54 protein-coding genes and 1 riboswitch (2 of these 55 only partly in view) are annotated in these 57,671 nt (G+C 53.1%); of the genes, 27 read left to right on the forward strand and 27 right to left on the reverse strand.

The features are described 5' to 3' along the window. From VXJ35_RS00770 to VXJ35_RS00800, 7 genes are all read left to right on the forward strand, one after another. Positions 1-512: the final stretch of a PAS domain-containing protein gene (locus tag VXJ35_RS00770; protein WP_064020086.1), read on the forward strand. Its footprint begins 2,098 nt before the window's first position; 512 of the gene's 2,610 nt are visible here — the last part of the coding sequence; the start codon falls outside the window, past its left edge; it ends in the stop codon at positions 510-512. Then, entirely contained in the window at positions 509-1,141 is a 633-nt protein-coding gene (locus VXJ35_RS00775) for a response regulator transcription factor (RefSeq protein WP_064020087.1), read from the forward strand. Before VXJ35_RS00770 ends, VXJ35_RS00775 begins: the two co-directional genes overlap by 4 nt. A gap of 168 nt (positions 1,142-1,309) precedes the next feature. After that, positions 1,310-2,353, forward strand: a complete 1,044-nt coding sequence (locus tag VXJ35_RS00780; RefSeq protein WP_064020088.1) for a tRNA (5-methylaminomethyl-2-thiouridylate)-methyltransferase — start codon at positions 1,310-1,312, stop codon at positions 2,351-2,353. Then, positions 2,350-2,574, forward strand: a complete 225-nt coding sequence (locus VXJ35_RS00785; RefSeq protein ID WP_064020089.1) for a sulfurtransferase TusA family protein — start codon at positions 2,350-2,352, stop codon at positions 2,572-2,574. Before VXJ35_RS00780 ends, VXJ35_RS00785 begins: the two co-directional genes overlap by 4 nt. 347 nt (positions 2,575-2,921) lie before the next feature. After that, positions 2,922-3,377: a hypothetical protein gene (locus tag VXJ35_RS00790; RefSeq protein WP_064020090.1), complete on the forward strand. Its 456-nt coding sequence runs from the start codon at positions 2,922-2,924 to the stop codon at positions 3,375-3,377. Between the two features lie 525 nt (positions 3,378-3,902). Beyond that, a complete protein-coding gene (gene argJ, locus VXJ35_RS00795) occupies positions 3,903-5,117 on the forward strand; it encodes a bifunctional glutamate N-acetyltransferase/amino-acid acetyltransferase ArgJ (RefSeq protein ID WP_064020091.1) in 1,215 nt (404 codons plus the stop codon). A gap of 7 nt (positions 5,118-5,124) precedes the next feature. Further along, positions 5,125-6,063 carry a Nudix family hydrolase gene (locus VXJ35_RS00800; protein WP_064020092.1) on the forward strand — a complete coding sequence of 313 codons (939 nt, stop codon included), beginning with the start codon at positions 5,125-5,127 and terminating at the stop codon, positions 6,061-6,063. A 38-nt stretch (positions 6,064-6,101) separates the two neighbouring features. On the opposite strand, the gene VXJ35_RS00805 is transcribed toward VXJ35_RS00800, so the two are convergent. The 8 genes from VXJ35_RS00805 to thiC form a co-directional block, all read right to left on the reverse strand. Then, entirely contained in the window at positions 6,102-6,887 is a 786-nt protein-coding gene (locus VXJ35_RS00805) for a bifunctional 2-polyprenyl-6-hydroxyphenol methylase/3-demethylubiquinol 3-O-methyltransferase UbiG (RefSeq protein WP_064020093.1), read from the reverse strand. A gap of 22 nt (positions 6,888-6,909) precedes the next feature. Continuing rightward, positions 6,910-7,125 (reverse strand): DNA gyrase inhibitor YacG, encoded by a 216-nt coding sequence (locus tag VXJ35_RS00810; protein WP_064020094.1) that lies wholly within the window; start codon positions 7,123-7,125, stop codon positions 6,910-6,912. After that, entirely contained in the window at positions 7,125-7,898 is a 774-nt protein-coding gene (gene zapD / locus VXJ35_RS00815) for a cell division protein ZapD (protein WP_064020095.1), read from the reverse strand. Before zapD ends, VXJ35_RS00810 begins: the two co-directional genes overlap by 1 nt. Next, positions 7,895-8,506: a dephospho-CoA kinase gene (coaE, locus tag VXJ35_RS00820; protein ID WP_064020096.1), complete on the reverse strand. Its 612-nt coding sequence runs from the start codon at positions 8,504-8,506 to the stop codon at positions 7,895-7,897. The genes zapD and coaE overlap by 4 nt, the downstream gene beginning before the upstream one ends. 3 nt (positions 8,507-8,509) lie before the next feature. Further along, positions 8,510-9,376, reverse strand: a complete 867-nt coding sequence (locus VXJ35_RS00825; RefSeq protein WP_064020097.1) for an A24 family peptidase — start codon at positions 9,374-9,376, stop codon at positions 8,510-8,512. 60 nt (positions 9,377-9,436) lie between these two features. Next, on the reverse strand, positions 9,437-10,654 hold the full coding sequence (locus tag VXJ35_RS00830; protein WP_064020098.1) for a type II secretion system F family protein: 1,218 nt from the start codon (positions 10,652-10,654) through the stop codon (positions 9,437-9,439). Positions 10,655-10,656: 2 nt separating this feature from the next. After that, positions 10,657-12,372 (reverse strand): type IV-A pilus assembly ATPase PilB, encoded by a 1,716-nt coding sequence (gene pilB / locus VXJ35_RS00835; protein WP_064020099.1) that lies wholly within the window; start codon positions 12,370-12,372, stop codon positions 10,657-10,659. Positions 12,373-12,534: 162 nt separating this feature from the next. Further along, on the reverse strand, positions 12,535-14,403 hold the full coding sequence (gene thiC, locus VXJ35_RS00840) for a phosphomethylpyrimidine synthase ThiC (protein WP_064020100.1): 1,869 nt from the start codon (positions 14,401-14,403) through the stop codon (positions 12,535-12,537). A 33-nt stretch (positions 14,404-14,436) separates the two neighbouring features. Next, a riboswitch (TPP riboswitch) is annotated at positions 14,437-14,542 on the reverse strand. 155 nt (positions 14,543-14,697) lie between these two features. On the opposite strand from thiC, the gene recD reads away from it, so the two are divergent. After that, positions 14,698-16,338 (forward strand): exodeoxyribonuclease V subunit alpha, encoded by a 1,641-nt coding sequence (gene recD, locus VXJ35_RS00845; RefSeq protein ID WP_064020101.1) that lies wholly within the window; start codon positions 14,698-14,700, stop codon positions 16,336-16,338. After that, positions 16,335-16,748 carry a hypothetical protein gene (locus VXJ35_RS00850; RefSeq protein ID WP_064020102.1) on the forward strand — a complete coding sequence of 138 codons (414 nt, stop codon included), beginning with the start codon at positions 16,335-16,337 and terminating at the stop codon, positions 16,746-16,748. The genes recD and VXJ35_RS00850 overlap by 4 nt, the downstream gene beginning before the upstream one ends. Here VXJ35_RS00850 and ispB read toward each other — a convergent pair. Further along, positions 16,745-17,749 (reverse strand): octaprenyl diphosphate synthase, encoded by a 1,005-nt coding sequence (gene ispB / locus VXJ35_RS00855; RefSeq protein ID WP_064020103.1) that lies wholly within the window; start codon positions 17,747-17,749, stop codon positions 16,745-16,747. The two genes, VXJ35_RS00850 and ispB, sit on opposite strands and share 4 nt — an antisense overlap. Before the next feature lie 204 nt (positions 17,750-17,953). Here ispB and rplU point away from each other — a divergent pair, with 204 nt between their 5' ends. The 4 genes from rplU (at position 17,954) to proB (ending at position 20,783) form a co-directional block, all read left to right on the forward strand. Further along, complete coding sequence (gene rplU / locus VXJ35_RS00860; RefSeq protein WP_054759526.1) at positions 17,954-18,265, forward strand: 50S ribosomal protein L21; 312 nt, start codon at positions 17,954-17,956, stop codon at positions 18,263-18,265. A gap of 15 nt (positions 18,266-18,280) precedes the next feature. Further along, the gene (rpmA, locus tag VXJ35_RS00865) at positions 18,281-18,538 is read left to right on the forward strand and encodes a 50S ribosomal protein L27 (protein WP_054759493.1); all 258 of its coding nucleotides are present in this window, start codon (positions 18,281-18,283) and stop codon (positions 18,536-18,538) included. Positions 18,539-18,616: 78 nt separating this feature from the next. After that, the gene (gene cgtA / locus VXJ35_RS00870; protein ID WP_064020104.1) at positions 18,617-19,675 is read left to right on the forward strand and encodes an Obg family GTPase CgtA; all 1,059 of its coding nucleotides are present in this window, start codon (positions 18,617-18,619) and stop codon (positions 19,673-19,675) included. After that, entirely contained in the window at positions 19,662-20,783 is a 1,122-nt protein-coding gene (proB, locus tag VXJ35_RS00875) for a glutamate 5-kinase (RefSeq protein ID WP_064020105.1), read from the forward strand. The genes cgtA and proB overlap by 14 nt, the downstream gene beginning before the upstream one ends. Before the next feature lie 43 nt (positions 20,784-20,826). Here proB and apbC read toward each other — a convergent pair whose 3' ends face one another. Further along, positions 20,827-21,918, reverse strand: a complete 1,092-nt coding sequence (gene apbC / locus VXJ35_RS00880; protein WP_064020106.1) for an iron-sulfur cluster carrier protein ApbC — start codon at positions 21,916-21,918, stop codon at positions 20,827-20,829. A gap of 350 nt (positions 21,919-22,268) precedes the next feature. On the opposite strand from apbC, the gene VXJ35_RS00885 reads away from it, so the two are divergent. Further along, complete coding sequence (locus tag VXJ35_RS00885) at positions 22,269-23,612, forward strand: L,D-transpeptidase family protein (RefSeq protein WP_064020107.1); 1,344 nt, start codon at positions 22,269-22,271, stop codon at positions 23,610-23,612. A 245-nt stretch (positions 23,613-23,857) separates the two neighbouring features. Here the strand turns inward: VXJ35_RS00885 and VXJ35_RS00890 are convergent, their stop codons facing one another. After that, positions 23,858-24,490 (reverse strand): PilZ domain-containing protein, encoded by a 633-nt coding sequence (locus tag VXJ35_RS00890; RefSeq protein WP_054759500.1) that lies wholly within the window; start codon positions 24,488-24,490, stop codon positions 23,858-23,860. A gap of 93 nt (positions 24,491-24,583) precedes the next feature. Between VXJ35_RS00890 and VXJ35_RS00895 the strand changes: the two genes are divergently transcribed. After that, positions 24,584-25,174, forward strand: coding sequence for a transglycosylase SLT domain-containing protein (locus VXJ35_RS00895; protein WP_064020108.1), 591 nt, complete (start codon positions 24,584-24,586; stop codon positions 25,172-25,174). Between the two features lie 110 nt (positions 25,175-25,284). Continuing rightward, on the forward strand, positions 25,285-25,764 hold the full coding sequence (locus VXJ35_RS00900; RefSeq protein ID WP_064020109.1) for an FKBP-type peptidyl-prolyl cis-trans isomerase: 480 nt from the start codon (positions 25,285-25,287) through the stop codon (positions 25,762-25,764). 350 nt (positions 25,765-26,114) lie between these two features. Here the strand turns inward: VXJ35_RS00900 and VXJ35_RS00905 are convergent, their stop codons facing one another. Next, positions 26,115-26,693: a putative colanic acid biosynthesis acetyltransferase gene (locus tag VXJ35_RS00905; protein ID WP_269454709.1), complete on the reverse strand. Its 579-nt coding sequence runs from the start codon at positions 26,691-26,693 to the stop codon at positions 26,115-26,117. Between the two features lie 215 nt (positions 26,694-26,908). On the opposite strand from VXJ35_RS00905, the gene VXJ35_RS00910 reads away from it, so the two are divergent. Then, the gene (locus VXJ35_RS00910) at positions 26,909-28,591 is read left to right on the forward strand and encodes a GH39 family glycosyl hydrolase (RefSeq protein ID WP_064020110.1); all 1,683 of its coding nucleotides are present in this window, start codon (positions 26,909-26,911) and stop codon (positions 28,589-28,591) included. Positions 28,592-28,807: 216 nt separating this feature from the next. Here VXJ35_RS00910 and VXJ35_RS00915 read toward each other — a convergent pair whose 3' ends face one another. The 12 genes from VXJ35_RS00915 to VXJ35_RS00970 all read right to left on the reverse strand — a co-directional run bounded on the left by VXJ35_RS00915 (position 28,808) and on the right by VXJ35_RS00970 (position 44,425). Further along, positions 28,808-30,043, reverse strand: a complete 1,236-nt coding sequence (locus VXJ35_RS00915; RefSeq protein ID WP_064020111.1) for a glycosyltransferase WbuB — start codon at positions 30,041-30,043, stop codon at positions 28,808-28,810. Between the two features lie 119 nt (positions 30,044-30,162). Next, positions 30,163-31,080, reverse strand: coding sequence for a glycosyltransferase family 2 protein (locus VXJ35_RS00920; RefSeq protein ID WP_064020112.1), 918 nt, complete (start codon positions 31,078-31,080; stop codon positions 30,163-30,165). Positions 31,081-31,104: 24 nt separating this feature from the next. Beyond that, the gene (locus tag VXJ35_RS00925; RefSeq protein WP_064020113.1) at positions 31,105-32,064 is read right to left on the reverse strand and encodes a nitroreductase family protein; all 960 of its coding nucleotides are present in this window, start codon (positions 32,062-32,064) and stop codon (positions 31,105-31,107) included. Between the two features lie 12 nt (positions 32,065-32,076). Next, on the reverse strand, positions 32,077-32,634 hold the full coding sequence (locus VXJ35_RS00930) for a putative colanic acid biosynthesis acetyltransferase (RefSeq protein WP_082880755.1): 558 nt from the start codon (positions 32,632-32,634) through the stop codon (positions 32,077-32,079). Further along, positions 32,627-33,778 carry a polysaccharide pyruvyl transferase family protein gene (locus tag VXJ35_RS00935; protein ID WP_064020114.1) on the reverse strand — a complete coding sequence of 384 codons (1,152 nt, stop codon included), beginning with the start codon at positions 33,776-33,778 and terminating at the stop codon, positions 32,627-32,629. Before VXJ35_RS00935 ends, VXJ35_RS00930 begins: the two co-directional genes overlap by 8 nt. Positions 33,779-33,842: 64 nt before the next feature. Then, a complete protein-coding gene (locus VXJ35_RS00940; RefSeq protein WP_064020115.1) occupies positions 33,843-35,018 on the reverse strand; it encodes a glycosyltransferase in 1,176 nt (391 codons plus the stop codon). Between the two features lie 2 nt (positions 35,019-35,020). Beyond that, complete coding sequence (locus VXJ35_RS00945; protein WP_064020116.1) at positions 35,021-35,821, reverse strand: glycosyltransferase family 2 protein; 801 nt, start codon at positions 35,819-35,821, stop codon at positions 35,021-35,023. Between the two features lie 161 nt (positions 35,822-35,982). Next, positions 35,983-38,901 carry a family 10 glycosylhydrolase gene (locus tag VXJ35_RS00950; protein WP_082880756.1) on the reverse strand — a complete coding sequence of 973 codons (2,919 nt, stop codon included), beginning with the start codon at positions 38,899-38,901 and terminating at the stop codon, positions 35,983-35,985. Beyond that, positions 38,873-40,912: an oligosaccharide flippase family protein gene (locus tag VXJ35_RS00955; RefSeq protein WP_064020118.1), complete on the reverse strand. Its 2,040-nt coding sequence runs from the start codon at positions 40,910-40,912 to the stop codon at positions 38,873-38,875. Before VXJ35_RS00955 ends, VXJ35_RS00950 begins: the two co-directional genes overlap by 29 nt. A gap of 35 nt (positions 40,913-40,947) precedes the next feature. Then, the gene (locus VXJ35_RS00960; RefSeq protein ID WP_064020119.1) at positions 40,948-42,210 is read right to left on the reverse strand and encodes an O-antigen ligase family protein; all 1,263 of its coding nucleotides are present in this window, start codon (positions 42,208-42,210) and stop codon (positions 40,948-40,950) included. Between the two features lie 84 nt (positions 42,211-42,294). Next, complete coding sequence (locus VXJ35_RS00965; RefSeq protein WP_064020120.1) at positions 42,295-42,807, reverse strand: VanZ family protein; 513 nt, start codon at positions 42,805-42,807, stop codon at positions 42,295-42,297. 196 nt (positions 42,808-43,003) lie between these two features. Further along, a complete protein-coding gene (locus VXJ35_RS00970) occupies positions 43,004-44,425 on the reverse strand; it encodes an undecaprenyl-phosphate glucose phosphotransferase (RefSeq protein WP_064020121.1) in 1,422 nt (473 codons plus the stop codon). A gap of 436 nt (positions 44,426-44,861) precedes the next feature. On the opposite strand from VXJ35_RS00970, the gene pyrF reads away from it, so the two are divergent. The 10 genes from pyrF to VXJ35_RS01020 all read left to right on the forward strand — a co-directional run bounded on the left by pyrF (position 44,862) and on the right by VXJ35_RS01020 (position 55,067). Further along, a complete protein-coding gene (gene pyrF / locus VXJ35_RS00975) occupies positions 44,862-45,587 on the forward strand; it encodes an orotidine-5'-phosphate decarboxylase (RefSeq protein ID WP_064020122.1) in 726 nt (241 codons plus the stop codon). 409 nt (positions 45,588-45,996) lie between these two features. Continuing rightward, the gene (aroK, locus tag VXJ35_RS00980) at positions 45,997-46,542 is read left to right on the forward strand and encodes a shikimate kinase AroK (RefSeq protein ID WP_064020123.1); all 546 of its coding nucleotides are present in this window, start codon (positions 45,997-45,999) and stop codon (positions 46,540-46,542) included. Then, complete coding sequence (gene aroB / locus VXJ35_RS00985; RefSeq protein WP_064020124.1) at positions 46,523-47,605, forward strand: 3-dehydroquinate synthase; 1,083 nt, start codon at positions 46,523-46,525, stop codon at positions 47,603-47,605. The genes aroK and aroB overlap by 20 nt, the downstream gene beginning before the upstream one ends. Next, entirely contained in the window at positions 47,595-49,172 is a 1,578-nt protein-coding gene (locus VXJ35_RS00990; protein ID WP_064020125.1) for an AAA family ATPase, read from the forward strand. The genes aroB and VXJ35_RS00990 overlap by 11 nt, the downstream gene beginning before the upstream one ends. Before the next feature lie 20 nt (positions 49,173-49,192). Then, positions 49,193-50,266 (forward strand): uroporphyrinogen decarboxylase, encoded by a 1,074-nt coding sequence (hemE, locus tag VXJ35_RS00995; protein WP_064020126.1) that lies wholly within the window; start codon positions 49,193-49,195, stop codon positions 50,264-50,266. Positions 50,267-50,293: 27 nt separating this feature from the next. Next, entirely contained in the window at positions 50,294-50,713 is a 420-nt protein-coding gene (locus tag VXJ35_RS01000; protein ID WP_064020127.1) for a secondary thiamine-phosphate synthase enzyme YjbQ, read from the forward strand. 10 nt (positions 50,714-50,723) lie between these two features. Continuing rightward, the gene (locus tag VXJ35_RS01005) at positions 50,724-51,188 is read left to right on the forward strand and encodes a DUF411 domain-containing protein (protein ID WP_064020128.1); all 465 of its coding nucleotides are present in this window, start codon (positions 50,724-50,726) and stop codon (positions 51,186-51,188) included. A 65-nt stretch (positions 51,189-51,253) separates the two neighbouring features. After that, complete coding sequence (locus VXJ35_RS01010; protein WP_064023309.1) at positions 51,254-52,213, forward strand: NAD-dependent epimerase/dehydratase family protein; 960 nt, start codon at positions 51,254-51,256, stop codon at positions 52,211-52,213. Continuing rightward, positions 52,213-53,241, forward strand: a complete 1,029-nt coding sequence (locus VXJ35_RS01015; RefSeq protein WP_064020129.1) for a glycosyl transferase — start codon at positions 52,213-52,215, stop codon at positions 53,239-53,241. The genes VXJ35_RS01010 and VXJ35_RS01015 overlap by 1 nt, the downstream gene beginning before the upstream one ends. Continuing rightward, entirely contained in the window at positions 53,238-55,067 is a 1,830-nt protein-coding gene (locus VXJ35_RS01020) for a nucleoside-diphosphate sugar epimerase/dehydratase (protein WP_064020130.1), read from the forward strand. Before VXJ35_RS01015 ends, VXJ35_RS01020 begins: the two co-directional genes overlap by 4 nt. Before the next feature lie 17 nt (positions 55,068-55,084). Here VXJ35_RS01020 and VXJ35_RS01025 read toward each other — a convergent pair whose 3' ends face one another. The 3 genes in view from VXJ35_RS01025 to motA are tightly spaced (at most 27 nt apart) and all read right to left on the reverse strand, a layout consistent with a single transcriptional unit that may run on beyond the window. Continuing rightward, positions 55,085-55,855, reverse strand: coding sequence for a hypothetical protein (locus VXJ35_RS01025; protein ID WP_064020131.1), 771 nt, complete (start codon positions 55,853-55,855; stop codon positions 55,085-55,087). A 27-nt stretch (positions 55,856-55,882) separates the two neighbouring features. Further along, positions 55,883-56,842 (reverse strand): flagellar motor protein MotB, encoded by a 960-nt coding sequence (motB, locus tag VXJ35_RS01030; RefSeq protein ID WP_064020132.1) that lies wholly within the window; start codon positions 56,840-56,842, stop codon positions 55,883-55,885. Between the two features lie 13 nt (positions 56,843-56,855). Further along, positions 56,856-57,671 carry the 3' portion of a flagellar motor stator protein MotA gene (motA, locus tag VXJ35_RS01035; RefSeq protein WP_064020133.1) on the reverse strand. The gene runs 30 nt beyond the window's last position, so 816 of the gene's 846 nt are visible here — the last part of the coding sequence; the start codon falls outside the window, past its right edge; it ends in the stop codon at positions 56,856-56,858.

The raw sequence follows: 57,671 nt of genomic DNA on the forward strand, positions 1-57,671 counted from the left end.
ACGCCGAGCTGGCGGCAAAAATCCAGGATACGATGGTCTTGCTGGACAAAACCATAGAAGTCACCCGCGACGTGGCAACTTCGTTGCGGCCGTCGGCGATCGAGATGGGCATCGTGCCGGCGCTGGAATGGCAAATCAAAAAATTTTCCGACCAATCCGGTATCGCTTGCGATTTTATCCATCCCGAAAACGGGCTGGATATGGACGAGGAATGCGCGATGGCGGTATTCCGCATCGTTCAGGAGTCGTTGACCAACGTGCTGAAGCATTCCGCCGCGGATAAGGTTAAAATCAGCATCGGCATCGAAGCCGGCCATTACTGTCTGGAAATTTTCGACAACGGCCGCGGCTTCGACGCATCGGACGCTAGGAAAACCCAATCGTTCGGCTTGATCGGCATCCAGGAGCGATCCATCATGCTGGGCGGCGCGACCGAAATACTCAGCTCCCCCGAGGCAGGCACGGCCGTTCGCGTCCGAATCCCGGCCGCCCCCAACAGATACGTTTTATGATTCGACTGGTCATAGCCGACGACCACGCCATCGTGCGTAGCGGGCTCAAACAATTGTTCGCACTGAATGCGGACATCGAAATTAGCGGCGAAGCCGAAAACAGCGAACAACTGCTGGACTGCCTGCAGCGCAGCGCGGTGGACCTGGTGCTGCTGGATTTGAACATGCCCGGCCTGGGCGGCTGCGAGACGATAAGCCGGATCCGGCGGGAGTTCCCAACGCTGCCGGTGCTGGTGTTGAGCATGCACAACGAGCTGCAAATCGTTAGTCTGGCGTTGAAGGCCGGCGCCAACGGCTATCTGACCAAGGACAGCGACCCGGAAATGCTGATGGCCGCAATTCGCAGGGTTGCGGAAGGCCAGCGTTTCATCGATCCGAAACTGGCCGAGAAAATCGTGTTCGCCGACGAAGTCGAGGCCGCAAAAAAACCGCACGAGAAGTTGTCGGCCCGCGAATTTCAAATTCTGCAATTGCTGGCCAGCGGCAAGGGCATCAACGAAATCAGCCAGGAACTGGCGATCAGCAACAAAACCGTCAGCACGTACAAGTCGCGGCTGTGCGAAAAGTTGCAAATCAAAAACACGGCGGAATTGATCCGCTATTACGACGCCCAAATTTGGCAGCCGTAGCCCCAGCCATCTGCTCGCCTTCCGCACTCGACCCGGCGATACGGCAACCGACATAGTCGCAAGCCCTTGTTATGTGTAGGCTTTTAGACCCGGTCGCCGCATTCGGCTTAACCCGGAACGCTTAATCCACAGTATAATGCTGCGTTTTTTCCGTTAATCCCTCCCGTTATGAGTCAACAACGAAAAGCCGTGGCGCTGATTTCCGGCGGCCTGGATTCCATGCTGGCCTGCCAGACCATCATGAACCAGGGCATCCATGTCGAAGGCATCAATTTTTTTACCGGGTTTTGCGTCGAAGGCCACACCCACGCCATCCGTAAGCAGGATGCCGACAAGGTCAAGCGTAACAACGCGCTGTGGGTGGCCGAACAACTCGGCATCAAGCTGCACATCATCGATATCATCGAAGAATACAAACAGGTGTTGCTCAATCCCAAACACGGTTACGGTGCCAATCTGAACCCGTGCCTGGACTGCAAGATCTTCATGGTCAACAAGGCCAAGCAGTGGATGCAGGAAAACGGTTTCGATTTCATCATTACCGGCGAGGTGGTCGGCCAACGGCCGATGTCGCAGCGCAAACAAACCATGCCCATCGTCGCCGCCGAATCCGGCGCCGACGATCTGTTGGTGCGGCCGCTGTCGGCGCAAAACCTGCCGGCCACGCTGCCGGAACGCGAAGGCTGGATCAGCCGCGACAAAATGTTCGGCTTCAGCGGCCGTTCCCGCAAGCCGCAAATGGCCCTGGCCAAGGAATTCGGTTTTGCCGACTACGCCCAACCGGCCGGCGGCTGCTGCTTCCTGACCGACGAAAGTTATTCGTTGAAACTGACCGACCTGTGGCAGGCCCGCGGCAAGCGCGATTACGACCTGGACGACATCATGCTGTTGAAGGTCGGCCGCCATATCCGCCCCCGCCCGCATTTCAAAATCATCGTGGCCCGCGAGGACGGCGAGGCCCGCTTCATGAGCGGCTATAAAAAAGAGTTCGTCAGCATGCATTGCACCAACCACCGCGGCCCGTTGGTCTTGATCGACGGCGAAGTCGGCGAAGACGATCTGGCCTTGGCCGGGCAAATCCTGGCGCGTTACGGCCAGGGCCGCGACGCCGAGCAGGTCGAGGTGACGATACGCGACCGCGCCGGTGCCGAACGCAATATTTTCGTCAAACCGCTGGCAGCCGAGCAAATTCGGGAAGAGTGGTTCGTATGAGTGCGCATGTTTTAAACGCCCGCCGGTTGCTGTGTCCGCTGCCGGTGATCCGCACTCAGGATAAAGTCAAAACCCTGCAAGCCGGCGATGTGTTGACCGTGGAATGCACCGATCCTGGGGTGATGCAGGATATTCCGGCTTGGTGTCGGATTAATGGGCATCAGGTTTTGGAGACTCGTTCGGGTGATGGGGAGTATGTGATTGTGTTGGAAGTGGGGTGAGTTGAGTTGTTGTGTCGCTGTCGCGACGGGTTGATTTAACGTCGGGTCTCGGCCCGACAGCCGAGGTACTTTTCTTTGCTTGTCCAAAGAAAAGTACCCAAAAGAAACGACACCCGGACGCCGCTTGTTCCCTGCGCTCCTCGCTTTTGAACCGGGTTGACGAAAGGGGCTCCTGGCCCTCCGTCAACGCGATGCATCCCTGCATCGCCCCTGCGGGCTAATCCGTCCAAAAGCTCCGGTGCTCGGCGCGGTATACGGGAGGAAAACCGTCGCGAAAGCGAAAAACGGGATTATTTTAGTCGTGGGATAATTACAGAAACTATTTAATCACTTGTTAGGCATCCTCCATGAGCAGCAGTGACCTTATCGCAGCGCTTGCACTCTTTGTTTCGGTTCTAAGCATGGTTCTATCGTTGAAAAGCGCGAACTTTGGCAAAAGAACGAAAATTGCCGAAATGAGGGCGTTAGTTATGTCAAAGGCCGCCGAAGTATCAAATAGATTATTTGAACTTCGTGAGTTCTTCTTGGAGAAGCAGAAAAAGGCTGAGGAACTGAATGACATTACAATGTACAAGGCATTTGACGTCGCAAGAGTTTCAAAGCTACATGAGAAAGCCGAGGCGACTAAGCAGCGCCTTGAAAAGATCCCTAAAGTGAAAGCCCTGGAAGTCTATGAATTGATTTATCACGACCTCGAAGACATAAATCAACATATTATGTCTATGGAAAAGTACGCTCTGCAGCAATACGAAGAGCACACTGCTCGAATACACAAGGATTCGCCCGGCCTAACAAAAAGTTGATGTGGGACGCAGCAGACTACGGGGTAGCCACGCATGGCTTCGCCATTTTATGCGAGGCCACCGCTCCGCTGCCGCGCCTCTTAATTTTGCGTTAGGAGTTCAGCCCGGTGGGCACTGCTGTTTGTGCCCACGCGGATTTATGGTTATCGACTTAACACGGTGGGCAGAAAAGCGTTGCCCACCCTACATTTGAATGTCGCGTTAAGGTCGATGCTACCAAGCGCATCTAAATTACGGGATGGTTTTACCCCGTATGCCGCGCCGAGCACCGGAGCTTTTGGACGGATTAGCCCGTAGGGGCGATGCAGGGATGCATCGCGTTGACGGAGGGGCAGGAGCCCCTTTCGTCAACCCCGTCCAAAAGCGAGGAGCGCAGGGAATAAGCGGCGTTCGGGTGTCGTTTCTTTTGGGTACTTTTCTTTGGACAAGCAAAGAAAAGTACCTCGGCTGTCGGGCCGAGACCCGACACCCAAAAAATCCGTCGCGATAGCGACACAAATTTAAAGTCTAAATCAGGTTACACCAATGGCAGTAGGACAAATCGACTTCCCCACCATGTATGCCGTAAAAGGCATCAAACTCGGCTCCAGTAACGCCGGCATCAAACAAACCGTGCGCGACGACATCTTGGTCATCGAAATGGCCGAAGGCGGCAGTTGCGCGGCGGTGTTTACCCAAAACGCGTTTTGCGCGGCGCCGGTGCATATCGCCAAGGCACATTTGTCGCAAAACCCGCGCTGGCTGCTGGTCAATTCCGGCAATGCCAATGCCGGTACCGGCAAACAAGGCTTGCAGGACGCCTTTGCCTGCTGCGCCGGGTTGGCCGGGGAAGTCGATGCGCTGGCGCAACAGGTGCTGCCGTTTTCGACCGGCGTGATCGGCGAACCGTTGCCGGTGGAAAAACTGGCCGCTGCATTGCCGGCTGCAGTTGCCGACTTGGCCGAATCGCATTGGGATCGGGCGGCGCGGGCGATCATGACCACCGACACCTTTCCGAAAGGGGCGTCGCTGCAGTTGGATATCGGCGGCCATCCGGTCGCGATTACCGGTATTTCCAAAGGCGCCGGCATGATCCAGCCCAATATGGCGACAATGCTGGGCTTTATCGCCACCGACGCCAGAATCGAGCAGGGTCTGCTGCAGGAATGCCTGAATGCGGCGGTCGAACAATCGTTTAACCGGATTACCGTGGACGGCGACACCTCGACCAACGACGCCTGCGTGGTATTGGCCAGCGGCTGTAGCGCGGCGCCGGAAATTTTGCCGGGCAGCGAACATCTGGCAACGTTCGGCGCGGCTCTGGCGACGGTTTGCAAACGGCTGGCGGAATTGATCATTCGCGACGGCGAAGGCGCCACCAAGCTGATGCGTATCATCGTCGAGCAAGCCCGCGACAGCGGCGAAGCGCTACAAGTCGCAAAAACCATCGCCCATTCGCCGTTGGTCAAAACCGCATTCTTCGCTAGCGACCCGAACTGGGGCCGGATTCTGGCCGCCGTGGGCCGGGCCGGCGTCGACAATATGGAACTGGAGAAAATCGAGATTTACCTGGGCACGGTCTGCATCGTCGAAAACGGCGGCCGCGCCCCGTCTTATACCGAACAGGACGGCCAGCGGGTCATGAGCCAAGAGGAAATCGACGTCACGGTGCGTTTGGGCCGCGGCACCGCCAGCGAACCGGTGTTGACCTGCGATTTTTCCTACGATTACGTCAAAATCAACGCCGAATACCGGACTTAATTTCGCCATGGCCCACCGGAATAGCGTGGTTCACGTCGCGGTCGGCGTCGTTCGCGATGCCGCCGGGCGGATACTGATCGCCCAACGCGCTCAACACGCGCACCAGGGCGGCTTGTGGGAGTTTCCCGGCGGCAAGCTGGAGCCCGGCGAGCCGGTGTTGCAGGCTTTGGCCCGGGAACTGCGGGAAGAGGTCGGGATTCGGGTGGCCGCGGCCGAGCCTTTGATCAAAATTCACCACGATTACGGCGACCGCCGCGTGCTGCTGGACGTCTGGAACGTCAACTCGTTCAGCGGCGAAGCTCGGCCCTGCGAAGGCCAGGCCATGCAATGGGTTAATGCCGGCCAGCTTTCCGATTTCGCCTTTCCGGCCGCCAACCTGCCTATCATCGCCGCCGCCCGGCTGCCGGCGTATTACGCCATCCTGGAAGGTCCGGATGCGGAATCGATCATGACGAATTGCCAACGCATCATCGACAACGGCGTCAAATTACTGCAATTCCGGGCTAAAGCGCTGGCCGCCAACGATAAGCAAAACGTGCTCGAACAGGTATTGCAGCAATGCCGGCAACACGCCGTCGAAGTGCTAGTCAACGCCGATCTGGATTTGGATATTAGTCAGGCGCAAGGCCTCCATTTGAGCAGCCGGGCCTTGTTGAGACTGGATCGACGCCCGGCAGGAATGCGCTGGGTCGCAGCGTCTTGCCACAATGCAGCGGAACTGCAGCATGCGCTGGCAATTGGGGCGGATTTTGCGGTGTTGGCGCCGGTCATGCCGACCGCATCGCACCCCGACACGCCGCCGCTGGGCTGGCAACGCTTTAGCGAACTGCTGGAGAGCGCCAACTTGCCGGTCTTCGCCTTGGGCGGATTGGGCCGGCAGGATCTGTCGCTGGCGCAAACCGCCGGTGCCCAAGGCATCGCCGGCATCAGCGCTTTTTTGGTTTGAAGCGGTCTACCGGCGGCTGACGCTACTGCCGCAGCCGGCTATCCTTGGCGGGACAGCCGCTTCGCGATTTTTCTGCCGGCCCGGCGCAGCTCTTTGCCGATAGCAGCCAGCAACGCGGCCGGCGACCGGTTCATCTTTTCCCGCAACGTCCGCCCGCGCTTTTTCGCGACTTCGTAAAGCTCGGGATGCACGCAGTTCATGAACGCCAAATTTTCCAATTCGCGAAAACCCTGATCGAGCAGTTTCCGGTACAGCGGATGGGATTGGTTCACGTACAGAAAGGTATTTTGGACGTAACAGGTATCGATGCCGGCTTTGCCCCAGAATACCGGCCGGAACAAATCGAAAATCGCGTAGCCGCGTTGCCGGAACATCGCGCCCCAATCGCTATGCAGGCGTTCGTTGATGTGGTGGGTTCCGCCCTGGCCGAGGTAGGCCGCACCGAACAGCACCACGTCGGACAAGGCCGCCAGCGAATCGACGAAATTCTCCGACACGGCCGGTTCCAGATGTTCGGCCACTTCCAGCGACATCGCCAAATCGAATTTTTCCGCCGTGCGAATGGTTTGGTTCAAGTCGACCGGATTGAAGCGGATTCTGGCGTCGACCATATTCTGTTGGCTGTTCCAGACGCCATCGTAGCCCACCAGTTTTTCCGCGCCCAAATCGGCCGCCGCCTTCAGCCAGGTGCCGGCGCCGCAGCCCAAATCGACGACGGAGTGCGGCGTATGGAAACCCCAGAGGTAACCGAGATATTGTTCGGCCGACAGCAAACTGCCGGTCTTTTGCGAATCGTAAAAGGCTTGATCGTAGTACTGCTTCATCGGTAACTATGCTGAGATGGAATTAAAAAGGTTGGCCGTCGTCGGCATCCGGCCGACCGGGGTTTTCGTGGTCCCAGACCGGCGGGCCGGGAATCTTGTGCGCTTCGGTGGCCCAATCGCCGAGGTCGATCAGCTTGCAGCGTTCCGAGCAAAACGGTTTGAATTTTTCGGCGGCAACCCACTGCACCGGTTTGCGGCAGGTAGGACAGGCGACTTGCGGCGGGGACTGCGCGGCCATCAGAACATGCAGCGGGTCAAACGGAACTCGACGTCGTCCTGGGTTTGGCACGGCCGGTTTTCATCGGCCGACGGGATCATGAAGCGGATGCTGAAGCGGTGTTTGCCGCCGCTGATCTCGGCGAAACAGCGCTGCTCCGGTTGCAAAGCCACGCGCAGCAATTGCACCGGATGGTTTTTGTTGTCGAGCGCCAATTGAAAAAAACCGGCTTTGGCGACCTCCGGGGTTGGAGTGCTGCTTTGGCGGATGAAGCCTAGAATCAGGTCGATGGCGACCCGGATATCGACAAAGGGTTGGGTCCAGCGCTCCAAATCCTTTTGCTGCTCCAGTTCGTCCTGTTCCAGCCAGTAATGGAACGCCGGCAGATCGAACGAGCAACTGCCGCCTGGAATCGAGTTGCGCTGCGAGATACTCTGAAACAAGTCGCTTTCCATTACGCTGATGCCGATCTTGCCGTTGGCGCTGTATAGGTTACGGCTGGCCTGGTTCAATTCGGCCAGGATTTCCTGTAGTTTTTCGTCGTCGACGCCGTGGTTATGGGCCAATTGGTTCAACACCTTGGTGTGGCGGTCCAATTCTTTGATCAATTCGGATTTCAAATCGCTGCGGCTGAAGATGGTCAGAATGTCCAACAGGACGGAGATGGCGGCGCGTTTGTCGAAAACGGAAGCGCCCAACATGAAATGGCTGAGCTGTTGAAAGAGCTGCTCCAAGCGCATAAACACACGAATTCGTTCGTTGAGCGGGAATTCGTAGACAATTTGTGTATTCAAGCCGATGGTGTCCTGGCGGTGGCTAAAAAAATGTAGGAATTGTGCAGGCTTTTAACCTGTTCTGCAAGCTGCTCCGGCCCGGCGCTGTTGTCGATTACATCGTCGGCGCGGGCCAGCCGTTGCGGCCTCGGCATCTGGCTGGCAACGATGGCCTGGGTCTGTTCGGCGCTGAGTTTGTCCCGGGCCACGACCCGTTCGATCTGGGCTGATTGCGGACAATCGACGACCAGGATCCGGTCCACCGCATACGGATTTTTCGATTCGAGCAGCAACGGCACCGCAATCAGGCAGTATGCGGCTTGCAATGCCGCCACGTCGGCGGCGATGCGGGCGTAGACCCGCGGATGCATGATGCCGTCGAGCCGGCGCCTTTGCTCCGGATCGCTAAAGATCGCCTGGCGCAATTTTGCCCGATCGAGGCTGCCGTCGGCTTGCAATATCTCGGTGCCGAATGCCTGGACGATGGCTTGCAACGCCGGCTGGCCGGGCTCGACCAAGCTGCGGGCGATCAAATCGGCATCGACCACCGGCACGCCCAATTCGGCAAATAAGCGGCAAACCGTGGTCTTGCCGCAGCCGATGCCGCCGGTCAAACCGATTTTCAGCATCGGTCACAGGCCCGTAATTCGCAGATACCAGGCATTCATTTGCTCGCCCCACAGCAAGGCCAGCCAGCCGGCCATTGCCAAGTAAGGCCCGAACGGGATCGGCTTGGCCGCATCGCGCCGGCAGAACACGATCATTGCTATGCCGACCGTTGCGCCGACCAGGGAAGACAACAATACGATCAAAGGTAGATATTGCCAGCCCAGCCAAGCGCCGAATACGGCCAGCAATTTGAAATCGCCGTAGCCCATGCCTTCCTTGCCGGTCAGCAATTTGAAGCCGTGGAATACGCACCAGAGGCTCAAATAGCCGGCTACCGCACCGATAATACTGTCGCGGCTGTCGGCAAAAATGCCGAATACGCTGAGCAGCAAGCCCAACCACACCAAGGGCAGCGTGATGGAATCGGGCAACAATTGTTGGTCGATGTCGATAAAGCTCAACGCAATCAGGCACCAAGTCAAAGGCAAGGCAAAGGCCAAGGCCCAACCGTAACCCAGTTGCCAGGCCACCAGCGCCGAACACAGGCCGGTAAAGGCTTCGATCAGCGGGTAGCGCCAAGCGATTTTCGCGCCGCAGTTGGCGCATTTGCCGCCCAGCAGCAGGTAACTGAAGACCGGGATGTTTTGGTAGGCTTTGATTTCCGCTTTACAAGCCGGGCAATGCGAAGCCGGCAGCAACAAGTCGAAACGTTCGGCCGGAGCTTCCGCCGGCAATTCCAGGTACTCGCGGCACTCTCGGCGCCAACCGGCCTGCATCATCAGCGGCAGCCGGTAAATCACCACGTTCAGAAAGCTGCCGACCAACAGGCCGAGTACTAAAGCGCTGCCGGTCAGAAGACCGGCGGATTGGGCTAAGGCGTTAAACAACATAGGCAAGCAGGAAAGATTGGCCGGCTCCGAGACCCGTAACAGGCCGGAGCCGGCAATACGTTAGATAGCGGCGCCCAATTTGAAGATCGGCAAATACATCGCCACGATCAAGCCGCCGACCAGAATACCCAAGATCACCATGATGATAGGTTCCATCAAGCTGCTCAGGTTATCGACCAGGTTGTCGACCTCTTCTTCGTAAAAGTCGGCGACCTTGTCCAGCATCGCGTCGATCGAACCGGACTCCTCGCCGATAGCCACCATTTGCACCACCATATTCGGAAACATGCCGGTGGTTTCCAAGGCGAATTTCAATTGCTGGCCGGTGGCGACGTCGTCGCGCACCTTCATCACGGCTTCGTAGAACAGGATGTTGCCGCAGGCGCCGGCGACCGAGACCAAGGCTTCGACCAACGGCACGCCGGCGGCCGACATCGTCGACAGCGTGCGGGCGAAGCGGGCAATCGCCGATTTTTGCAGGATCATGCCGACCACCGGGATTTTTAGCAGCATCCGGTCCAGAAAATGGTTGAAGGCCTTGGAACGCTTCTTAAAGTAGGTAAACGTGTAACCGCCGATAAACAGCACGCCGACCACGGCCCACCACCACTCCTGTACCCAGGCCGACAATTCGATGACGAATTGGGTGAAAGCCGGCAAATCGGCGCCGAAGCCTTTAAACAAATCCTCGAACACCGGCACCACGAATACCAACAAAATCGCCGTGACGATAAACGCCACCACCAGAACCGCAACCGGATAGGTCAGGGCTTTTTTGACTTTTTTCTTGATCGATTCGGTTTTTTCCTTGTAGGTGGCGATTTTGTCCAACAGGGTTTCCAGTACCCCGGCATGCTCGCCGGCTTCGACCAGATTGCAGAACAGAGCATCGAAATACAAAGGCTTGCGGCCCAGCGCCTGTGCCAGCGTGTCGCCGCCCTCGACGTCGGCTTTGATCGACAGCAGCATTTCCGACATACTGGCGTTGTCGTGGCCCCTGCCGATGATATCGAACGACTGCACCAACGGCACCCCCGCCGCCAGCATCGTCGCCAATTGGCGGGCGAATACCGCGATATCGCCCGGCGTGATTTTTTGTACCCGCGGACTGAACAAGGGTTTCGCCTTGGGTTTGATGCCGACCACCCTGATGCCCATCCGCCGCAATTCGGCGCGGGCGATTACCTCGCTCTTGGCGCTGATGGTGCCCCTGGTTTTCTTGTTCTGTTTGTCGAAGCCGTCCCAGTTGAATTCGATCTGCTCTTCTTGTTTTGCCATGATTATTCCGTGGTGACGCGGTCAATTTCTTCCAGCGAGGTAATGCCCTGGCGGACTTTCAACAAACCGGAGGCGCGCAAATCGTTGATGCCTTCGCTGCGTGACAATTCGGCCATTTCCATCGCATTGCCGCCGCGCAGGATCAAGGCCCGCATTTTTTCGGTGATCGGCATCACTTGGTAAATACCGACCCGCCCTTTATAGCCGTTATTGCAATGTTCGCAGCCCACCGGCCCATATATTTTGAAGGTACCGATGTCCTCTTTTTTGAAGCCAGCCGAGATTAGCGCAGTTTCCGGATAGTCCATTTCCTTTTTACAATGTTCGCACAAGCGCCGTGCCAGCCGTTGCGCCATGATCAGCAAAACCGCCGACACGATGTTGAACGGCTCGATACCCATTTGCACCAAGCGGTTAATAGTCTGCGGCGCGTCGTTGGTGTGCAGCGTCGACAACACCAAGTGGCCGGTTTGCGCCGCTTTGACCGCGATACTGGCGGTTTCGTAATCGCGAATCTCGCCGACCATGATGATATCCGGGTCTTGCCGCAAGAACGCCTTGAGGGCTTCGGCGAAGGTCAAACCGGCTTTGGGGTTGACGTTGACCTGGTTGATGCCTTCCACGGTGATCTCGACCGGGTCTTCGGCCGTGGAAATATTGGTCTCGACGCTGTTCAGTATGTTCAAACCGGTGTACAGCGACACGGTCTTACCGCTACCGGTCGGTCCGGTGACCAATACCATGCCGTAGGGTTTATGAATCGCATCGAGGAAATTTTTCTGTTGTTCCGGTTCGAACCCGAGTTTTTCGATACCGATTTGGGCGCTGGTCGGATCGAGAATCCGCAACACCACTTTTTCGCCGAACAAGGTCGGACAGGTATTGACCCGGAAATCGATGGCGCGGTTTTTCGAGATCTGCATCTTGATCCGGCCGTCCTGCGGTACCCGCCGCTCGGCGATGTCCATTTTCGACATGACTTTCAGCCGGGAAATGATCCGGTTGGCGATGCCCACCGGCGGACTGGCTACTTCCGACAGAATGCCGTCGGCGCGGAAGCGGATGCGGAACCGCTTCTCGAACGGTTCCATGTGAATATCCGATACGCCGCGCTTGATCGAGTCCAGCAGAATCTTGTTGACGAAACGTACGATAGGCGCGTCGTCGATATCCGAACCGGAAGTTTCCTCGGCCGGCTTAGCTTCATCGCCGGCGGAAATGTCGATGTTGTCCAGATCGTCGTCGAGCAAATCCTTCATCGATGTATCGGCCGCTTCCAATGCGGTATCGATCATCTTCATCAATTTGTCTTCTTCGACCAGGATGTTCTCGGTGTTGTGCCGAGTGTGGAACTTGATCTCGTCCAGGGCCTGGAAATTGGTCGGATCGGCCGTCGCCACGAACAAGCGGTTGCCGCGTTTGAACAAGGGCAATGCGTGGTGCTGGCGAATCAATTTTTCGCTGACCAGTTTGATCGGCAGGAACGACGGATCGATCGCGTCCAGGTCGAGAAACGGCACGCCGAACTCGGCCGAGGCCAGCGTGGCGATGGTTTTACTATCCGCGTATTTATGTTCGACCAGATAGCTAATAAACGCCTGTTTGCGTTTTTGCGCCTCCTGCAAACAGGTCGCGGCCGACTCTTCGGTCAGCAGTCCCTTTTGAATCAGGCACTTAACCAGGCCGCTGAAATGAATGTTGGAAGGTGCTGTCGCCATGAAAAAAGGTCAAGATTGGTTTTACTGCAGCTTTGTGCTGCAAATATAGATGAAGTAAGGATATTATCCAAACTCGACGCTACGTAACGGCCCGCTACCGGCAGGCGGAGCCGGTGCGGAGGGGCAGCCGCCGGGCGTGGTGGCGGCTGCGGCTAAAGCGGCTTAAATTTCGTGGTAGATCGCCGCACCTTCTTCCAGGAACTGCTTGGATTTTTCCTCCATGCCGATTTTTAAAGCCTCCGCTTCCTCCAGGCCTTTTTGTTCGGCGTAATTGCGCACGTCCTGGGTGATTTTCATCGAGCAGAAATGCGGGCCGCACATCGAACAAAAGTGAGCAACTTTAGCCGATTCTTTCGGCAGCGTTTCGTCGTGGAAGGAACGAGCTTTTTCCGGGTCCAGCGCCAGGTTGAACTGGTCTTCCCAACGGAATTCGAAGCGGGCCTTGGACATGGCATTGTCGCGAATCTGCGCGCCGGGATGGCCCTTGGCCAGGTCGGCGGCATGAGCGGCGATTTTGTAGGTGACGATGCCTTCGCGGACGTCCTGCTTGTTGGGCAGGCCCAAATGCTCTTTTTGCGTCACGTAGCACAGCATCGCGCAGCCATACCAACCGATGTTGGCGGCGCCGATAGCGGAAGTGATGTGGTCGTAGCCGGGCGCGATGTCGGTGGTCAAAGGCCCCAAGGTGTAGAACGGCGCTTCGAAGCAATCTTCCAGCTGCTTGTCCATGTTGACCTTGATCATTTGCAGCGGCACGTGGCCGGGCCCTTCGATCATGGTCTGCACGTCGTGTTTCCAGGCGATTTGGGTCAATTCGCCCAGGGTTTCCAGTTCGCCGAACTGGGCCGCGTCGTTGGCGTCGTAAATCGAGCCCGGACGTAAACCGTCGCCCAATGAGAACGACACGTCGTAGGCCTTCATGATTTCGCAGATTTCTTCGAAGTGCGTATACAGGAAGCTCTCGGTGTGGTGAGCCAGACACCATTTGGCCATGATCGAGCCGCCGCGCGAGACGATGCCGGTCAGGCGTTTGGCGGTCAACGGCACGTGTTGCAGGCGGACGCCGGCGTGGATCGTGAAGTAATCCACGCCCTGCTCGGCCTGTTCGATCAGGGTGTCGCGGAAGATGTCCCAGGTCAGTTCTTCGGCTTTGCCGTCGACTTTTTCCAGCGCTTGGTAGATCGGCACGGTACCAATCGGCACCGGCGAGTTGCGTAAAATCCATTCGCGGGTTTCGTGAATGTTTTTGCCGGTCGACAAATCCATGATGGTGTCGGCGCCCCAACGGATGCCCCACAGCATTTTTTCGACTTCTTCCTCGATCGACGAAGTAATCGCCGAGTTACCCAGGTTGCCGTTGATCTTGACCAGGAAGTTGCGGCCGATGATCATCGGCTCCAGTTCCGGGTGGTTGATGTTGGCCGGGATGATGGCGCGGCCTCTGGCGACTTCGGAACGCACAAACTCCGGCGTAATGAAGGATTGAATGTTGGCGCCATAGGAGAAGCCGGGGTGTTGGCCTTGGTAACGGTCGCGCATCGCTTCCAGATTCTGGTTTTCGCGGATGGCGATGTACTCCATTTCCGGAGTAATGATGCCTTTACGGGCGTAGTGCATCTGGCTGACGTTGTGCCCGGACTTGGCGCGGCGCGGATTGCGGGTCAACTCAAAACGCAGGTGCGCGGTTTTCGGGTCGTGCAGACGCTCGTGGCCGAATTTGGAGGTCGGACCGCTCAGCAATTCGGTATCGCCGCGCTCTTCTATCCATTTGCCACGCACCGAGCCCAAGCCTTGGTGCAGATTGATGTCGACGTTGGGGTCGGTGTACGGGCCGGAGGTGTCGTAGACGAAGATCGGCGGGTTTTTCTCGGCGCCGAAATGGGCCGGCGTGTCCGACAGGTTGATCTGCCGCATCGGCACCCGCATGTCGGGTCGGCTGCCCTGGATATAGATTTTTTCCGAGGCGGGGTAGGAATCGATTCTTACGCTACTGCCGGTGTCGGTAGTAATTTCATTGCGGACAGCGCTCATGCTTATCTCCAAAAATCAGAATAAATCGCGAGCGCAGGGAAGGATTGGCTTTCCTACGCCGGCATTAACCGGATCAGGTTCGAAGGGTTTTTCTCAGCTTCCGCACTGGAATTGGGCGGAAACACCCCTAGCCTTTTAGGTGGGTCGGTACGTTAAATGATAATCCGGGCAATTGCAAGCGCGGATAATACGTCCGTCGCCGCAAAAAGCTTATAAAACAATAGGTTTTATCGCGCCGTCGCCAAACGCCGGCTAATTGCTATGATAAACGCCACCTAGCCAGCCATTTAAGCCATGACCGACGAACAAGCCTTTACCGATCTCGACCGCGGTTTCGCCCGCTTCCTTGCCGAACGCAGTCGCTTGAGCGGCGCGAACAAAAACAGCTTCGAAACCTTGCTGCTGCAGTTATCGGCCCAGCAGAGCGCCGGCCACAGTTGCATTGCGATCGGTGCGGAAGATCGGGAAATCGTGCTGGCTTCCGGGCTGGCCTCCGCCGACCGGGCCACGCCGTTGATCGCCGAAGCCGAGCGCTTGTATTTACAGCGCTACTGGCATTACGAGGAACGCCTGGCTCGGCAACTTGGGGCGCTGGCCCGGCAACAATTCGATGCCAGGCATCTCGAAGCTTGTCTGGACCGCTATTTTCCGAGCCAAGGCGACGAAATCGATTGGCAGAAAACCGCGGCGCAAGCAGCCGTCGGCCAGGCTTTGAGCATCATTACCGGCGGCCCCGGAACCGGCAAAACCACGACGGTACTGAAAATTTTGGCCCTATTACTGGAAACCAGTCGCCAATCGTTACACGTCGCCTTGGCCGCCCCCACCGGCAAGGCCGCCATGCGCTTGCAAGAGTCGATTGTCGCCAACAAGCCCGGCCTGGATTGCGCGGCCGAGGTCAAAGACCGGATTCCGGAGCAAGCCAACACGCTGCATCGGTTGCTCGGCGCCAAGCCTCCCACGCCTTATTTTCGCCACGACGCCGGCAATCCGCTGCCTTACGACGTGGTGGTGGTGGACGAAACCTCGATGGTCGATCTGGCGTTGATGAGTAAATTGGTCGATGCGCTGAAACCAGGCTCGCGTTTGATTTTACTGGGCGACAAGGATCAGTTGGCCTCGGTCGAGTCCGGCTCCGTCTTGGCCGATCTTTCCGCCGGCCTGGCCGAAAACACGGTGGAATTGCAGAAATCCCATCGGTTCCAAGGTCAAATCAAACAACTTGCCGTGGCCGTGAACCGCCAGGATGCCGAACTGTCCTGGCAACTGCTGCAAGAGCCGAATTCTGCGGTTCGGCGCCTGAATGGCGACCCGATCGACTGGATCATTGAAAACTATGCCGAATATTTGCAGGCCATTGCGGACCGCGCGGATCCGGTTCGAATTTTCGCAGCCTTCAACCGCTTTCGGGTGCTTTGCAGCAATCAACGCGGCCACAACTCGGTCGGCGAGATTAACCGGCGGGTAGAGCAGGAATTGGCAAGCCGCGGCAAAATCCGGTCCGGATCGATATGGTATGCCGGCAAGCCGGTCATGATCACCGCCAATCACGCCGGCATGCAGCTTTATAACGGCGACATCGGCTTATGCTTGAACGACGCTGAACACGGCGGCCAGCTCAGGGTGTTTTTCCCGCGCGGCGAGGAATTCCGAAAAGTGTTGCCGGCCCGGTTGCCACCCTGGGAAACGGTGTTTGCGATGACGATCCATAAAAGCCAGGGCTCGGAGTTCGAAAACATCGTGATTGCCTTACCCGATGCCGTCAATCCGGTTCTGAGCAAGGAGCTGCTGTACACGGCGATTACCCGCGCCAAAAAATCGGTCGCCGTCAGCGCGGAGCAGGCCATCTTCGATGCCTGCGTCGGCCATCGTGTCGCCAGATACAGCGGTTTAGCCGCAAAATTGCAAACTTACGCTTCCGGACCAAGCCGATGAAATCGATTAAAAAACGCAGCAAACGCTTATTGGCTGAGATCGAAGCCGCAGCGGACCGGTTAGTGGCTCTGAGTGCAGATTTGGACCTTTTCCAAGGTTTATGCGAAACGGCCGGCCAGATTGGTGCATGCGCGGTTGCGCTGGCCGAACAAGTGTCCGCGGCCGATAAGTCCGAAGCGGGGCTGGTACTGGTTCAGTCGCCCGAGTTGGCTCGGCTGGCGGATTTTGCCGATCTGGATGCGATCAGTCTGCTGGAAGAGCGCATGTTTGCCGTCCAGGCCGATCTGGAGCAAGGTGAGATCGGCCGTTTTTTGCAACAGGTGTTGGAAAAATCCGAGAAGCTGTATGCCGCGCTTTTGCAAAGCATCCAGCAACTGCTGGAGCTGGCGGAAGAAGCTGAACAGAATTAGTGGCTGCGTTGCACCGAAAAGTGGGCCAAGGCTTCCAGGGCTTGCCTATATTCCGAATCCGGCAGGCAGTCCAATGCGGCAATCGCCAAGCCCGCCGCGCGTTCGGCGCATTGCTCGGTATATTCGATTGCATTGGTTGCTTTGACGACTTCGTAAACCTCGTTGAACGCTTCGCGCGAACCCTGTCTGATCGCATCGACCACGATTTGCGATTGGCGTTCGTCGCCGTGCTGGATGGCGTAAATCAGCGGCAGGGTCGGCTTGCCTTCGGCAAGGTCGTCTCCGAGATTTTTACCTAGCTCCTCGCTATTGGCCTTGTAATCCAGCGCGTCGTCGATCAATTGAAACGCTACGCCCAGTTGTTGGCCGTAAACCGCCAAAGCTTCTTCGATGGCGGCGTCCGCCCCGGAAACGACGGCGGCCAGCCGAGTTGCCGTGCTGAATAGAATTGCGGTTTTGCGGGCAATCACTTCCAGGTACTTGGCTTCGCTGGTCTCCGGGTTGTTGCAATTCAACAGCTGCAACACCTCGCCTTCGGCGATTGCGGTGGTGGTCTTGGACATGATGTCCATCACCCGCATGTTGTCGGTCCGCACCATCATTTCGAACGCGCTGGAATATAAGTAGTCGCCGACTAATACGCTGGCGGCATTGCCCCACACCGCATTGGCGGATTCTTTGCCGCGGCGCAATTCGGACTCGTCGACCACGTCGTCGTGCAGCAAAGTGGCGGTATGGATAAATTCGATCACGGCCGCCAGCGTCAAATGCCGCTCGTCGATCCGGCCCAGGGCTTTTGCCGCCAACAACAGCAACATCGGCCGCAACCGCTTGCCGCCGTTACCGATGATGTAATGGCCGATTTGATTGATCAGCACAACATCGGAGCTCAGTTCGTTTAAAATTAACCGGTCGACGGCCAGAGTCTCGGCGGTGGTTAAATTTTTAATCGAATCGAAATCTATAGGGGCTGAAGCTGGCGTTGAAACTTTAGCTATCATGAAGTTTTTTGGCTAATCGCCTGTCGACGCGTGACGTAAATAACCGGTCATGCTATGAACAATCGCAGATAGTGTCAATAGCACCCCACCAATACGGAATGGTCGCCGTAGTATTATCAGGAATTTAGGTTTGACGTAAGCCTTGTTAAAAAATATAATCTGCTGTTCACTTTTAACAGATTATGCTTGATGGAGCTTACGCTGATGTATGCGGTAATTCAAACAGGTGGTAAACAGTATCGTGTCGCAGAGGGTACTACCTTAAAAATAGAAAAACTTGAGTTGGGCGCCGGCGACAGCGTTGAGTTCGATAAAGTGCTGATGGTTCAATCCGGCGACTCTGTAAAAGTAGGCCAGCCTTACGTCGACGGCGGCAAAGTGACTGCAACGGTAGTCTCGCAAGGCCGGCACAAGAAAGTCAGAATCATTAAATTCAGAAGACGCAAGCACCACATGAAGCAACAGGGGCATCGTCAATATTACACCGAAGTGCAAATCACCGGCATTTCCGCATAATCAAGAGGTTAGAAAATGGCTCACAAGAAGGCAGGCGGTAGTACCCGCAACGGTCGCGACTCTAATGCACAACGACTGGGCGTCAAACGTTTTGGCGGCCAAGTCGTAAAAGCTGGCAACATCCTGGTTCGCCAACGCGGCACCAAATTCCACGCCGGCGACAATGTCGGTATCGGCAAAGACCACACTCTGTTCGCTTTGACCGACGGCAAAGTGGTTTTCGTCGAAAAAGGCCCGCAAAACCGCAAATACGTCAGTATTGCAGCAGCGTAAATTCTGATTGTGCTCTGGCACATTCAACCCGAAAAGCCTCGTTTTACAGCGGGGCTTTTTTGTTTATACCGGTAGATTATGAGATTTGTTGACGAAGCGGAAATCCGCGTGGAAGCAGGCGACGGCGGCAACGGCAAAGCCTCGTTTCGCCGTGAAAAATATATTCCCCTGGGCGGCCCGGACGGCGGCGATGGCGGCGATGGCGGTAGCGTCTATCTGGTCGCCACCGAAAACGTCAACACTCTGGTCGATTTTCGCTACCACTCGGTGCACCGCGCCCAACGCGGCGAAAACGGCGGCAGCCGCGACTGCACCGGCAAAAAGGGCGAAGATTGCTTCGTCGCGGTGCCACCGGGAACCATAGTCTACGAAGCCAACACCGGCGAAAAAATCGGCGATTTGACCAAGCCCGGTCAACAATTGCTGGTCGCCAAGGGTGGCTTTCATGGCTTGGGCAACACCCGCTTCAAAAGCAGCATAAACCGGGCGCCGCAACAAACCAGTAAAGGTTCGCCCGGCGAGCATCGCATGCTGCGTTTGGAATTGATGGTGATCGCCGACGTCGGCTTACTCGGCATGCCGAATGCCGGCAAATCCAGCCTGATTCGCACCGTCTCGTCGGCCCGGCCCAAGGTCGCCGATTATCCGTTCACCACGCTGCATCCCAATTTGGGCGTAGTCCGGGTCGACGATTTGCGCAGCTTCGTCATTGCCGACATCCCCGGCGTCATTGAAGGCGCCGCAGAAGGCGCCGGCCTGGGTTTACAGTTCTTGAAACACTTGTCCCGCACCGGCTTGCTGCTGCACATGGTCGACATTGCGCCCTACGAAAGCGACGAATCGCCGGTCAGTGCCGCCCGCAAAATCATTCGCGAAGTCGAGAAATGGAGCGACGAGCTGGCGCACAAGCCGCGCTGGCTGGTATTGAATAAAATCGATAACGTGCCGGACGACGAAGTCGAATCCCTCAGCCAACAAATTGTCGGGGAATTGGGCTGGACCGGTCCGGTGTTTCTGATTTCCGCCCTGAAAAATCAGGGTACCCAAGCCCTGATGTACGCCATCATGGACTTCCTGGAACAACAAAGAGCCCGCACAGAAGATACGCAACAGGAGTTGCCCAGTGAGCCGTTCTGATTTTTGCCAAGCCAAACGGGTTGTCGTCAAGATAGGCAGCTCTTTGCTGACCGACGGCGGCCGCGGCCTGAATAAACCCGCCATCGCCGGCTGGGTCAAGCAAATGGCCGCACTGCGCCGGCGCGGAGTGGACGTAGTACTGGTCTCGTCAGGCTCTGTGGCCGAGGGCATGGTGCGATTAAAACTGAAAGCCCGGCCGAAAACGCTGCACGAACTGCAAGCCGCTGCCTCGGTCGGACAAATGGGCTTGGTGCGTCGCTTCGAAGATGAATTCCAGCTCCACGAACTGCTCGCCGCCCAAGTGTTGCTGACCCACGATGACCTGTCCGACCGCCAGCGCTATCTGAACGCCCGCAGCACCTTGTTAACTCTGCTGCAATTCGGCGTGGTGCCGGTCATCAACGAGAACGACGCCGTCGCTACTGAAGAAATTCGCTTTGGGGATAACGACACGTTGGGGGCCTTGGTCGCCAACTTGGTCGAAGCCGACTTGTTGATCATCCTGACCGACCAGACCGGTTTGTTCGATGCCAACCCCAGCCTGAATCCGGGCGCCAAACTGATTTCGGAAATCAGCGTCAACGCGAGCCTGCTCGACGAAGTCGCCGGCGGCAGCATCAGCGGCCTGGGCCGTGGCGGTATGTTTACCAAGGTTCGGGCGGCGCGTCTGGCGGCTCGCTCGGGCGCTGCCACCGTCATCGTTTCCGGCAAAATCGACAACGTCATTCCGGAAGTATTCGACGGCGCCGAGCTCGGCACCTACCTGATCCCGAACATCGCGCCGCTGGCAGCCCGCAAACAGTGGCTGGCCGGCCAGTTGCAACTCAAAGGCAGCGTCACCCTGGACGACGGCGCCGTCAAAATCCTGAAAGAAGCCGGCAAGAGCTTACTGGCAGTCGGCGTCAAGGCGGTAAAAGGCAGTTTTCAACGCGGCGACCTGGTCTCCTGCCTGGATCTGCAGGGCAATGAAATCGCCCGCGGCTTGATCAATTACGGCGCCGAAGACGCCGTCAAAATCGCCGGCAAGGCAAGCAGCGAATTCGAAAGGCTGCTCGGCTACGCCGACGACGCCGAATTGATTCACCGCGACAATCTCGTGTTGGTCTAGCCTGAAAACGGCTTGGCGCCAGCACCAAGCCGCGCCCCGCCGATCAGGTATTTTGAATGACGATATTCGGAAACCTGCCACTGTAGTCCCTGGCGCGCATCGCCAGCTTGGCCGCCATTTTCCGCGCAATAGCCTTGTAAATTTGTGCCGCCCGGCTGTCGGGATCGGCGACTACCGTTGGCCGGCCGCTATCGGCGTATTCGCGGATATGGATGTCCAGCGGTAATGCTCCCAGTAAATCGACATTATTTTTCGCCGCCATCGCCACGCCGCCGCCCCGGCCGAAAATCGCTTCTTCATGGCCGCAATTGCTGCAAATATGCATGCTCATGTTCTCGACCAAACCCAAAATCGGCACATTCACCTTTTCGAACATGCCCAAGCCGCGCTGGGCGTCGATCAGCGCGATGTCCTGCGGCGTCGTTACGACCACAGCACCGCTGACCGGAATTTGTTGCGCCAGCGTCAGTTGAATATCGCCGGTGCCCGGCGGCAGGTCGATAATCAAATAATCGACGCTATCCCATTGGGTTTGCGTCAGCAACTGCTGTAGCGCGCCGGTCACCATCGGTCCGCGCCAGATCATCGGCTGGTCGGGATCGACCAAATAGCCGATGGACATGGTCTGGATGCCGAAAGAAATCTTCGGCTTCAGCATCTTGCCATCCTCGCTGTCCGGCTTGCCGGATAAGCCCAGCATGGTCGGGATACTCGGTCCGTAAATATCGGCGTCGAGAATACCGACGTTGGCACCCTCGGCGGCCAACGCCAGCGCCAAGTTCACCGAAGTAGTGGACTTGCCGACACCGCCCTTGCCCGACGCTAAGGCGATAATGTTCTTTACGTTGGCGAGCGGTTTCAGCGTCTTTTGTACCGAATGGGACACGATGTTGACGCTGACCGTGACATCGATCTTGCCGATGCCGGGCAGGGCTTGCAGGCGCTGAGCCAGCGTCTCACGCAGTTCTTCCAGATAGCTTTTGGCCGGATAACCCAGCTCGATTGCCACGCTGACGTCTTGTCCTTCTACGCTGATCTTTTTGACCGATTTGGCCGAAACCAAGTCGGTTTCGACATTCGGATCGATGAAACTTTTCAATAAATTTTCGACAACCGCCTTGTCAATGCTCGCCATGCAGAACTCCGGATCAAATGGATAATAACCGAGTAGTTTACTGCGAATTCGTTACCGCTCAAGACCTTTATCCCGCGTCGGCCCGACAAATATTGCCCGCAAACCAAGCAGCTACGCATCCGGACGCTCCAAGCCGGCCCGCCTCCGAGCCAATGGTGCATCCGGCATCATTTCAAACAAATCACTGCGGCATGAAAATAAATTTTACTTTTATAATAAAACGTTATAGAAATATCCTAACGTTTAAAGTTAAATTTATTCATCTTAATTCACTCTTAATCACGGCCTCATCTGACTTTAATTTGCATCGTTTAGTGTCAACCACCTGATTTTGAACATTTAACAGACACATGATTCGACCCGCCACCACGCCAAACCGCATCGCATCGCCTAAAGCGTTAGCCGCCTCGGCGCTGCTATTGAGCCAATTGCTGGCCGGTTGCCAAAGCTTGCAGATATTCCAGCAGCCCGAGCCGGAGACTATCGTCTGGAACAGCAAAGCCGAAGACGTAGCGATACACGAATTCAGTCTGAGCCCCGGCCAAAACATGGTCGGCGAGCTGGCCAGCATCACCAGCGCCGAAAACGACACGCTGTCTGACATCGGCCGCCACTACGGCCTGGGCTTCAACGACATCGCCAATGCCAATGCCGGTGTCGCCCCTTGGACCTTAACCGCCGGCCAAAACGTATTGCTGCCGCTTAGCTTTATTCTGCCGGACGCCCCGCGCAAAGGCATCGTGCTGAACTTGGCCAATATGCGCATGTTTTATTACCCGAAAAACGCCGCCAACAGCGTCTTGACCTATCCGGTCGGCATCGGCCGCCAAGGCTGGCATACGCCGCTGGGGCAAACCCAGATCGTCGCCAAGAAAGCCAATCCCGATTGGACTGTGCCGGCATCGATCCAACGCGAGCACCAGGCGCAGGGCACGCCGTTACCCAAAGTAGTCCGTTCCGGGCCGGATAATCCGCTAGGCGATTACGCCATGCCGCTGGGCTTCAGCGGTTACCTGATTCATGGCACCAACAAGCCCTACGGCATCGGCATGCAGGTCAGCCACGGCTGCGTGCAACTTTATCCGGAAGACATCGAAACCCTGTTCGGCAAAGTCGACATCGGCACCCCGGTCAATATCGTCCACCAACCTTATCTGGCTGCCTGGCGCGACGACATGCTCTATCTGGAGGCGCATCCGCCGCTGGATAAATGGGATAAGCAAAAAAAGCAGTTGCAAAAAGACATTCGCAAGAAATTGCAGCAACTGGCCGTGGCCAAAGGTGCCGAGGTGGATTGGGGCAAGACCGACCGCATCCTGCAACGGGCCGACGGTATTGCTACCCCGGTACTGGCCGGTAGCCCGGACCTGGCGGAACTGAAAGCCAATGCGATTTCGCTGGCCCGCCCCGAGCGGCTATACGGCCAACCGATCCCATCGGAACTGAGCGATAGCGATTGGGCCATTCTGGCGGCCATATTCGATAACGAAACCGATGCGCAGAAACTGGCAGCCATGTTGAACCACCAAGGGCCGCCGATCCCGGCCCGCAAAGTCGCCAAAGATGGCAATTATCAAGTCGTGGTGGGACCGCTGAAGAACAAGAAAGAGGTGAAAAGCGTCGCGCAACGCATCAAACAGAATTTCGATATGGACGTTACCACGCTGGCGCCGCGACAGCCGGCGAAAAACTGACTGCGCTGAATGCCGGAAAAGCAATCCAAGTCGTAAGTGAATCTCTAAAAATTCGTCATTCCCGCGTATGCGGGAATCCATGCTGTTGATTTTGCAGGGCTCCCGCGTTCGCTGGAGCGACGATTTTGAATTTTTAGAGTTACCCATAAACCGGTCCGGTTCTACACCGGCTTGTGCCTGGTGCAACTTGGGCTCGCTCGATAGAACCTAACCCAACAATCGAAGCTGAAACAGAAGCTCCGCCGTTATGCCAATTTCAGAATTGGTTGCGTGAATTTCGGTACGCCGACGATTTCGCCGCGACGCAAATGCAAATATTGCAAACCCATCAGCGTCGAAATCTCGTCGTATTCGACCCACACCACTTTGGCTTCGCCCTCTACGCCGAGTTGATGAAAATCGAAACTGGCAACTGTGCCTTCCTCGACGGCTATTCTGCCCAACATGCGGATCATGATGCCGTCTATCGACACGTTCTCGGTATTGAACGCATAATCGGTATCGTTGAACACGATATGGCCGGCGGCGGAAATGTTTTTCCGGTAGGCGCGGCGGCTGTAGAGCAAATTGTCGACATCGTAAGACAGGTTACGGAATTCCACAGCGATCTGAAAGCCGGCGTCGACCGACTCTGCCCTGACCACTTCCGCTTCGCCTGCCAGATTCATGTCGGGCAGATAAAAGTCGATCAGCGGCGAAACTTGCAAGGCGCGAAAAATGTCCTTGATGCCGGCCAACGACGGGTTAACCTTTAACAGCGCCAACAGGCCGGTTATCGACAGATTTACCACGACAATTTCATGCTCCGCCAAGCCTAGGTACAAAAGTCCGTGGCTGGCGAGGCTTTTTCGGTAGGCGCGATTTTCGGTAGCGAACATGTTGTAATCCTTGCCCTCGGCCGTGCGTTCCGGGCTGGTTAATTCGGAACACCGTCGCCGGACCTTTGTATTTGTTATGGATTGAGACCGGGTATGTTAAACAGATTTTTTTGTCTGGCAAGCTTAGCCGTTTTGTCGGCCTGCGCAAGCCTACCGCCGAAAAACCCCGAAAACATCTGCCAAATCTTCCGCGAGAAAGAAGACTGGTACCAAGCGACGCTCAGTTCCGCCCGGCGTTGGGGCGTACCGATCGCGGTGCAAATGGCGATTATCCGGCAGGAATCCAGCTTTGTCGCCGACGCTCAGCCGCCGCGGCCGCTGATTTTAGGATTTATTCCCTGGTTCCGCTCCAGCAGCGCTTACGGCTATCCGCAAGCCAAAGACGAAACCTGGGCCGACTACCAAAAGCAAGCCGGCAACTGGTGGGCAGACCGCGAAGACTTTGCCGATAGCTGCGACTTCGTGGCCTGGTACTGCGCCACCAGCAACCGCAAACTCGGCATCCCGACCTCGGACGCGCAAAAGCTTTACTTGACCTACCACGAAGGCTTGGGCGGCTTTCAGCGCAGCAGCTACCTGTCGAAACAGTGGCTGATGAATACTGCGCAAAAAGTGCACCAACGCGCGGTGCGTTACGACGCGCAACTGGCCGGCTGCCGGCAAGAGCTGGAAGCCAAAAACTGATAAACTAGCCGCCCCTTTAATCCGATTCCGTCAAGCCAAGGCGTGCGCTCGCTGCTAATCCGGCGCAGCCGCCTTGAATTTAACGGCTCCACCACCTCACCGGAGTATTCATGAAGTCTATGAAACAACGAGTTATCGCCACATTAATCGCATTTATCACAGGATTCGTTATGTTCTCACTGGCCAACGCCAACACCCCCGCCGAAAACAAAGCCGCCGGCGAAAAATACCTGGCCGACAACGCCAAAAACGCCGGCGTAACCACCACCGCCAGCGGCCTGCAATACCAAGTATTCACCGAAGGCACCGGCGCATCGCCCAAAGCTAGCGACAACGTCACCGTCCATTACAAAGGCACTACCATCGACGGCAAAGAGTTCGACAGCTCCTACAGCCGCGGCGCACCGGCCACGTTCCCGCTGAACAGAGTCATCCCCGGCTGGACCGAAGGCGTCCAGTTAATGAAAGAAGGCGCCAAATACCGCTTCTTCATTCCTTCAAACTTGGCCTACGGCGAACGCGGTGCCGGCCGCGACATCGGCCCGAATGCGGCGCTGATTTTTGATGTGGAATTGATTAAAGTAAATTAACTTAACTCAAACCAGATAATCCTTGAGTTCTTGACTTGGCTCATTGCAATTAAACTCAAGATTCGCGGTTAACAGGCTATTAATCTTCTAATTTAATTTTGTATTCCTGAATCCGTGGCTTCAAAGCTCAAAGCCGCCGTAAACATTTAATACAACTGCCGCTTTGATTTCTCTAACGCTACTTAAATAGCAATTTCATTCAAGAGCTTTGTAGATGAGAAGTTACGGATTCAGGTGATTAGCAAAACTTAGTGCTAAATGGAAAAGATGGCCAATTCGCCACCCCAACGCAACTAAAGTAGGGCAACAGTATTCGCACTGGCTACGACGTCCTAACCAAACGAGGTGGTTCAGCCAATTTTGCGAGGCTTTATAGGTCGAGCCGGATAACCGACACAAATCATTCCAGAAGGCATATTGTCCAGAACTGTGCTTCTGGCTCCAACAACAGCGCATCTGCCGATAGTGATGCCCGGCGCGATATACACGTCAGTTGCTATCCAAACCTCATCTTCTATTACTATTTTCTGCTGATAAATATCAAATGTCTCTTTTGTATAGTCATGGGAGGCAGTGCAAAGATAGGACTTTTGAGAAATTACGGTATTCTTTCCTATCTGAATTTCCCCCAATGTGTAGAGCTCAACATCGTCTCCAATCCAGGAGTCATCGCCAATACTTAATTTCCACGGATATGTAACTTTTACTGATGGTCTAATGATTACATTTTTTCCTATCTTTGCTCCAAACAAGCGCAATAGAAATCGCCTCCAGCCATATAGAAACTGGGGGGACCAGGCGAACAAAATCGACTGAACAATCCACCAAATTTGCACGATTACGGCATTTTTGGCGCGAAAGTTTTTTGGAAGAGAAAACTGGCTTAACCGCTGAGTCACTTTATTATTCAATATTTTAGAGGCTTTCACTCGCGACGCGACGCGATGAGATACTTTTAAAATACAACATTAGATAAAATTTAAACATTGTTTATTCCCCCGATAATTGCTGCACTAATCCGTGTAACCTCACGCGGCAGCAAAACGCCAAATTATCGTGAAGCTGTCATTGATTCAAAAAATCAAGGCCTTAGAAAAAGCGTGCTATTCTTAAGACGGAAATGCACTAAACTAAGGAGCTAGTTATGACCACGATTACATCTCTTCGCAATACACAGTCGAATGCTGCAAACCAGGAATCTTCCGACAACCAGTATTTATTCAGATATTTTTCACCCAACAATCACAAACTTAGTAAATCCGCGAAGATAATAATAATCGGCTTGTTCGCATATAGCGAATGCCATGCTCTGCAAACGATTACTGTCGACTCAAGGTCTGCATATAATGTCTCGAATTCTGAAGACATAAAGTTAATGCGCCAATATTTTCATGAAGCCTCCATGGAAAACCCGCTATCTAAAGGCACAATGAAAATATTGGAACCGATTGGCATTTCAAAAGCACGAATACTCAATGTCGAATCACCCAATAGTCTCGACATAGAACCAATAACCAAGAAATTAAGCTTTAGATTTTCCGACCGCTTATCGTTAGTTCTGGCCAACTGCAAAACAAACAATTTAATCCCTCATATCGCTGTTGCCCAAGTTCCCCAGAATGCTATCGCTGCAGGCATTGCTAGCGGAAGAAAGTATGGCATTGCAGATTGGAACGCCTACGAAGCATACGCTTACGCCTTCTTGAAGCATGTAACCGTAGACAACGGCTTTAACGAGGCCGACTTTGAAGTTGCCAACGAACCAGACACTACGGGAATGGCATGGATGTTTGCCGAAAAACTGGGCAATTCCTCCAGAAGAGCCATGGCCGAATATCTGAAAATCTACGCCGCTTGGTCAAACGCCGCGAACAAACTGACAAAAGAACACCCTGAGCTGAAAATCAGGCTTGGCGGTCCCGCCATGACTACATTTTCCTTTGGCGGATTCGGAACTATCAATTGGGCAGAAGAATTTCTTAAAGGTGTGGCCGCCCAAAATTCGCGCATCGATTTCTTTTCCTTTCACTATTACGGCAACGTCCAGCCGCTTGTCGGAATACCTTATTTCGGTCGATATCCTACTATCACCGAATTATCGGAATTCCTGCATAGCAAACTCAATGAGTTGGGCTTGGCCGATGTTCCGATAATGTTCTCTGAATGGGGTCCCAGCTTCGAAACCAGAAACATACCAAAGGCGCTAATTAATGGAAACAATATAGGCGCCTCTTGGGTTGCTCGCTTTGTGTTGGACGCGGCTGAAAACAACATTGACGAAGGAGCACTCCTGACATTCTTTGATCATAAAGCCGCAAACGCAGAGGGCGTTCTGGAAAACTTATGGGGCTGGCCCAGCTTGTTGCATTCCGACACTCAAACACCCAAAGCGATCTACAACGTTGCAACAATGTTAAACAGATTGCCCGATCACCGAGTCTCGACAGTTCCGGTTCGCCAGGATTCTATAGGAGTCATTGCCAGCTCAGATTCGTCTAAAGTCGGCGTATTGGTTTTCAACCAAAATTGGGACTTCATAAACGTCCAAGAACTAGCGCCGACCGAACAAGCCCGAATTATCTTAAAAAATCTCCCGTTTTCGGCATCGAAAGTCAACGTGACAAAATCCGTAATATCGGAAACACAAGCAAATCCGTATTTTATTTATTTAAATAATAATCTGAACAAATGGCAAACTTTAGAAGCGAAAAGTCTTAGATCAACAAGAATGCGGCCCATCTCAGTTGCCAACGGCACCGTAACCATTCCCGACGCCGACTTGCCGCCATCATCGGTTACATTATGGGAAATCACTCCCGCCGAGTAAATTAGATTAAATATTAAAGTATTATTAAAATTGGATTAAGAAGTGCCGCTCTGGAGGTAGGAGCGGCATCTTCTTAGTCGGCATCACGCAAACCCATTCCAAATAAAGCTGCTAGGCAATCTATATTCAATTCAATTAATGTGCCCGACCTCGTGCCGAAAAATAATTAACCGACAAGCGCTTACCTTTCGACAATTTGTCAAGGCTCAACTAGAATTATCGATTAGCTAATTTCTCCACTAATCGCGTCAAAATTCGATCTTCTTTTAAATTATCAAGTGCAAATTGGCGAGCCAACTGGTTATATACGCCCACTTGTTTAGGCGGCAATTCGGACAGCATAGAAACTATAGACTCAACCAATAAAGCCGAACTTTCAGGTTCAATACGTGTTGCAATACCTGGATATTTTTCGCATAACAATCCTAACTCTGTGTCCGCCTCAGCAGTTAATATACTATTACCCCCAACTGCAAGAATTGCCGTTAACTTTGAGGGCAATACCGCATCAGCCGCACCTTTTTTTTGTATAACTAAATGTATGTCTGCGATTGCCATCAAATCCGGTAAATCTTGGTACGGTTGCAATGGAAAAAACTTTACGTTGTGCAATTGCAACTGTTCCGCTAAATTTATCAAATCAGCCTTGGCTGCACCTGCTCCCACTATCACAAACAGCAATTCTTTGTCGGCTTCTAATTCCTTAGCAGCTTGTAAAACTATCTCCAAGCCCTGTTTTTTGCCGATATTGCCAGAATAAAGAACGACCCTCGTATTAGCAGGAATATTCCATTTTTTCTTAAAAATATCAGGATTCCCATACGGAGTCAGAAATTCGGTATCTACCCAATTAGGAAAATAAAATAGCTTGTCTCTAGTGTCTAACTTTCGAGCTGCATTATCCAGCATGCTATACGAAATACTAGAGACCATATCGAAGCGCCGCATAAACCACGCTTCCAAAGCTCTTGCCATACGTGCAATCCGACCCGGCTTTCCCATGCCAAGTCCTAGCATGGCGTCTAATTCATAATCCTGTATATGTAGCATAGTACGGCTGCCAGCAACCTTGGAGAACAATAATGCGCCAGGTACACAAAAGAAAGTCGGCTCAATGCAAATTATTACGTCGGGCTTCCAATCCCATTGACGCAACAAAATTGGGAAACTGAAACACGCAAAACTGATTAAATGCAGTAGCCGAGTAATAGTTGTCGGTTGCCTAGGTACAAATAGTGGGCAACGTAAGACTCGAACGCCCCTTATGACTTCCGTGCAATACAACCAATTTTTGTATCCTTTGCCAACTCGCCACTCCGGATAATAGGGCGGAGCACAGACAACCCTAACCTGATGCCCATTCTCTACCAACCATTCGCACATTTCTCCAGAATATTTACCTATGCCAGTAAGTTCCGGAGCATAATTGAGTCCATATAAAAGAATTTTCATTAAAGAAATCTCTATATAAACCTACTCAAGGGTCTTATTCCGAGAATACTCTGCTAACGTACTTTTTTTATTGCCTTTCAATTGATATCCCCCTATCTGGCCAACGTGCAAATTAAATTTTATAGAGCTTCTAGCTTTAAGCCAGTTAGTTGCTCCAATCGTGCTATCTTTTCCTCGTTCGAATCAGCCCCAATCAAAAAGCGCTCCGCCTCAAGATATTTAAGATCCACCAAGCATCTATACCAGAAGCCCTGCATGAAATGATACGCGAAGCCTTCAATACCGTCGAGAAAACCCAGTCTTAAGAAATATCTATAGATAAAATAATATAAAGGCCTCACAAATAAAGGCATGCGATTATAAAATCTCTCTTTTACCATTCTTTTAATTTTTGCTTGCCCACCTTCTGACTTTTCAAGAGCACTATCTCTGGAAAATAACTTGTATTTATGATTCAGTATCTCTATCACTTCCCTGCTAGCATAGCCATTATGCTTAGAAATAAACCAATCCACCGAGTTTAAATTATCATCGACGAAATCACCGTCAAATACCACAGAATTACCCATGTCGAGAACAATATGTTCGTCCATCCATCGCTTTTCCATATGCGCATGCCCGGCCCTCCAAATTCGCAGCAGAACCAGCGGATAACGATCACCATGTTGAATCCAGCGACCGAGAAAATAATGTTTACGCTTCAGGCATATGCCACTAATATCGTTAGACAGCGAAGAAAATTTTTTTTGAATTTCTTCGACCAAAGTGGGTTCAAGATATTCATCTGCATCCAATCTCATTATCCACCCTGTTTTAATCGGACAATTATCAAGGCCCCATTGAAACTGGGCCGCATGATTAATAAAGACATTTTGATAGACTGTAGCGCCTAAAGATTTAGCTATATCAACCGTCGCGTCACTAGAATACGAATCAACAACAAATATTTCAGCTACAATCGGAAGAACGCTTTTTATACAGCGAGCGATATGTTTCTCTTCGTTATAAGTTAAAATAACAACAGATATATCTTTCATATAATTTATTTCTATTCAAACGCGTTAGTGCTTAACAAGCAAACTCTCAATAGGCATTCGCTCCGAACGAGCGACAACTAAGTCAATAGGCTCAGGAAACCCAAACGCAATCATCATAATTAATCTTTCGCCTTTGGGTATTTTTCCTGCCGTACAAATATCTAGCTCCCTTCTGTTAGATACGGCTAAATTTAAGGGACATGCTCCGAGGCCTAGTGCTTGGCAAGCATTCAACACCTGCATAGCCAATAAAGAACCATCGACATAGGCCTGGCTCCTAGCCTTGAATCCACTCCAAGCACTAATTTCAGACGAAATTACAAATAAATTTTGTACAGACTCACGAAAGCCTTCGGCGCCACCCTGCAATCGGAGTAATTTATCTATGTCTTCCGGGCTGGAATAATAATGTATTCGGCCAGACTGCCTATTACACTGTGACGGTGTACGCTGCGCAATTTCCGCGATTCTATTCAAAATTGCCTTTTCTACTATTCCTGGTAAAAATCGTCTACAACTGAAACGTAACTTTAGGAAATATTCGGCGGCTGCATTAAATTCGACAGACGAATTATTTATATTCTTAACCCCTCCTTTGGGTGAAATTTTTAATCCTTCACAGCGCGTAAGAAATAAATCAATCCTATTGCCAAAATCGTCCAAATTAATTTGCCTATCCTTGTGCCAATTAACATAAGCAAGAAGACAGCCATAGCTTTTCTCTAGGGCGAAGACACCCCATTCAGGCTTATAATTATCTAGATGATCCAACAATCTATTTATTTTTTCCCGCCCGAATTTCGGCCTCGGACTGGATATGCTTAGTCCCTTCTCTACAGTGTGCGCCAAGAGCAAAATGTCATAGTGTAGCTGTTTGCTCCTTGGACACAAGGGGGAGGCCTTACTCCATTTCAACGCACGAAAAAAATCAAACGCATATTCGTACGGGATAATTAAGACATTCAGCAAATCCTTTATTAACATAATAAAACCTTCTTAGTTATCAACTACTTTTCTATCCTTAACAAATACAGCGGGATTGCCAGCAACCACCGACCATGCTTCAACATTTTTCGTTACAACAGCTCTAGCTCCAACGATGCCACCTTCACCAACTGAAACCCCAGGAGCGATAAATGCTTCTGCACAGATCCAAGCGTGATTACCAATATGTATTGGTTTTGTTATGAGAGGGCGACGCAGTGAAGAAATATCGTGCGTACCAGTACAAAGAAAGCTTCGCTGGCTAACTGCAACTTTAGAACCAATATGTATACGATCCATACTATAGCAATCGACACCTTCAGCAAGCACAGAGTAGTCACCCATTTCAAGATTCCAAGGCGCCCAAACGAAGCAGGAGGGAGCGACTTTGTTGCCAACACCGAGTTTAGCGCCAAAAACTTTCAACAAAAATATTCGCCACGAATTCATGCACCAGCGAGGCGTAGTTCGGAAGAACAACCACCAAACAATTGTCCAAATCAATCTCTGCAGCTTACTCCTTCTGGACAATGTATCAACATATTTATATTTTGAAAATTGGCTAGCCATTGAATGCTTCTGAAGTACAAGATAACTGTTGTGTTAAATAAGAAGCTCCGCAAGAACGAAGGTCATTTAACTTTCCATTAACCTCTTCCCAGTTAATAGAATCATTTATTAAATCAGCCACTTTTTCCTGGCTAAACGCATCAATAAATCTAGAGTTAAGGCCTACAAGCTCAAGCAAGTTTAATGCTCGGGCGTTAAATCCTGATCTATTCCCCTGTAAACCAACTACCACAAAAGGCTTATTCAGTAATATACTTAAGGCAGTCCCGTGAAAAGAGTTAGTCACCACAAACTCAGCTTTTGCCAATAAATATAACCATTGCCGAGGGCATGGGTATACAGTTTCGCCGATTTCCCTCCATCTCCGGTGTGGATTATGGGGAGAATAGAGAGCGGCATCGAAATGTTTTGCTATCGATTCGGCAACGTCTCCAATCACCGCTCTTGATCGCAAACCATAACAAAATACGTGTTTACTAGACGAAACCTCATAAGGCTTAATAATATCAGTGTAATCCGAAAGCAAAACGGTAGGATCAGGAACACATACAGGTTCAGTTCCTATCAATTGCTTAACGATTGATACTCCAGACATCTCCCTTACGGATATACCGTCCAGTTTAAGGAGTAACTGCTTAATTTGGTCGTCGTATTTCGGATTTAATTCGCTCCGGCCGAAACTGGGTGCGTATGATATGCGTCGAGCACCACTATTTTTAATTTTAAAATCCAGAAAATATACTGGGTCAACGCCGAAATGCTCTGACGGATTCCAGACTTGATCGCTACCGCAAACCAATAAATCGTATTCCAGTTCCGCGCATTCTAATTCCTTGGCAGTTTTATACTGTTTACCGAATATGCCAAGGAAATCACGCCTGAACTGTTCAAACCCATCATGCTGCAAACTGTTGCCGAACCATTTATTTTTCAATCTGGATAGTCTTAAATATATAACTTTTGCATTATTTTTCGAGAACAAATTTCGAATATCTATTTCGCCACCAGCCTCTACGTGCTCAGGGTGGTAATTTATGAAACTTGCATCGTGTCCCGCGTCGACGAACCATTTACGCAATGCGTACGCCTGAAATAAAGCCCCGTAATTATCGCTAAAATGATAAGTCAATATTCCAACTTTCATGATTATCCTTTAAATATTTGAGCAAACTAAAAGCAATTGACAGAAATTTAGAACAGCGACCGACCTAAGTTTTACTAGCATTAACTCGAGGCGACTTTTGAAGAGTGGTGAGTAAACTCTTAGCGGCATTGCCAATCTCAAAATAAGTTCTAAAGCAATTAAGCGCATTATGTCTCAACGCTTCACGTTGGGAACTAGTTAAATTTATCCAGCCTTCTATCAGTTCGTGGCAACCGTTGAGCGTATCTGCTGCGATTAAACCGGCGTCAGCATTCGCGATCTCGTGCCATATGTTAACCTTATCGCTGATTAATACAGGCAAACTGCAAGACAGCGACTCAGCCACCACTATTCCAAAGTTTTCCTGGTGCGATGGCAGTATAAAGGCTTCGGCAGAGTAGTAGGCTCCCCATTTTAAATCCCCTTTCAACATCCCGGTCCACGTTATCCTATTTGCAATACCCAATCTATTAGCCAAATCTTGTAGCTGATTTTGCCATCCAACTTGATCGGGCCCTGCAATAACTAACTGCAAATCATCTAACTGATTGAGATTTTTTGCAAAGGCTTCGATTAATAAATCGACACCTTTTTTGGGGTGGATCCGGCTTAAATATAATAAAAACCTCCCGTTTCGTAGAGAAGGGAACTTTTCGAAAAACTTTTGCTTTTGTTCCTTTGCATCACCTATGTGGCCAGCGGTACCAAAATTCACAACAATTTCGTTACAACGATAAGGCCAAAAAGACTGCCGGGCTAATATCCGCTCCTCCTCGCAGGTAAACAAAACCGCAGCGGCATCTCGAATGACAGGATATTCTCCCCAATACCAATATAGATACTTTTTCAAATGCTTAAGTGGATATTGGCGCTTAAACCAAGGATCGAGCATTCCGTGGGTAAATAAATAATAGGGTCGCTTTTTCTCTTTCAGTACTTTATGGGTCGCAAAGCTTTGGTATTGCCAAATGCCGTTAATTATAAAAGCGTCGTAATTACTTTCGTGTTTTTCCAGCCAAGGTATAAAATTTCTGCTATAGCCATAAACCCCTTTTGCTGGGCCTGCCGCATTTACCTTGAGAGGGCACTCATTTATCAAAGCCTGATTATCGGGTGAATCTAAGCTGAGAATTTCAATCGTGTGGCCTTGCGCTTGCATAGTTAATGATAACTGAATGACCGCTTCAATCGGCCCACCGCTTTCCGGATTAACCGAACGGATAATATGTAAAATCTTCATAATCAAACCAATCGCTTTCTATGCAAAAATCCATCAATTATCCTTTCAACTGTAGATAGCGGATCCTTGGCACGAGTAATCAACCACTCCCAATATTTCGAACGAGGCCTAAAGCCTGCATCAAGTATTTTTTTAACAATTTTTTGGTGCTGGATTTTGTATTTTTCACTCACCTGTTGGCCTGAACCAGTAATAGACTCATCGTAAATTCGAAAGCAACTAAGGAATTTACGCACAAGCTTGAATTTCGCTCCATTTATAGCAAAGTCCACCATCAACTCGCCATCCCAACTAATTCTATTTTCCTTATTAAATCCGCCTATTTTTTTGAACAAGCCGGGCTTAAAGAAAGTTGACTGCTGGACTAATACGCAACTTCCCACTGCATATGCACCTAGCGAGAATGGATGGGAAAAGACTTTTTGTACTACATTATCGAACTTATCGACAATATAAGCATGCCCCGAAAGCACATCGATTTCAGCGGCATTATTAAATTGTTCCGCTACAAAACTTAATGAGCCCGGCAGAAGAGTATCGTCCGAGTTCAAATAGCCGTATATTTCGCCAGTTGCATGCGAAAATCCCTTGTTTAAGCCGTCTGCCGGCCCCTGGTCAGGCTCGAATATAACCTTGGCAAACCTATCTCGATATTTCTCAATGATCTCCCTGCTGCCATCAGAGCTGCCGGGATCAACGATAATATATTCCAGATCGGGATAATTCTGATCCAAAACGGACCTTATCGACCGCTCAAGATACTCCGCCTGATTAAACGAAATTGTCACAATAGATATTTTCAAACTGAGGTCCTTTAATTAAATAAACAATGTCTAAATTTATACATAAATCAGAACCTAGAGTGCACGCTGCACCTCACATTATCGCGCGATTGTATTTCCAAAACGTTACCGGATATTAATATATAATTATGCGGACGCTACTCAAATATTCTTTACTAATCTTAATTTAGCGAAACGATGTCAAATCGCATGGGATAGCTATTTGGCTCAACGGTTGTGAAGGATTTTAAGCTATAAGGTTCTAAAGATATCGTCGCTGTGTCGTCAACTTGACTTGACGCAAGTCGAATGCTCTCACTCCCACCACTAAAGTTTATTTTAACATTAGCTGCCTTGTCCGATTTATTCACTAAATAGTAATAGACCTGATCCGATTTAAAGCCATACCAAAGCGCTATTACATCGCTATCATTAGCGACCTTTTGCATTGGGATTTTCGGGAGGTTTAGATACTCCTTTAAAAATGGCCTCAATGCGTTCGGTTGACCGAGAATGTAGCCAATGCCGCCATCGGTAAACAAAGTGATGTTCCCTTTTACCATCGCATCTAAATAACGGCTTAATACTAATCTTCCTGGCGGCTCCAGAGCTCCGCAAATCCTCAGTTTATCCTTATCTCTAAGCAGCTTATTAAAGCCAATATTTATTACCGGGAAATCGTACTCCATATAGTTTGATAAAAACTGCACCGAGCTTTCGCTTGCATTTTTATCATTATGTGCCGCAGCCGAAATAAAACTTGGGTCCTGAATTTCTTTCCATTCAACTTCGGCTTGGCTTGCTGCTTCGGCGCCTTTGGCTCTGACACCTGGTGGATAATACGACGCATTGCTTAATATGATATTAGGATATGATTTGAACATTTCGGGATCGATACCGGATTCTTTTATGACAGCCGACCACCCCATTTTGTTGAGTTTTGCGGCCCGCCCGCGCCATCCGCCATATTGTCCCCAATCCGATGCGGAATAATCCGGTCCGAACGCATTAATGTAAAGCTTCAATCCAGGCTTAGCGGACTGCAGAATGCTTGCGAGTCGTTTATAGAAATCAAAGATTTTATTGCAGCGCCAAGACACCCACCGCTCGTACTGGGTTTGTGTTAGCCAGTCGTATCTTTTTTTAAAGCGTCCGGCATCTGTTTCGGGCACTGGCACTTCTATTCCAGTTTCTTTTTCAAATAATCGGACGGTAAAGTCGTCGTATCCCCAATGTATAGAAGGAAAAGCCTGCCATGACGAGAATGCCCATCCCATTAACCTAACCGCGAGTCCGTTAAATGCTGGAGAATCCTTATAACGCTCTGCCAGTTCCGAGAATATGCTTTCGACCCATTCTTGAACCTTAGGATGCACAGGATTCAAATACGGATCGAAGGGCGACTTACCGCCAATCTTGCCTTGGTCGGATACAGTAAGCCAGGGTGTTTCGTTCGTATTTCGGCTGGAATCTCCGCTACCTCCGAAGCGCAAATCCAGAGCATCGCGAATAAAGCCAATCAACGGGATATTTAGCTCTCCGATAAAAGCCAAATTATTCTTTTCAGCGGTCAAGAGCAACAAGCGCACTAGGTCTTTCTGTACCGGATCCTTTTCCGATGGCGGCCCAATCAATCCGTAACGATCTTCTTCCGCCGGCGCATATCCGGGCAATACTTTGCTTGGCCACATCACCGACTGGTAATTTGCAATAGATTGCATCCATAAATTGTTGCCAACGAACCTTGACCATTCAGCCCAACGATCGGCTGCCCTTTTAATTTCATCCCATTCGCTCGATTTTGGACCGGCTCCAAAATACGTGGTAAAACGCAGCGTTTCCTCGAAAAAAGTTCCAAACAATCTTTCTGATGGCTGTGCCATTAAAGATGGCAACCCGGATGAAATTTTATAAACTCTAATTTGGCTTAAAGCGATCTGCTGGTTAGCGTGCCAATTTAAAAATAGCAACCTTGGATTATTGGTTCTCGCATAGAAATACAGCTGAGAGGTCTTGGTGGAATTTGATAATGGAAAAGATCCGCCCGTTACCACCCCAGAGTCCAACGCATAAGGATTGACCGCCTCGTCGATCAGGGAAATAGTAAACGTTCGATTTTCATCGTCAGGATAATCTACCTCTACCAGGTAAAATCCATTTTTATCTGGCAGTCGCAAGGTGTAAGCAAAATAGTCGGGGTTTACAGGGTTCTCATAAGCGCCGTTAGAACCGGATTCGACGTAGCCTTTTGCTAAAATTGGAAGCGAGCTGTAATAATCGGCAGCAGATGTGGCAGGGTCTATTGTGGCGATTGGTTGTTTATCTTCGCTCGACGCAATATCGGCGTTTGGATTATCCGTATCGATAACCACGTATTGTATAGTACGCGCAGATTGACCAGCGACGGGATGTTTTATCGTTAAATCGAATACGCCTTCGCGGTCAGTCGGAATGCTCAAAGTTTCGCCCGCGCTTGTCGCAGGCTGATTGGTACTCCAAATTATTTTCTCATTCTGAGTCTCGCGTATGTTTAAATTTAAAGTTCCTGCCGATTGACCGGTTTGCAAATAAAGCTGAAACGGCTCGCCTTTCCTGAACACCATTGAACTGGCATTAACTTTAGCGGCCACCATGCCGGAATAATTTTCGGAAGGCTTTAACGCTATATTTCTAATATTCGGCAAGCCTGGAAAATACAAGCGACCGAACCGGATTGCGTGCTCGCCTTCGTCAAGTTTTAAATTGGTAACTTTACGGAGTCGGCCTTCCTGTCGCCATACCGAACTTCTTAAAGGAAAATGTCCTAACAGTTGATTATCAAGGAATAAGTCGGTGGGCCAATCTCCAGCTTCCACCCATAATTCATACCAACCGGCATCCTCTGTGGAAATTGTGAATCGATATTCGACACTACCGACACTGTTAATATTTTTCTTATCTTTAATCGATGAAATGGCCGCAGTACTGAAAAAGTTTTGCTTGGAATAATTGTCAACTGAAAACTCAAAAGAAGATCTAGCAAAAACATGCCCGCCAAATATAAACGTTCCTAACGCAAAGAAAATTCTTGAATTAAGAGTCGGTAGCCGATTTATATTCATTAGCCTTTTCCTTTAATCCCAGAATGTCTTTAACTTGCCAGGTATGGTTGTCTACAAATTTTTGCGCGATTAGGGCAATAGTATCTAGCGGCAAATTCCACCAACGCCAAGACGTTAACTCGTTGATAACGTCCTCGCTAAATCTGTATTTGATAATTTTGGCAGGAACACCGCCAACAATCGCATAGGGTGGTACATCAGCCGTAACTACCGCCCCGGCTGCTACAATGGCTCCGTCGCCAATAGTAATGCCGTCGAGAATGGTAACCCTGGCGCCAATCCATACGTCGTTACCCACAATTGTCGGCTTTAGCTCCTGAAAATCAAATTTTGTTGAGAATGAAATGCCGCATTGCTTAAAAGGTGAATAAAATACTGGGCTAGTGCTGAGGATTGTCGTAGGGTGGTTCCCGAGCCCTCCAATCAGAACATGTGGTCCAATACTGCAAAAGGAGCCTATCTTGGCATTAGAGCATTTCGCATTGACAATGTAAGTACATTTCCCTATCGAAACGTTATTAAGGTGAGTGCCGCTGCCGATTCGGACATAGTCGTTTAAAGAGGAGCTTGGGCTAACGTATGTATTCAGGTGGGCATTAAATTTCTTATATTTTAATTTGTAAGCATATCTGCCTATCAAAATCCAAACGACCCTGTTTATAAACCCAAATCGAAATAGATTTTTTAGCACAGTTGTATTAATGCCGAGCCTAATTGCCGAAAAATAAACCAAAACTAAGCTCCAGCTTACCAAGCTAACCGCAGACGATAGCGCCGCTCCATTCAGTCCGAACCGCGGTATGAGCGTACTACAAAGCACTATATTTAAAACCGCCCCAATTCCAATCGCTTTGGCGGTATCCTTTTCGTGGCCTGTCATTATAAGCAGCTGTCCAGCCATCGAACCCAAGGATGCGCAAATTAATTGTCCAGCCGCCAAAATAACCATAGGCTGGTAGGATTCTATATACTTTTGGCCAAAAAGAAACTCAATTAAAAAATCTCCAAAATAATACAAAACTAAAAACAAGGCCAAGGAGATAAAAAAGATCGCATAGGTACAACTGGAGATCAATTTATCAAGCTTACGGAATTCGTTTTTTGAATGTAGGCTGGTGATTGTTGGAGCTACAGCAATATTTATTGCATTTAATATGAACAAAAAGAAGTCGACACCTCTAGTTGCTATTTCGAATACGCCAACACTATAGGATCCTTCCAACCACCCCAACATTAATTGGTCCGTTTTTTGATTTAATAATAGCATCGCCCCAAATAGCATCATCGGGATAGCCGATTCTTTCCATTTTTGATATTCGTATTCGGGGCTGGCTTTAATAACTTGGCTTGGCAATCTTCTCCAAAGTAGGAAATATCCGGCAATAAATGCTACTCCTGTAGATAAAACTTGTATCATCATTACAAATGATGGATTTAACCGATCTTGCGGAACATATAGATGGGCTAAATAGAGTAATATTACTATTGCCGCCGATTTGAGCAGAGTTTCTGGAAGTTGTCCTAAAATCGTATGGTTTAATCCTTGTAATATGGAACTTCTAATGCCACTTAGCGCCATCAGCGGAAGTAGGAACACAATCAATTGCAGAGTAAGAAATTGCTGTTGGCTCAAGTCAGAGCGAAGGGTCGCGCTAACTATCCAAACTGCACCAGCCAATAGTAAAGAACTAAAAATTACTACCTTGTTTGCGGTGGCAATTAAACCTCGCATGTAACCCCATTTGCCAGTCGTAGAATAATTCGCAACATAACGAACCATCAGTGACGGGAGACCCAATGTTGTTGGCACCGAAAGAAAGAATACAATAACCATGGCATAAGAATAAACTCCATATTCTGAAGGGCCTAATATCCTCGCCATTAGGATGGAAGCTAAAAAATTCAGGCCTACTGAAGACACCTTCAATGAGAATCCGCCTACAGCTCCCTTTAAAAGCTTCATTTTTTTACTGGAGCTAGAAAAATTTTTTATATAGTTAAAAATCCACATACTAAAGTCACAGGCGTTGAATTGATCGACTATATTTATTGTGGCCTAATCTTTTTTAAAACGGACTCTATTTTAACTGCACACAATATCGCCATTGCCACCGCGATATTCAACCGGTGGCTTCCGCTATATGGGCTCATGAATAAATTCCAAAAGCCAATCAATGCAAAATAACCATACACTTGGTAAACATAATCTAATTTTTTCAAGGTGACTATTCTTTTAAGGCCAATTAATAGTTGAAAACCGTAAAAAGCAAATAGCTGCGCAGCCAAAATACCGCCTTCCATCCAGCTCTGCAGCATTTGAGAATGGGCTAAAAAACTTTTGCCTCGGCGAATGTTGCTTTGCCGAACCTCTCTCTGTTCCCTTACCGTTTGCTCATAGAGCATATCTGCGTATTTTTTCGTCCCTTCACCCCAGGAGCCGTAACCGATGAAAGGCGAGTCGCCGATTGCAATCAAAGCAATTTTAATGGCGGCGAAACGAGATAAGGAAGAAGCCTCGCGTCTTGCAGAATATTCTTGATTTGTTTGTTCCAGCACCGTTACGACAGTTGAAACCAGTATCGCAGCCGATAAGATCATATTGAACAGAACCTTGCCGCTGATTCTTAAACCGTCTCGATTTCCCAATCTAATCCAAAGCATCCCAGCCAAAACCAAAGATATGACTCCAAACGAACGACCATCCATAAAAAAACTAAAAACTCCAATAAACGCCGTCAGCCATACTTTAAGAAAATTGGGTATAAAGAATCCGGCAATGAAGACCAGCAACAATACCGGTTGGCTGTATTCGATCTTCCAATGGGCGTTATCGAAAGGTATCCCCGCTAGCTTTAAATAAATAACCGAACCTAACGCAACCCCAAAAACATACCACCATGCATATTTTTTATCTGCCGACACAACTATCGCCAAACTAATAAAGTCTGACATTAGAACCAAATTACGTCCCCAGGCCCTAATATAATTTGCTTTCGACGTTCCTGCCATTAGGTCGGAAATCATATATCCTATTATCATCATCAAAATCGAGAAAAAAAACAGCCAAAATAGTTTTTCTCGAAATATCGTCCGTTCTCCGCGAAAGAGTACTAGCAGCAGCGCCATTATCGGTAGCAACAACTCTGTGGCGTACAATTCCCCGAATAAATTTATTGTATAAAAATAGGGAATCCCGCAAAAAAATGCAAAAAGCTCAAAAAACCCGAAGCCCATTTTATCGGGCTTTATTCCGGCCTCCCTATCAAGGGGCTTAGCGCGATAAACTTTGCTTTTTGAAATAACGCTCATACAGTACTTCAGTTAGTCCAATTAAACGAATGCACCCTATTAATACTGACCAATATGCTTATAACATTGCATCTCTGACGAATATCAGGCCAGATATTTCTTAAGTTTATTCAATATATGGCATCGGCTAAATAGAAAAACAGCAACCAGGCCTCCAGATACGTCCGCCGCTAAATCTTGTATGCTTGCGGTTCGTTCGATCTTAGTCATCTGATAGCATTCTTCGGCAACGCCTAGTACTGCAACCGCTAGCATTACTATCCAAGATAGCTTCGCCAGCTTATTCCGAAAAAAATTAAAAATTGCTAAATATAAAAAAAACGACAATATAAAAAACGCAAAAAAATGGGCCACTTTATCAAGCCCGGGAATCTTGCCGAATATTTCTAACGGAGGATGGGACGATTCTACGAACAAAAAAAATGCCAAGCCGATACTCAGCAAGCCAAAAAAAACGTTTATTTTATATTGTTGGTACGGTCCGCCTTTGCTTACGCAAAGCCTAATTAACCATTGTTTAACGGCATCAAATAGCATCGGTTTCTGAATTCTGATTTTCACGCTAAACATTGGCTTTAATGCAATGGCGGCATGCAAACTAAAGTGCCGGCTCGAGTTCAAAAACGAACTCCCCTAACTGCTTGGGTTTTATCCACTGTTTATACAGGCCATCTACGGCGGCCATTATTAAGTAGCCCAGAAGGGGCGCTGGTTCTTTTGCTCGCGCCTCGATAAACTTATTACCTAGGCCTTTCTAAAAACTTAGGGTCGGTACGAGGTACTTTTCACTGATTCAATACGCCTGCTGCCCGACAAACCCCTTGAAGATCGTGATAATCACAATCTTGATATCCAAGATCACCGACCAGTTGCGGATGTATTCCAGGTCGTGGTGGATGCGGGCTTCCATTTTGTCGATGGTTTCGGTTTCGCCGCGGCAGCCGCTGATTTGCGCCAGGCCGGTAATGCCGGGCTTCATCTTGTGGCGCAGCATGTAGCCCTGGATTTGCTTGCGGTAGTATTCGTTATGGGCGATGGCGTGTGGGCGCGGGCCGACCACGGACATGGTGCCGGCCAGCACGTTCAGAAATTGGGGCAGTTCGTCCAGCGAGGTGCGGCGCAGGAAGCCGCCGAGAGGCGTGACCCTGCTGTCGTTGGCGGTGGCTTGTTTGACGGTATCGCCGTTCTCGCAAACCGTCATCGATCTGAACTTCCAGACTTCGATCGGTTCGCCTTTGACGCCGTAACGCAGTTGTTTGAAAATCACCGGCCCCGGTGAGGTCAGTTTGATGGCGATGGCGATGAGCAGCATCGGGATCGCGATCAGCGGCAGAATGATCGCGCATAAAAATAAGTCTTCCAGGCGTTTGGCGGTGCCGTCCAGCGACGAATTCAACGGCGTGTCAAACACGCTGACCACCGGAATCCCCTTGACGCTGCTGAGCTTGGATTGCATCAGGTTGAACGTGAAAAAGTCCGGCACGATATTGACCGATACGGTGCTGTCGGCCAGTTCCTGCACCAATTGGTTGATGCGTTTTTCCGCGCGTAGCGGCAACGTGATGTAGATATGGTCGATTTCGCCGTGTTTGGCCCGGTCCAGCAGTTCCTTGAAATCGCCGATGATGTTGTCGACCATGTCTTCCTGTTCCCGGCGCTGCTTGTTTTCGATGCGGTCGTCGAAAAAGCCGATGAATTGATAACCCAGCCAGGGCATTTCGGTCAAGGCAACGTTCAGGCGCCGGCCCAGGGCATTGCCGCCCAGGATGGCGTAGGTGCGGGTGTTGATGCCGTGCAGGCGCAGATAGGACAGGGCCGAGCGGCGCAAGGTATGCAGCACGATGATGCTGAGCGGCGCCAGCGGCAGCCACAGCTCCATGACCTCGCGGGAATATTCGAAGCCGAAGTCAAACACGAAAAAGCCGCCGGCTACTAGGGCAAAGGCAAAAATCCAGGACAGCAGGATGCGGATCGCATCGTCGAACATCGGATCGCCGCGCCAGCCGTGGTAGATCTCCTGATGCTCGGCAAAAATACCGAACAATACGGTGCAGACGATGAACAAGCCCAGATATTCTTTACCGAACGGTTCGCTGTAGACATGTAGCGACAAGTAAAGGGTGACGAAGATCAGCGCGGTATCGGTCGCACGTTTGATGCTTTGCAATTCGGGCCGCAGCGGCCGGATAAATCCTTTTGGGCGATACTGAGTCATATCAAATTATTGAATTAGCCAAGTTAACTTCACGTGTCTGCCTGAATTATAGAACCATACACCCGGCTTATTTCGGCTTAATGAAAGCTTAATGAAACTTGGGTGACGTTCCTTGCTCGCTCTGCAGGCCGCTAATTTGCCGGGCCGTTTGCGGTTTTTCGCCCGCGGCTGGTGCCGTGGGAACCGCAATCTCCTTGTCGTTTTTGCGCCCTCGCCAATGCGGGATGCGTTTTTTATGAGGACCAACGGAATCGGAAAACGGCTATGGTCGCCGCACTCCGTCGGACAGGTTATAACCGCTAACCGGGGCGTGCGTCCAGTGCAAACTTGTGCGGCAATCGGCTCGAGCGGTTGCCGCCGGCCGCGAAAATTTAGGATAGGCGGCGTTCTTCTGTTATTTTTTACGCTTTTAGAACTACCCCAGCCAATAGCCGCCATGAGCAATTCATTCATTTCGCAAAAACCCATTCCGGTCCGCGACCGCCTGATCATGGCGCTGGATGTCGCCAGCATCGCCGAAGCCCAAGCCCTGGTCGAAGAACTCGGCGACGCGGTGGTTTTTTACAAAGTCGGCATGGAATTGTTCATGTCCGGCGACTATTTCGGATTCATCGAATGGCTGAAGGCGCGCGATAAAAAAGTCTTCGTCGATCTGAAATTTTTCGACATTCCGGCCACAGTCGGCCGGGCGATCAAAGCCTTGAGTAATAAAGGCGTGGATTTGGCGACAATACACGGCAACGATTCGATCATGGAAGCCGCCGCCGCCGCCAAAGGCGATTTGAAAGTACTGGCCGTGACCGCATTGACCAGCCTGGACCGCGGCGATCTGGACGATTTGGGTTTTCAATGCGACGTCAAGGAGCTGGTATTGTCGCGCGCCAAGCGGGCGCTGCAAATCGGCTGCGACGGCATCGTCTCGTCCGGTTTGGAAGTGGCGATGATCCGCGAACAGCTCGGCGAAAAACTGCTGGTCATCACGCCCGGCATTCGCCCGGTCGACAACCGCGAAGACGACGACCAAAAACGCGCGGTCAGCGTCGAACAGGCCATCCAGAACGGTGCGGATTACATCGTCGTCGGCCGTCCGATCCGCGACGCCGCCGACCGCAAGGCGATGGCGGAAAAAATCCAAGGTCAGATTGCGGCGCAGTTCGGTTAACGTAATTGGTCTGATGGACGGTGGCTTCATTATTGAATACCCCCTGTCGCGTCATTCCCGCGAAAGCGGGAATCCATAGCGGCGGCAGCGACGAAAGTTAAGGACTGGGTAAATTGGGGCATAGGGGATGAAGAGGGAATTGTTTTGAAAAATCTCCCCCGCCCCTCTTTAAAAAAGTACCCAAATGGCATGAAAGGGGTTAGGGGAGATTTATCCAATCAAATCCCCACCTTCTTCTGCTTTGCGGTTAACGTTTCAATGAAGGCATCGCCGGCAACAAACCTTGTCATCGCGTCATAACCGCAAAGACACAGGCCTGACAGCCAAGCCGCGTGCATCTTAAAATTTCACTCGCCGGCAAAAGTGGGCATAATGCTCCGGTTTTTTAGTGCGCATAATCAGCCATGCAATGAAACCAGCGGCCAATATTTATCTGATCGGTTTGATGGGCGTCGGCAAGACCACCATCGGCAAGCAGCTAGCCAAAGCGTTGCAATGGCCGTTTTACGACAGCGACAAAGTGATCGAGGAGTGCACCGGGGTCGATATCCCGACCATTTTTTCCTACGAGGGCGAAGAGGGCTTTCGGCTGCGCGAGCAGGCGGTGATTCACCATCTTTCTCTGAAACAGGGCATCGTCATGGCGACCGGCGGCGGCGCCGTGATCAAACCGGAAAACCGCCAGGCCTTGATCCAGAACGGTTTCGTGGTTTATCTGCAATGCTCGATCGACAAAATCCTGCACCGCACCAAACACGATACCCAGCGGCCGTTATTGCGTACCGAAAATCCGCGCCAGCGCTTGCAAACCCTGCTGGCCGAGCGCGACCCGCTGTACCGGGAGTGCGCCGATTTCAAAATCGATTCGGGCGTACTGCCCACCAAAACCGTCGTCAAAACCATCTTGCAGCAATACCAGGCTGCTCTGGAAGACCATGAAAGAATTGCGAGTTGATTTAGGCAACCAGCGCAGTTATCCGATCTACATCGGTTCCGGGCTGTTGCAACAAGCCGATTTATTGCGTCGGCACATTCGTTCCAAACAAGTGCTGGTGGTCAGCAACGAAACCGTTGCGCCGCTGTATTTAAACCAAGTTCTGGCCAATCTGGCCGATTACCAGACCGAAGCCGCGATTCTGCCGGACGGCGAGCAGTACAAAACCCTGCATTATCTGGAAAAAATCTTCGACGGCTTGCTGGCCAATAAATTTAGCCGCAACGCCACGTTGATCGCGCTGGGCGGCGGCGTGATCGGCGACATGGGCGGTTTTGCCGCGGCCTGTTACCAGCGCGGCATCGCCTTCATCCAGATTCCGACCACGTTACTGGCCCAAGTCGATTCGTCGGTCGGCGGCAAGACCGGCGTCAACCATGCGCTGGGCAAAAACATGATCGGCGCCTTCTACCAGCCGCAATGCGTGATCGCCGACGCCGACGTGCTCGATACGCTGGACGACCGCCAATTGTCGGCCGGCCTGGCCGAAGTCATAAAATACGGCCTGATCCGCGATCCGGAATTCTTGCACTGGCTGGAAGCCAATTTGCCCAACTTGCTGGCCCGCGACAAGGCCGCGTTGGCCTATGCCATCGAGCGCTCCTGCATCAACAAAGCCGAGGTGGTCGGCGAAGACGAATTCGAATCCGGCGTGCGTGCGACGTTGAACCTGGGCCACACCTTCGGCCACGCTATCGAAACCGGCAGCGGTTACGGCCATTATCTGCACGGCGAAGCGGTCGCCATCGGCACCTGTTTTGCCGCCGATTTGTCGCGCCGGCTGGGTTGGTTGCTCGATGCCGACGTGGCGCGCATTATCGCGATCTTCAAAGCCGCCAACTTGCCGGTGACGCCGCCGGCCGACATGGCCACCGAGCAATACGTCGATTTGATGGCGGTCGACAAGAAAAACGTCGATGGCAAGATTCGGGTGATTTTGTTGGAAGCGCTCGGCAAGGCGTCGTTGCCGGTCAACATCGATTTGGCCCAGTTGCAAGCCACGTTAAACGGTTATGCTGGATAACGACGACCTGACCTACAGCTACCAACGCCGCTCGGTCAACAACAGTCCGGAGCGGGCGCTGATTACGCTGGAACGCTCGCAAAAATTGGATTTGTTGGTGCACTTGCTGGCGAACCTGCAGCAGTCTTTGATCGTCTGCGGCCCGGACGGCATCGGCAAAACCACGCTATTGGAAACCGTTCGCCAAAACCGTAAGGACTTGTGGGACATCGTGCTGCTACGGGCCACGCCGAATTCGAGTTTCGAAAGCCTGGTCGTCGAACTGCTGCGCGGCCTGAACCTGAAAACCGCATCCGCTTTCGACATCAACGCGTTGCGCGACGCCTGCACCCGGCAAAAAATGGTGTTGCTGGTCGACGATGCCGGCGACTTGAGTCCCGGTCTGCTGACGATGCTGATCGAACTGGCCGACTCGATTCCGGGCTTGCGTTTGGTGTTTGCGATGAGCCACGACCAATTCCATATCAAGAGCGGCACCGACAAAGTGGTCGAGGAATGCCACTTTATCGAATTGCCGCCGTTGAACCGAAAACAATGCGGCGAGTATTTGCAAAACCTGTCGGCGCAACCCGGCGCGGTATTGTCGTTCAATGCCGTCACCGATAGCCTGGTCGAGCAGGTGTATCGCGACACCCACGGCATTCCGGGCAAGATTCTGGCCGAATTGCCCAAGCTGGCTCACTACCAGAGCCGTAAAACCGCCCGGACCGGGTTGTGGCTGGGCATCGCCGCGATTGCAGCCGGAGCCGGTTATGTGGCGCTCAAGCTAATGCCGTCCGAACCAGCGCCACCGCCGGAACCGGCGCCGCTTACTTTGGCCGAGCCCGCGAAACCGGCCGAGCCGACAGCTGAGGCCGCGTCGCCGGCGCCAGCCGTTTCGGTGCCGGAGCCGCCTGAACCGGCGAGTCCGCAGCCGCAGCCTGCCGCGCCGGCAATGCCTGCCGCCGCAGCGTCGGCACCGGCCCAGGTTCAAGCTCCTGCGCCCGTTCATGCCCCGGCATCGGCCCCCGCAGTAACCGCTGCGGCTCCCGAACTCGCCCCGGCGCCAGTCAAACCCGAATCGGCCGCGGCCTCAGTAGAGCAAGGCTCAATTGGCCAAAGCGCCGCGCCAGCTCCGGTTAACGCCGATGCGGCGCCGAAACCGGGCGCAACCGAACCCGCCGCTGTTGCGGCAAGCGCCGAATCCGCGCCCGCTCCGGCCGCTGCCGCGGCTCCGCCAGTAGCGACGGCCCCGGCAAAACCGGCGGAGCGCAAGCCTGGCAAACCGATTTCCGAAGGCGGCGACTACGATTGGATCATGGCCCAGCCGCCGAATAACTTTACGTTGCAGGTGATGGTGCTGTCCGATAAAGCCGCGGTAACCCGTTTTCTGAAAAAATACGCCGATTACCGCGATGCGTTAACCTACTATCCGATTAACAAAGGCGAACAGGAAAAATACGTGCTGATTTACGGCTCGTTTGCCACGGCCGCCGAAGCTCAGCAATTCAAAGCAGTGATGCCCAACGATTTTAAACAGGCGCTGGAAAAGCGTTTTAGAGCGGTGCAGAAAGAAAGCCGCCGCTGATCAATCCTACCCACCGAAACATGAGCCAACTACAAAACGATTTATTTCTGCGCGCGCTGTTAAGACAACCGGTCGAGCGCACGCCAAGCTGGATGATGCGCCAGGCCGGGCGCTATTTGCCCGAATACCGTGCGGTCCGCGCCAAGGCCGGCAGTTTCATGCAACTCTGCACCAATCCGGAATTGGCTTGCGAAGTGACCATGCAACCGCTGGAGCGCTACGGCTTCGATGCGGCGATTTTGTTCTCCGACATCCTGACTATCCCGGACGCGATGGGCCTGGGCCTGTCGTTTTCGGAAGGCGAAGGCCCGCAATTCGCCCGCCCGGTCCGCACCGGCGCCGACATCGCCAATTTGGCGGTGCCCGATCCGGAAGTGGAATTGCGCTACGTGATCGACGCGGTGCGCCTGATCAAAACCAATCTGCAGGGTCGGGTGCCGCTGATCGGTTTTTCCGGCAGCCCGTGGACGCTGGCGACCTACATGGTGGAAGGCAAGAGCAGCAAGAGCTTTCAAAAAGTCAAAAGCCTGATGTTCGAGCAGCCGCAACTGATGCACCAAATGTTGGACACCTTGGCTCAGGCGGTTGCCGCCTATCTGAACGCGCAGATCGCCGCCGGCGCCGATGCGGTGATGGTGTTCGACACCTGGGGCGGCATGCTCAGCCACGCCGATTATTTGGAGTTTTCGTTGCGCTACGCCCGCCAGGTCAAAGACTTGTTGCAAACCCGGCGCGACGGCCGGCAGATTCCGACCATCCTGTTCACCAAAGGCGGCGGCTTGTGGCTGGAAGCGATGGCCGACACCGGCTACGACGCGCTGGGCCTGGATTGGCAGACCGATATCGGCCAAGCCCGGGCCAGAGTCGGCAATCAGGTGGCGTTGCAGGGCAATATGGACCCGATCACGCTGTACGCCAAGCCCGACGTGATCCGCGGCAAAGTCGGCGACGTGCTGGCCGGCTTCGGTCATGGCTCGGGCCATGTGTTCAATCTGGGCCACGGCATACTGCCGGACATCGATCCGGAGCACGTCAAGGCCATGGTCGACGCGGTGCGGGAATTGAGTCCGCAGTACCACGCGGCCGGCGCCTAACCCGGCGCGCTCGACCAGGATTGGGCGATGTGGTTGCAAAGGCGCATTCAACTGGCCGCCAAACCGCGCGGTTTCCATTTGGTAACCCGCGAGATTTGCGGCCAGTTGCCGGAACTGGACCGGATCGAGGTCGGCCTGGCCCATTTTTTTTTGCAACATACGTCGGCTTCGCTGGCGATCAACGAGAATGCCGACGCCGATGTGCGCCGCGATTTGGAAAGCTATTTTTCCCGCGCCGTCGCCGAAAATGAACCCTATTACCGGCACACGCTCGAAGGACCGGACGATATGCCGGCCCATATCAAAACCGTCATTCTGGGGAGCTCTTTGAGCATCCCAGTCAGCGACGGCCAACTGGCGCTCGGCATCTGGCAAGGGATTTATCTATGCGAACACCGTAACCACGCCGGCAGTCGCAGCGTTATCGTCACGCTGCACGGCGAATAAAGAGGTATTTATGAAATTATTCAGATCGACGGCAATCCTGGTTTTGGCATCATTCGGTTTTTCGGCCTGCGCCGAGCAAACGGCGGCCGGCGGCCCGGAAATGACCGTCTACCGTAGCCCGACCTGCGGTTGCTGCGGCAAATGGCTGGAACACGCCAGAAAAAGCGGTTTCAAGATCAACGATGTGATCAGCGACGACATGGACGCGATCAAGGCCCGCTACGGCGTTCCGGAAAAATTGGCGTCCTGCCATACCGCGATCGTGGACGGCTACGTCGTCGAAGGCCACGTGCCGGCCGGCGACATCCAGAAAATGCTGCAAGCCAAACCTCAAGTGGCCGGCTTGGCCGCGCCGGGCATGCCGATGGGCAGCCCCGGCATGGAAATGGGCGGACGCCACGATACTTACCAAGTCGTGTCGTTCGACAAAGCGGGCAAGGCCGAGGTGTTCGCCGAGCATGGCGACAATCGCTAATTCCGCCACCGACCGAAACAGCCGCGCCGGCTCGATTTCTACCACCTTTAACGCGCCGAATGCCGATGGCCGAAAATAAAGTGCTGGTGACCGGTGCTACCGGTTTCATCGGCTCCGTGCTTTGCCGAAAACTCGAACAAAACGGTTATTCCGTAGTCAGTGCCGGCCGTTCCGAGGCAAGCGATTTTTATTGGGACTTGGCCGCGGCCGGAAGCTGTCCCGCAGCGCTCTGCGCCGGTGTCGGCACTGTGTTTCACCTGGCCGGCAAAGCCCATGCCCTGGCCGAGAACCGGCAGGACGCGGCGGAGTACCGGCAAATCAACAGTACGGCCACGCGCGAATTGCTGGCAGCGGCGCAACGGGCCGGCGTTAAACGCTTCGTCTATTTCAGCAGCGTCAAGGCGGTAGCCGAGACCGAGCGGCAACCGATGGACGAAACCGCCGACCTGCCGGCCGCCGACCCTTACGGCCAATCCAAATACGCGTCGGAACAACTGGTACTGCACGGTGGCTATGTGCCGCATCCGGTCGTGATCCGGCCTAGCATGGTCTACGGCTGTAGCGACAAAGGCAATCTGCCGCGGATGGTCAACGCGGTTCGGCGCGGCATTTTTCCGCCGTTGCCGCAGGGCAACCGGCGCTCGATGGTGCATGTCGACGACGTCGCCGCCGCGGCGATACTGGCCGCGGAACGGCCGCAAGCCGCCGGCCAAATCTATATCGTGACCGACGGCCAGTGCTATTCTACCCGCGACATCTACGACATGATCCGCGCCGCGCTCGGCAAACCGCCGCTGAACGGGTCGGTTCCGCTCGCGTTGTTGCGGCTGGCCGCCAAATTCGGCGACGGCTTCGGCCGTTTGGCCGGGCGGCGGTTTCCGCTCGATAGCGACAGTTTGGATAAATTAACCGGTTCAGCCTGGTATTCGTCTGATAAAATCCGCCGCGATTTGGGCTTCGAGCCCGAGCATACGCTCCGCGACACCTTGCCGGAGATCATTCGTTATTTAAGCTATCGGGCGTGATGCTACTTTTCTGCATTATCTTAGCGTTGTCGGCGCTGCTGACCGGCCTGATCCGCCGCTACGCGCTCAGTAATCAAGTTCTGGATATCCCCAACCAACGCAGTTCCCACAGCGTACCGACTCCGCGCGGCGGCGGCTTGGCCATCGTGCTCGGTTTTTGCGCGGCGGGCCTGTGGTTGTTCGCTACCGCGCAGCTCGGTTGGGAGCGCTTGGCGATGCTGGCCGCGGCGCTGCCGGTAGCCGCTGTCGGCTTCTGGGACGACCACGGCGGCGTTGCCGCCCGTTGGCGCTTCGCTATCCATCTGCTGGCCGCCGCAATCGCGGTCGGCCTGTTGCAAGGCTTGCCGCCGCTGTTAATTCCGGCGCCGTTCGACGCCGTCCTCGGCCGGCGTTTTGCCGATCCCGGCTGGCTCGGTTATCCGCTCGCCATATTATTTCTGGTCTGGGCGCTGAACCTGTTCAATTTCATGGACGGTATCGACGGCATCGCCGCTTCCGAAGCCATCTTCGTCGGCCTTGGGCTGGCCGGCTATCTGCTGTATATCGACCGCGCGCTGTTTGCGTTGGCGGCCGGCCTGGCCGCGGCCAGTGCCGGATTTTTGTGCTGGAATTGGCCGAAAGCTAAAATCTTTATGGGCGACGTCGGCAGCGGCTTCGTCGGCCTGGTGCTGGGGCTATTGATCTTGCTGGCCGCGCAGCAGGCTGCGGTGTTGTTGTATTGCGGGCTGATTTTGTTCGGCCTGTTCGTGGTCGATGCCAGCTACACCTTGGCCTACCGCCTATGCAGCGGCCAGCAATGGTACGCGGCGCATTGTTCGCATACTTACCAGCACGCCGCCAAGCGTTATGGCCATTTGCCGGTGTTGTGCGCTTGCTGGGCCATCAATCTGGGCTGGCTGCTGCCGTGCTCGGCCTGGGCCTTTTGGCATCCATCCCACGCCTTGGCTGCGCTGGCCGCCGCCTATCTGCCTTTACTCTTTCTGGCCTTCCGCTTCCGGGCCGGCCGCAGCGGGTTCGTCGTTTCGTGACATTTAATTTCCGCTCGCGCACCACCATTTTCCTGCACGACCTGTGCATGATCCCGCTGGCCTGGTTCGGTGCCTATTGGTTGCGCTTCAATCTGCAACAGATTCCGGACGATTTTTTTTACCCGGCTTTGCTGTTTCTGCCGCTGGTCATGGCGATTCAAGTCACGCTGTTTTGGGTGTTCGGACTGTACCGCGGCGTTTGGCGCTTTTCCTCGCTGCCGGATCTGATCCGGATCGGCAAGGCGGTATTGACCGGCATCTTCCTGATCGCATCGGCGCTGTTTTTGTACGACCGGCTGGCGGGCGTGCCGCGCTCGGTGGTGCCGCTGTACGTGCTGACGCTGTTTTCGCTGCTCAGCGTGCCGCGGCTGGTCTACCGGTTCTGGAAGGAACGGGCCTTCGTCGACCGGATCGGCCGCCGGGCCTTGATCGTCGGTGCTGGCGCCGCCGGCGAAATGCTGATCCGCGACCTATTGGCGACGCCGGACAGCGGCTACGTGCCGGTCGTATTTGCAGACGACAATCCGGCCAAATTCAAACGCGAAATTCGCGGCATCCGCGTCGCCGGCAACGTCGGCCAGATTCCGGCCCTAGTTAAACAATGGGATATCGAGGTGGTGCTGATCGCGGTGCCGTCGGCCGGCGACGCGCAGATGCGCCGCATCGTCGAGGTCTGCGAGGCCTGCAACGTCGAATTCAAAACCCTGCCGTCGGTTAAGGAATTGCTCAACGGCACGGTGGCCCAGACCGCATTGCGCAGCGTATCGATCGAGGACATTCTGGGCCGCACCCCGATCAAGCTGGATTGGGCCGGCATCAAGGCCCACATGCAGGGCAAGACTGTGCTGGTCACCGGCGGCGGCGGTTCTATCGGTTCCGAGCTGTGTAAGCAACTGGCCAAGACCCAGCCGCGCAAGCTGATCGTGTTCGACCAATGCGAATTCAACCTGTACAAAATCGACGCCGAATTGCAGCGGCGTTTTCCGGAATTGCCGCGCGCCGCCGTGCTCGGCGACGTTGCCGATCCGGTCGCGGTGCAACGGGCGATTCGGGAACAAAAGCCGGAAATCGTGTTTCATGCTGCCGCTTACAAGCACGTACCGTTGTTGCAAAACCAGGTGCGCGAAGCGCTGCATAACAATTTGATCGGCACCAAGATACTGGCCGAAGCCGCCATCGCCGCCGGCGTGGCCCGCTTTGTGTTGATTTCGACCGACAAGGCCGTAAACCCGACCAACGTGATGGGCGCCACCAAACGCGCCGCCGAAATCCTGTGCCAGAATCTGGACCGCCAAGGCCATACCCGCTTTACCACGGTGCGTTTCGGCAACGTGCTCGACTCGGCCGGCAGCGTGGTACCGCTGTTCCGCGAACAAATCCAGGCCGGTGGCCCGGTCACGGTGACCCATCCCGACATCACCCGTTATTTCATGACCATTCCGGAGGCCTGCCAATTGATCATGCAGGCCGAAACCATAGGCCGGGGCGGCGAAGTCTTCGTGTTGGACATGGGCGAGCCGGTCAAAATCAGTTATCTGGCGGAACAGATGATCCGCCTTAGCGGCAAACGCCCCGGCACCGACATCAAAATCGAATACGTTGGCCTGCGCCCCGGCGAGAAGTTGTACGAGGAGTTGTTCCACGAACAGGAGCAACTGTTGCCGACCGGCCACGAAAAGCTGCGCCTGGCCAAGGCCAGAATTTACGATAGCGCGGAATGGAGCCGGCAGATCGAGGGTTTGCAACAGGCCTGCGCCTGCCGCGACAGCGCCGCGCTGTTGGCCGATTTGCAGCGCCTGGTGCCGGAATTCGAGTGCCGGCCTTAGCCGGTGCGGTTATCGGCTTATCCCGGAAGGCCGGCGTTGGCTTGACAACGCTGATCGCCGATCCGGTAACAGTACAAACGGGTGCCGCGCCGGTCCGCCAGCCGGATTTCGGCGCTGAGCGGCCAACCGGGTAGCGGAAACGACGACGATACGAACAGGCTGCCGGGCCGCATTTCCCGCGCCAGTTTCCGGCCCAGACGCGGCATCACCGCCGGCGACAGGAAGGCAAACACCAGATCGAACCGGCTCAAATTGCAATCCCAGAAGCTGCCGCCGACGACGACGGCGTTAGTCAAGTTCCGGCAACGCCAACGGGCCAGCAGATACGGCAACGGCGCCCGTTCCAGCGCCGTGACCTGCAAGCCGGGCATCGCCGCGGCCAAAGGCGCCGCCACGCTGGCGACGCCGGCGCCGAGATCGATAAACAACTCGGCCCGTTCCCGCGCCGCAATTTCCTGTAAGGCTGCGGCTACCGCCGGCGAGGATAAAAACAGCGGCACGTCGCCGCCGACCGTGCCCCAAAATACCAAGGCCATCAACAAGCCTGCCCCCAGATAAGCCCAGGCCGGCAACTGCAGGCTGATCGCGAACAACACGGCCGGGAAAAACGACAGATGGATAGGCAACCACCACAACGGTTGCCGTAACAGGCGGGATAACAACGCGGCACCGGCCGCTTGCAGCACTGGCGTCCAGCGCGGATCGAATACCCCCGGCCAGCCGCGCAGCGCCAACCAGACGCCGGCCAGCGCCAGCAATTGGCTGAGCGCCGCTTTCAGCAATTGCACGGGGTTCGGCGCGGGTGGGGGAAGCGGCTAATTCGCGGCCGGTTGGCCGGTGACTTTGATGTTTTGCTGCACCGCCGGTGACACGCTGGGCAGGCTCGGCGCCGCCTCGGAGGCGGTCGGGTCGGCGCCGTCGTGCAGCACCTGGTTTTCGGTTTTCTTGTTCATCACCACAATCGAGATGCGCCGGTTCATCGGATCGTTCGGATTCTCGGTTTTATACGGGATGCTCGACGCCAGACCGACCACACGCAATACCTTGTCGTCGCTCAGGCCACCCTGGTTCAATTCGCGGCGGGCGACATTGGCGCGGTCGCTGGACAATTCCCAGTTGGAATAACCGGTGCGGTTGCTCGGAAACGGCAGCGCATCGGTATGGCCGTTGATCGAGACCTTGTTCGGCAATTCGTTGATCACCGGTGCCAGCTCGCGCAGAATCGCTTGAGCGTAACTCTCGATGCCGGAGCTGGCCAGCTTGAACATCGGCCGGTTTTGGGCGTCGACGATCTGGATTTTCAAACCTTCCGGCGTCGATTCGAGTTTGATCTGGTCCTTGTATTCGCTGAGCTTGGCATTGGCGTCCAACATCTCCTCGATCTTTTCCTGCAATTCTTCCAGCTTCTTCTTTTCCTGGGCTTCGGCCATTTTTTGGATATCTTCCGGCGTCGGTTCCGCGGGCGGCGCTTCGCCTTGGTGCACTTGGCCTTCGTCCAGCGACTTCAAGTCCTGGCCGCCGGCCTGGATGATGTTGGTGCGGTCGCCGGTGCCTTCGCCGCTACCGGTGGTAATCGCTACGCCGAACGGATTCTGGAAATATTCGGAGATGCCTTTTTTGGTTTTTTCGTCGGTCGTGCCGAGCAACCACATCAACAAGAAAAAGGCCATCATCGCCGTAACGAAGTCGGCATAGGCAATTTTCCAGGCGCCGCCGTGGTGGCCGTGCCCGCCTTTTTTCTTGATTTTCTTGATGATAATCGGTTGTTCGGCCATGCTCGCTTACCTCTTATTTACCGGCCTTCAAGGCTTCTTCCAGCTCGGTAAAGGTAGGCCGGGTGTGGTGGGGGATCGTGGTGCGCATGAACTCGACGGTCATGGCCGGCGAAGTCCCCTTGGCGCAGTTCAGCAAGCCTTTCTGCGCGCAACGGTAGGAACCGGCCTCTTCCTCCAGCCGGTCTTCCATCACCGCCGCCACCGGCGCGACGAAACCGTACGACACCAGAATACCGAGGAAGGTACCGACCAGCGCCGCGGCGATCAATTTACCCAGTTCGGCCGGCGGAATCCCGACCGATTCCATGGTGTGCACCACGCCCATTACCGCCGCGACGATACCGAACGCCGGCATGCCGTCGGCGATGCGCTGCACGGCTTTGATCGGCGCGTGGCCGTCGGCATGGTGCACCTCGATTTCGGCGTCCATGATGTCTTCGAGCTGATTGACGTCGACCCCGGTCAGGATCAAACGCAGTTTGTCGCAGATGAATTCCATCAGATGGTGGTCGTGGACGATCTTTTCGCCGAAGATGGAACTGCCTTCCGGGTCGTCGACCACCTTCTCCAGCGACAGTAAGCCTTCCTTCCTGGCCTTCTGGCTCAGCGCGTTAAAGCTCATCAACAGTTCCAGGTAGTATTCCTTGGTGAAGCGGCTGCCCTTCAAGGTGCCCATACCGCCGGCAACCGCGCCCTTGATGGTGCTCATGGTGTTACTGGCGAAAAATGAGCCCAGTGCCGCGCCGACGATGATCAATACCTCCACCGGCTGCCAAAGTACGCCCAAATGCCCGCCCGCCATTAGGAAGCCGCCCAACACGCAGCCCAA

The sequence above is a fragment of the Methylomonas sp. DH-1 genome (genome assembly GCF_046097555.1).
Classification (GTDB): domain Bacteria; phylum Pseudomonadota; class Gammaproteobacteria; order Methylococcales; family Methylomonadaceae; genus Methylomonas; species Methylomonas koyamae.

Excerpts from the sequence above, each read along its gene's own strand:
- VXJ35_RS00885 (WP_064020107.1), top strand. The coding sequence starts at position 22,269 with ATGATTCGACCCGCCACCACGCCAAACCGCATCGCATCGCCTAAAGCG.
- VXJ35_RS00960 (WP_064020119.1), bottom strand. The coding sequence starts at position 42,210 with ATGAGCGTTATTTCAAAAAGCAAAGTTTATCGCGCTAAGCCCCTTGAT.
- recD (WP_064020101.1), top strand. The coding sequence starts at position 14,698 with ATGACCGACGAACAAGCCTTTACCGATCTCGACCGCGGTTTCGCCCGC.
- VXJ35_RS00990 (WP_064020125.1), top strand. The coding sequence starts at position 47,595 with ATGCTGGATAACGACGACCTGACCTACAGCTACCAACGCCGCTCGGTC.
- VXJ35_RS00940 (WP_064020115.1), bottom strand. The coding sequence starts at position 35,018 with ATGAAGATTTTACATATTATCCGTTCGGTTAATCCGGAAAGCGGTGGG.
- VXJ35_RS01010 (WP_064023309.1), top strand. The coding sequence starts at position 51,254 with ATGGCCGAAAATAAAGTGCTGGTGACCGGTGCTACCGGTTTCATCGGC.
- pilB (WP_064020099.1), bottom strand. The coding sequence starts at position 12,372 with ATGGCGACAGCACCTTCCAACATTCATTTCAGCGGCCTGGTTAAGTGC.
- VXJ35_RS00955 (WP_064020118.1), bottom strand. The coding sequence starts at position 40,912 with ATGTGGATTTTTAACTATATAAAAAATTTTTCTAGCTCCAGTAAAAAA.
- rplU (WP_054759526.1), top strand. The coding sequence starts at position 17,954 with ATGTATGCGGTAATTCAAACAGGTGGTAAACAGTATCGTGTCGCAGAG.
- VXJ35_RS00850 (WP_064020102.1), top strand. The coding sequence starts at position 16,335 with ATGAAATCGATTAAAAAACGCAGCAAACGCTTATTGGCTGAGATCGAA.
- apbC (WP_064020106.1), bottom strand. The coding sequence starts at position 21,918 with ATGGCGAGCATTGACAAGGCGGTTGTCGAAAATTTATTGAAAAGTTTC.
- VXJ35_RS00895 (WP_064020108.1), top strand. The coding sequence starts at position 24,584 with ATGTTAAACAGATTTTTTTGTCTGGCAAGCTTAGCCGTTTTGTCGGCC.
- VXJ35_RS00915 (WP_064020111.1), bottom strand. The coding sequence starts at position 30,043 with ATGAAAATTCTTTTATATGGACTCAATTATGCTCCGGAACTTACTGGC.
- VXJ35_RS00830 (WP_064020098.1), bottom strand. The coding sequence starts at position 10,654 with ATGGCAAAACAAGAAGAGCAGATCGAATTCAACTGGGACGGCTTCGAC.
- VXJ35_RS01000 (WP_064020127.1), top strand. The coding sequence starts at position 50,294 with ATGTGGTTGCAAAGGCGCATTCAACTGGCCGCCAAACCGCGCGGTTTC.
- VXJ35_RS00790 (WP_064020090.1), top strand. The coding sequence starts at position 2,922 with ATGAGCAGCAGTGACCTTATCGCAGCGCTTGCACTCTTTGTTTCGGTT.
- VXJ35_RS00950 (WP_082880756.1), bottom strand. The coding sequence starts at position 38,901 with ATGAATATAAATCGGCTACCGACTCTTAATTCAAGAATTTTCTTTGCG.
- VXJ35_RS00910 (WP_064020110.1), top strand. The coding sequence starts at position 26,909 with ATGACCACGATTACATCTCTTCGCAATACACAGTCGAATGCTGCAAAC.
- coaE (WP_064020096.1), bottom strand. The coding sequence starts at position 8,506 with ATGCTGAAAATCGGTTTGACCGGCGGCATCGGCTGCGGCAAGACCACG.
- VXJ35_RS01015 (WP_064020129.1), top strand. The coding sequence starts at position 52,213 with ATGCTACTTTTCTGCATTATCTTAGCGTTGTCGGCGCTGCTGACCGGC.
- VXJ35_RS00925 (WP_064020113.1), bottom strand. The coding sequence starts at position 32,064 with ATGTTAATAAAGGATTTGCTGAATGTCTTAATTATCCCGTACGAATAT.
- VXJ35_RS00970 (WP_064020121.1), bottom strand. The coding sequence starts at position 44,425 with ATGACTCAGTATCGCCCAAAAGGATTTATCCGGCCGCTGCGGCCCGAA.
- VXJ35_RS00775 (WP_064020087.1), top strand. The coding sequence starts at position 509 with ATGATTCGACTGGTCATAGCCGACGACCACGCCATCGTGCGTAGCGGG.
- VXJ35_RS00920 (WP_064020112.1), bottom strand. The coding sequence starts at position 31,080 with ATGAAAGATATATCTGTTGTTATTTTAACTTATAACGAAGAGAAACAT.
- thiC (WP_064020100.1), bottom strand. The coding sequence starts at position 14,403 with ATGAGCGCTGTCCGCAATGAAATTACTACCGACACCGGCAGTAGCGTA.
- VXJ35_RS00800 (WP_064020092.1), top strand. The coding sequence starts at position 5,125 with ATGGCCCACCGGAATAGCGTGGTTCACGTCGCGGTCGGCGTCGTTCGC.
- rpmA (WP_054759493.1), top strand. The coding sequence starts at position 18,281 with ATGGCTCACAAGAAGGCAGGCGGTAGTACCCGCAACGGTCGCGACTCT.
- hemE (WP_064020126.1), top strand. The coding sequence starts at position 49,193 with ATGAGCCAACTACAAAACGATTTATTTCTGCGCGCGCTGTTAAGACAA.
- VXJ35_RS00810 (WP_064020094.1), bottom strand. The coding sequence starts at position 7,125 with ATGGCCGCGCAGTCCCCGCCGCAAGTCGCCTGTCCTACCTGCCGCAAA.
- cgtA (WP_064020104.1), top strand. The coding sequence starts at position 18,617 with ATGAGATTTGTTGACGAAGCGGAAATCCGCGTGGAAGCAGGCGACGGC.
- VXJ35_RS00780 (WP_064020088.1), top strand. The coding sequence starts at position 1,310 with ATGAGTCAACAACGAAAAGCCGTGGCGCTGATTTCCGGCGGCCTGGAT.
- aroK (WP_064020123.1), top strand. The coding sequence starts at position 45,997 with ATGAAACCAGCGGCCAATATTTATCTGATCGGTTTGATGGGCGTCGGC.
- VXJ35_RS01005 (WP_064020128.1), top strand. The coding sequence starts at position 50,724 with ATGAAATTATTCAGATCGACGGCAATCCTGGTTTTGGCATCATTCGGT.
- aroB (WP_064020124.1), top strand. The coding sequence starts at position 46,523 with ATGAAAGAATTGCGAGTTGATTTAGGCAACCAGCGCAGTTATCCGATC.
- VXJ35_RS00805 (WP_064020093.1), bottom strand. The coding sequence starts at position 6,887 with ATGAAGCAGTACTACGATCAAGCCTTTTACGATTCGCAAAAGACCGGC.
- argJ (WP_064020091.1), top strand. The coding sequence starts at position 3,903 with ATGGCAGTAGGACAAATCGACTTCCCCACCATGTATGCCGTAAAAGGC.
- VXJ35_RS00890 (WP_054759500.1), bottom strand. The coding sequence starts at position 24,490 with ATGTTCGCTACCGAAAATCGCGCCTACCGAAAAAGCCTCGCCAGCCAC.
- motB (WP_064020132.1), bottom strand. The coding sequence starts at position 56,842 with ATGGCCGAACAACCGATTATCATCAAGAAAATCAAGAAAAAAGGCGGG.
- VXJ35_RS00935 (WP_064020114.1), bottom strand. The coding sequence starts at position 33,778 with ATGAAAGTTGGAATATTGACTTATCATTTTAGCGATAATTACGGGGCT.
- VXJ35_RS00825 (WP_064020097.1), bottom strand. The coding sequence starts at position 9,376 with ATGTTGTTTAACGCCTTAGCCCAATCCGCCGGTCTTCTGACCGGCAGC.
- VXJ35_RS00900 (WP_064020109.1), top strand. The coding sequence starts at position 25,285 with ATGAAGTCTATGAAACAACGAGTTATCGCCACATTAATCGCATTTATC.
- VXJ35_RS00930 (WP_082880755.1), bottom strand. The coding sequence starts at position 32,634 with ATGGCTAGCCAATTTTCAAAATATAAATATGTTGATACATTGTCCAGA.
- VXJ35_RS00785 (WP_064020089.1), top strand. The coding sequence starts at position 2,350 with ATGAGTGCGCATGTTTTAAACGCCCGCCGGTTGCTGTGTCCGCTGCCG.
- pyrF (WP_064020122.1), top strand. The coding sequence starts at position 44,862 with ATGAGCAATTCATTCATTTCGCAAAAACCCATTCCGGTCCGCGACCGC.
- ispB (WP_064020103.1), bottom strand. The coding sequence starts at position 17,749 with ATGATAGCTAAAGTTTCAACGCCAGCTTCAGCCCCTATAGATTTCGAT.